38 protein-coding genes and 1 pseudogene (1 of these 39 only partly in view) are annotated in these 43,094 nt (G+C 73.0%); 24 read left to right on the top strand and 15 right to left on the bottom strand.

All coding sequences use genetic code 11. From position 1 onward, the window contains the following. The 4 genes from folB to AB0D46_RS19405 form a co-directional block, all read right to left on the bottom strand. On the bottom strand, positions 1–127 hold the start of the coding sequence (gene folB, locus AB0D46_RS19390) for a dihydroneopterin aldolase (RefSeq protein ID WP_351815760.1). The gene continues 233 nt to the left of window position 1, outside the view; only the first 127 of its 360 coding nucleotides appear in the window; its start codon is at positions 125–127; its stop codon lies off the left edge, out of view. Between the two features lie 131 nt (positions 128–258). After that, a complete protein-coding gene (locus AB0D46_RS19395; protein ID WP_281209751.1) occupies positions 259–702 on the bottom strand; it encodes a nuclear transport factor 2 family protein in 444 nt (147 codons plus the stop codon). 43 nt (positions 703–745) lie between these two features. Beyond that, the gene (folP, locus tag AB0D46_RS19400) at positions 746–1,618 is read right to left on the bottom strand and encodes a dihydropteroate synthase (protein WP_362878893.1); all 873 of its coding nucleotides are present in this window, start codon (positions 1,616–1,618) and stop codon (positions 746–748) included. Positions 1,619–1,800: 182 nt separating this feature from the next. Further along, entirely contained in the window at positions 1,801–3,654 is a 1,854-nt protein-coding gene (locus AB0D46_RS19405) for a phosphatidylglycerol lysyltransferase domain-containing protein (RefSeq protein ID WP_362878895.1), read from the bottom strand. Between the two features lie 152 nt (positions 3,655–3,806). Here AB0D46_RS19405 and AB0D46_RS19410 point away from each other — a divergent pair, with 152 nt between their 5' ends. After that, complete coding sequence (locus AB0D46_RS19410; RefSeq protein WP_362878897.1) at positions 3,807–4,916, top strand: alpha/beta hydrolase-fold protein; 1,110 nt, start codon at positions 3,807–3,809, stop codon at positions 4,914–4,916. A gap of 81 nt (positions 4,917–4,997) precedes the next feature. On the opposite strand, the gene AB0D46_RS19415 is transcribed toward AB0D46_RS19410, so the two are convergent. Next, positions 4,998–5,963, bottom strand: coding sequence for an ABC transporter ATP-binding protein (locus AB0D46_RS19415; protein ID WP_362878899.1), 966 nt, complete (start codon positions 5,961–5,963; stop codon positions 4,998–5,000). A 166-nt stretch (positions 5,964–6,129) separates the two neighbouring features. On the opposite strand from AB0D46_RS19415, the gene AB0D46_RS19420 reads away from it, so the two are divergent. The 4 genes from AB0D46_RS19420 (at position 6,130) to AB0D46_RS19435 (ending at position 9,879) form a co-directional block, all read left to right on the top strand. Further along, entirely contained in the window at positions 6,130–6,894 is a 765-nt protein-coding gene (locus tag AB0D46_RS19420) for an ABC transporter permease (RefSeq protein WP_362878901.1), read from the top strand. A gap of 4 nt (positions 6,895–6,898) precedes the next feature. Further along, on the top strand, positions 6,899–7,570 hold the full coding sequence (locus AB0D46_RS19425) for an ABC transporter permease (RefSeq protein ID WP_362878903.1): 672 nt from the start codon (positions 6,899–6,901) through the stop codon (positions 7,568–7,570). Between the two features lie 63 nt (positions 7,571–7,633). Beyond that, complete coding sequence (locus AB0D46_RS19430; RefSeq protein ID WP_362878905.1) at positions 7,634–8,620, top strand: ABC transporter substrate-binding protein; 987 nt, start codon at positions 7,634–7,636, stop codon at positions 8,618–8,620. Between the two features lie 98 nt (positions 8,621–8,718). Beyond that, the gene (locus AB0D46_RS19435) at positions 8,719–9,879 is read left to right on the top strand and encodes a hypothetical protein (RefSeq protein ID WP_362878907.1); all 1,161 of its coding nucleotides are present in this window, start codon (positions 8,719–8,721) and stop codon (positions 9,877–9,879) included. Between the two features lie 10 nt (positions 9,880–9,889). On the opposite strand, the gene AB0D46_RS19440 is transcribed toward AB0D46_RS19435, so the two are convergent. From AB0D46_RS19440 to AB0D46_RS19455, 4 genes are all read right to left on the bottom strand, one after another. After that, positions 9,890–11,164: an alpha/beta hydrolase gene (locus AB0D46_RS19440; protein ID WP_362878909.1), complete on the bottom strand. Its 1,275-nt coding sequence runs from the start codon at positions 11,162–11,164 to the stop codon at positions 9,890–9,892. Between the two features lie 176 nt (positions 11,165–11,340). After that, complete coding sequence (locus AB0D46_RS19445) at positions 11,341–11,556, bottom strand: hypothetical protein (protein WP_362878911.1); 216 nt, start codon at positions 11,554–11,556, stop codon at positions 11,341–11,343. An 84-nt stretch (positions 11,557–11,640) separates the two neighbouring features. Beyond that, on the bottom strand, positions 11,641–12,492 hold the full coding sequence (locus tag AB0D46_RS19450; protein WP_362878913.1) for an arylamine N-acetyltransferase: 852 nt from the start codon (positions 12,490–12,492) through the stop codon (positions 11,641–11,643). A gap of 61 nt (positions 12,493–12,553) precedes the next feature. After that, entirely contained in the window at positions 12,554–13,696 is a 1,143-nt protein-coding gene (locus tag AB0D46_RS19455; protein WP_362878915.1) for an NADH-quinone oxidoreductase subunit D, read from the bottom strand. Positions 13,697–13,727: 31 nt separating this feature from the next. Here AB0D46_RS19455 and AB0D46_RS19460 point away from each other — a divergent pair, with 31 nt between their 5' ends. The 13 genes from AB0D46_RS19460 (at position 13,728) to AB0D46_RS19520 (ending at position 29,893) form a co-directional block, all read left to right on the top strand. Continuing rightward, positions 13,728–14,219 (top strand): PH domain-containing protein, encoded by a 492-nt coding sequence (locus tag AB0D46_RS19460; RefSeq protein ID WP_362878917.1) that lies wholly within the window; start codon positions 13,728–13,730, stop codon positions 14,217–14,219. An 80-nt stretch (positions 14,220–14,299) separates the two neighbouring features. Next, positions 14,300–15,619 carry a PH domain-containing protein gene (locus AB0D46_RS19465; protein WP_362878962.1) on the top strand — a complete coding sequence of 440 codons (1,320 nt, stop codon included), beginning with the start codon at positions 14,300–14,302 and terminating at the stop codon, positions 15,617–15,619. Positions 15,620–15,837: 218 nt separating this feature from the next. Then, a complete protein-coding gene (locus tag AB0D46_RS19470; protein WP_362878919.1) occupies positions 15,838–16,170 on the top strand; it encodes a hypothetical protein in 333 nt (110 codons plus the stop codon). A gap of 20 nt (positions 16,171–16,190) precedes the next feature. Next, on the top strand, positions 16,191–16,502 hold the full coding sequence (locus AB0D46_RS19475) for a pore-forming ESAT-6 family protein (protein ID WP_362878921.1): 312 nt from the start codon (positions 16,191–16,193) through the stop codon (positions 16,500–16,502). A 76-nt stretch (positions 16,503–16,578) separates the two neighbouring features. Continuing rightward, positions 16,579–16,959 carry a DUF6507 family protein gene (locus AB0D46_RS19480; protein ID WP_362878923.1) on the top strand — a complete coding sequence of 127 codons (381 nt, stop codon included), beginning with the start codon at positions 16,579–16,581 and terminating at the stop codon, positions 16,957–16,959. Next, complete coding sequence (locus tag AB0D46_RS19485) at positions 16,956–19,352, top strand: hypothetical protein (RefSeq protein ID WP_362878925.1); 2,397 nt, start codon at positions 16,956–16,958, stop codon at positions 19,350–19,352. Before AB0D46_RS19480 ends, AB0D46_RS19485 begins: the two co-directional genes overlap by 4 nt. After that, positions 19,349–20,389: a hypothetical protein gene (locus tag AB0D46_RS19490; protein WP_362878927.1), complete on the top strand. Its 1,041-nt coding sequence runs from the start codon at positions 19,349–19,351 to the stop codon at positions 20,387–20,389. The genes AB0D46_RS19485 and AB0D46_RS19490 overlap by 4 nt, the downstream gene beginning before the upstream one ends. Before the next feature lie 251 nt (positions 20,390–20,640). Next, on the top strand, positions 20,641–21,399 hold the full coding sequence (locus AB0D46_RS19495) for a hypothetical protein (protein WP_362878929.1): 759 nt from the start codon (positions 20,641–20,643) through the stop codon (positions 21,397–21,399). Between the two features lie 94 nt (positions 21,400–21,493). Beyond that, complete coding sequence (locus AB0D46_RS19500) at positions 21,494–21,736, top strand: hypothetical protein (protein ID WP_362878931.1); 243 nt, start codon at positions 21,494–21,496, stop codon at positions 21,734–21,736. Between the two features lie 13 nt (positions 21,737–21,749). After that, on the top strand, positions 21,750–23,096 hold the full coding sequence (eccD, locus tag AB0D46_RS19505) for a type VII secretion integral membrane protein EccD (protein ID WP_362878933.1): 1,347 nt from the start codon (positions 21,750–21,752) through the stop codon (positions 23,094–23,096). A 16-nt stretch (positions 23,097–23,112) separates the two neighbouring features. Then, positions 23,113–24,315, top strand: coding sequence for a hypothetical protein (locus AB0D46_RS19510; RefSeq protein WP_362878935.1), 1,203 nt, complete (start codon positions 23,113–23,115; stop codon positions 24,313–24,315). Further along, entirely contained in the window at positions 24,312–28,484 is a 4,173-nt protein-coding gene (gene eccCa / locus AB0D46_RS19515; protein ID WP_362878936.1) for a type VII secretion protein EccCa, read from the top strand. The genes AB0D46_RS19510 and eccCa overlap by 4 nt, the downstream gene beginning before the upstream one ends. Then, positions 28,481–29,893, top strand: coding sequence for a DUF6177 family protein (locus AB0D46_RS19520; RefSeq protein ID WP_362878937.1), 1,413 nt, complete (start codon positions 28,481–28,483; stop codon positions 29,891–29,893). Before eccCa ends, AB0D46_RS19520 begins: the two co-directional genes overlap by 4 nt. 32 nt (positions 29,894–29,925) lie before the next feature. Here the strand turns inward: AB0D46_RS19520 and AB0D46_RS19525 are convergent, their stop codons facing one another. After that, positions 29,926–30,594, bottom strand: coding sequence for a response regulator transcription factor (locus AB0D46_RS19525; RefSeq protein WP_362878939.1), 669 nt, complete (start codon positions 30,592–30,594; stop codon positions 29,926–29,928). A 12-nt stretch (positions 30,595–30,606) separates the two neighbouring features. Continuing rightward, a complete protein-coding gene (locus AB0D46_RS19530; protein WP_362878940.1) occupies positions 30,607–31,809 on the bottom strand; it encodes a sensor histidine kinase in 1,203 nt (400 codons plus the stop codon). Positions 31,810–31,916: 107 nt separating this feature from the next. Between AB0D46_RS19530 and AB0D46_RS19535 the strand changes: the two genes are divergently transcribed. Further along, positions 31,917–32,987 (top strand): SAM-dependent methyltransferase, encoded by a 1,071-nt coding sequence (locus AB0D46_RS19535; protein ID WP_362878942.1) that lies wholly within the window; start codon positions 31,917–31,919, stop codon positions 32,985–32,987. 57 nt (positions 32,988–33,044) lie between these two features. Here AB0D46_RS19535 and AB0D46_RS19540 read toward each other — a convergent pair whose 3' ends face one another. The 3 genes from AB0D46_RS19540 to AB0D46_RS19550 all read right to left on the bottom strand — a co-directional run bounded on the left by AB0D46_RS19540 (position 33,045) and on the right by AB0D46_RS19550 (position 37,248). Then, complete coding sequence (locus tag AB0D46_RS19540; protein WP_362878944.1) at positions 33,045–34,601, bottom strand: M28 family metallopeptidase; 1,557 nt, start codon at positions 34,599–34,601, stop codon at positions 33,045–33,047. Positions 34,602–34,769: 168 nt separating this feature from the next. Then, positions 34,770–35,891, bottom strand: coding sequence for a DUF5937 family protein (locus AB0D46_RS19545; protein ID WP_362878946.1), 1,122 nt, complete (start codon positions 35,889–35,891; stop codon positions 34,770–34,772). Between the two features lie 226 nt (positions 35,892–36,117). Further along, complete coding sequence (locus tag AB0D46_RS19550; protein ID WP_362878948.1) at positions 36,118–37,248, bottom strand: beta-eliminating lyase-related protein; 1,131 nt, start codon at positions 37,246–37,248, stop codon at positions 36,118–36,120. Between the two features lie 222 nt (positions 37,249–37,470). On the opposite strand from AB0D46_RS19550, the gene AB0D46_RS19555 reads away from it, so the two are divergent. Genes AB0D46_RS19555 through AB0D46_RS19575 form a run of 5 tightly spaced genes read left to right on the top strand, consistent with a single transcriptional unit; the run spans position 37,471 to position 42,998 of the window. Further along, entirely contained in the window at positions 37,471–38,463 is a 993-nt protein-coding gene (locus AB0D46_RS19555) for a DUF2520 domain-containing protein (RefSeq protein WP_362878950.1), read from the top strand. Further along, positions 38,460–39,455: a pantoate--beta-alanine ligase gene (gene panC / locus AB0D46_RS19560; protein WP_362878952.1), complete on the top strand. Its 996-nt coding sequence runs from the start codon at positions 38,460–38,462 to the stop codon at positions 39,453–39,455. Before AB0D46_RS19555 ends, panC begins: the two co-directional genes overlap by 4 nt. Beyond that, on the top strand, positions 39,452–41,215 hold the full coding sequence (locus tag AB0D46_RS19565; RefSeq protein ID WP_362878954.1) for an L-aspartate oxidase: 1,764 nt from the start codon (positions 39,452–39,454) through the stop codon (positions 41,213–41,215). The genes panC and AB0D46_RS19565 overlap by 4 nt, the downstream gene beginning before the upstream one ends. A gap of 1 nt (position 41,216) precedes the next feature. Beyond that, a complete protein-coding gene (gene nadC, locus AB0D46_RS19570) occupies positions 41,217–42,185 on the top strand; it encodes a carboxylating nicotinate-nucleotide diphosphorylase (protein WP_362878956.1) in 969 nt (322 codons plus the stop codon). Positions 42,186–42,188: 3 nt separating this feature from the next. Next, on the top strand, positions 42,189–42,998 hold the full coding sequence (locus AB0D46_RS19575; protein ID WP_362878958.1) for a type III pantothenate kinase: 810 nt from the start codon (positions 42,189–42,191) through the stop codon (positions 42,996–42,998). A 30-nt stretch (positions 42,999–43,028) separates the two neighbouring features. Here the strand turns inward: AB0D46_RS19575 and AB0D46_RS19580 are convergent. Then, a pseudogene (locus tag AB0D46_RS19580) lies at positions 43,029–43,094 on the bottom strand (type III pantothenate kinase); the annotation flags it as partial.

The raw sequence follows: 43,094 nt of genomic DNA on the forward strand, positions 1-43,094 counted from the left end.
CCGCGGCCGGGCGGGTGTCGAGGTGCAGTACGAGGTCGACGATGAAGGTCTGGCCCTCTTCGCGCTCCCGGGGGAAGACGCCGTGGTGCCCGCGAGCCTTGAGGCCGCGCAGCGCGACACGATCCACGCGAATCACTCCTGCTTTCGTAGGTGCTTCCGGTCCCGGGACTCCCCGGGGCCATGGGCCTACGCCGAGTGCGGTCGGCGTCGTCCGCCTTCGAATTTACCCGCGACGGAGCCCGGCCCCCGCCCTTGGGGTCAGTCGGTGCCCTCTTCTTCCTCGTCATCGGAGTCCGTGAGCACCGGAGAACCGTGGTGGGACCAGAGGAGCCAGCCCTGTGGTGTGCGACGGAACACATTGGTGGCGACGACCAGCTGACCCACGAGCGGGCCCAGCTCGCCGCCGTCCTCGGCGGGTCCGCCGCTCAGGATGTTCTCCGTGCACGTGACGAGCGCGGTGTCACCTATCAGCGCCACTTTGGTGTCGGTGAGGAAGAACTGGATGTACTCGGTGTGGGACATGATCAGCGCGTACGAGCGCAGCACCTCGCCCCGGCCCGAGAGCACCGGCCAGCCCGGGTGGACGCAGGAGATCTCGTCGTCGAGCCAGAGCGCCGACAGCGCGTCGAAGTCCCCCCGCTCCATGGCCTCGTAGAAGGCCGCGTTGGCCTCTTCGACCGCTTCGATGTCGGTACGGCTCACCGTGCCCCTTCCCTGTACGGCCGGCGGAGGTCCCTCCGGCGGATCACAGTGCCCCTTCCACGGCGCGGGCCACCCGAACCGCGTCCGCGCTGGCCCGTACCTCGTGCACCCGCACGGCCCAGGCGCCCTGGTGGGCGGCGATGGCCGAGACGGCGGCCGTGGCGGCGTCCCGTTCGCGGGCCGGCGGCGGGGCGGTGTCCGCGGCGCCGGCCAGGACCCGTCCGAGGAAACGCTTCCGCGAGGCGGCGACCAGCAGCGGGAAGCCGAGCGCGCGCAGCTCGGGCAGGCGCGCGACGAGGGCCAGGTCGTGCTCGGCGTTCTTCGCGAATCCGAGGCCGGGGTCGACGACGATCCGCTCGGGGGCGATGCCGCCGGACACGACGGCGTCGATGCGGGCGCGCAGTTCGGCGGTGACCTCGCCGAGGACGTCCTCGTAGACGGCGAGGCTGTTCATGCCCTCGCTGAAGCCGCGCCAGTGCATGACCACGAAGGGCACCTCGGCGGCGGCGACGGCCGGGATCATGCCGGGGTCGGCGAGTCCGCCGCTGACGTCGTTGACCAGGACGGCGCCCGCTTCGACGGCCTTGGCGGCGACGGCCGCGCGCATGGTGTCGACGGAGACGGCGACGCCCTCGGAGGCGAGGCCGCGCACCACGGGGACGACCCGGCGCAGCTCCTCCTCCTCGTCGACGCGGGAGGCGCCGGGGCGGGTGGACTCACCGCCGACGTCCACGAGGTCGGCGCCCTGAACGACGAGGTCCAGGCCGCGCTTGACGGCCGCGGTGGTGTCGAACCAGCGGCCGCCGTCGGAGAAGGAGTCCGGGGTGACGTTGACGACGCCCATGACCCCGCAGCGGTCCCAGTCGGGCAGCCCCGTCACCCGGCCCCTGGCGGCGGCTCCGCGGTTGTTGTTCATGGGTCCCAGGGTAGAGCCCGCGCCCCGGGCCTTCCCGCCACGGGAGCCGGGGGCCGTGCCCCGCCCGGCTCGGGCGGGCCGCGGCCCAATGGGGAGGCTCCGGGGCGCCGCTCCGGCGGGGCACGGCGAAGGGCCCGGCGGTGCCGCCGGGCCCTTCGGTGCGTACCGCGCCCGGTCGGGCGTCAGGCGGGCTGGACCTCGCGTTCCGCCTGGGCCGGGACCTTGGCGGAAGGCTGCTCGTGCGCGCAGGTGCGGACGGGCTTGGGACGGCGGCGGGCCGCGAACAGCCGGGGCAGGGCCAGCGTCACGAAGCCCTCGGCCTGCATCGCGGCGAAGCCGATGCGGGGCAGGTCGCGGGTCTGCCGGAAGACGACGAAGCGGGGCTCCCAGCGGGGGCGGAACTTCGCGTTGAACTTGTAGAGCGACTCGATCTGGAACCAGCGGGAGAGGAAGACCAGCAGCCCGCGCCACATGCGCAGGACCGGGCCGGCGCCGATCTTCTCGCCCCGGGCCAGGGCCGAGCGGAACATCGCGAAGTTCAGCGAGACCTTCTCGATCCGCAGCGCGGGAGCGGCCTCCAGGGAGGCGACGATGAGCAGCTCGTTCATGCCGGGGTCGGCGGCGCGGTCGCGGCGCATCAGCTCCAGCGACATGCCGTCCTTGCCCCACGGTACGAAGTGCAGGACGGCCTTCAGGTCGCCGAAGGGGCTGGTGTCGCCCTCCTCGACGCGGTGGGCGGTGGCGATGTAGCAGTCGCCGTCGCCCGGGTCGCCGACCCGGCCCAGCGCCATGGAGAAGCCGCGCTCGGTGTCGGTGCCGCGCCACGCCTCGGCGGCGCCGCGCACCTGCTCCAGCTCGACCTCGGTCAGCTCGCTGACCCGGCGGACCTTGGTGGTGTAGCCGTTGCGCTCGATGCGCTTGACCATCTGGCGGACGTTGCGCATGGCGCGACCCGCGAGGGAGAAGTCTTTGACGTCGACGATCGCCTCGTCGCCCAGCTCCAGGGCGTCCAAGCCCGTCTCGCGGGTCCAGACCTCGCCGCCGGTCTCGCTGCACCCCATGACGGCGGGGGTCCACGAGTGGGCCTTGGCCTCCTCCATGAACCGCTCGATGGCGCCGGGCCAGGCCTCGACGTCGCCGATGGGGTCGCCGGAGGCGAGCATCACGCCGGAGACGACCCGGTAGGTGACGGCGGCCTTGCCGCTGGGGGAGAAGACGACGGCCTTGTCGCGGCGCAGCGCGAAGTGGCCGAGGGAGTCGCGGCCGCCGTGCTTGGCGAGCAGCTCGCGCAGCTGCGTCTCGTCGGCGGGGGTGAGCCGCGCGGCCGGGTGCTCGGGGCGGAAGGCGAGGTAGATGGTGGTGAGGGCGGTCAGCATGCCGAGGGCGCCGAGCGAGTAGCCGACGGTCCAGGACACCCGACCGGCGTAGTCGACGGGACCTTCGAAGCCGAAGAGCCCGTAGACGACGTGGGTGATCTGCTCGTACAGGCTCGGCCGGCCGACGACCTTGCCCGGGTGCACGTTGACGATGACCAGGCCGAGTCCGATGGAACCGGCGCTCATCAGGACGAAGTTCGCGAGCGCCTTCCAGCGGCTGCGCGGGTCCGGCAGTGCCTTGAACTCACTTTGGTGGCGCAGCAGCAGTGCGAGGAGCACCGCGGCGATGATCACGCCGATGATCGAGTGCCGGTACGTGAACTGCGCGACCGCGCCCGCGGGCAGCAGGACGACGGAGGCCCGCCAGGCCCGCCGCTTGTGCCGCTTGAGGCCGTGGGCGAGCAGCAGCAGCAGCACGCCCGCGCTGATGGACATGGCCGCGGCGAAGGGGCCCAGCGAACCGGGCAGCACTTCGGTGACCGCGTGGATCCGGCTGTGCCGGAAGCGGGGGAAGACCCCCGCCGCGATGTCCAGAAGGCCGACGATCATGACGGCCGTACCTACGAGACCGGGCACCGACTCCGGCCGTGGACCACGGAGGATTCGGCGGACCCTGCTCGGAACCTGTCCCGACTTATCGCCATCTATCCTGCTAGACATCGCTTCCCGTTGCTCCGCGAGAGATCATGTGGCCGAAGGCCGCGACAGCCTCCGGTGTGTGGTGCGTCCATTAGGACGACGTCGACAGGGAGCGGGTTCACTCTTCCGTCGGAAATTTCCAGTCCTGCCATCAGAAAGTCGACTGACTGCTCATGGGTCTCACCAGTAATACGGTTCTGGCGTTGGCCGTCGTCGCCGGGGTGCTGCTGTTCGCGGCCACGGTCTGGTTCTGGCCGAAGCTCTCGGGCCGCAGCTGGCGTTCGGTCGCCGGCCGGATCGGTCTGCTCCTCGCGACCCAGCTGGCGCTGTTCTCGGCGATCGGGCTCGCGGCCAACAAGTCGTTCCTGTTCTACGGGTCCTGGGCCGACCTGTTCGGCCAGGAGACGTCCATCGGCAAGGTCGTCGACCACTCGATGAGCAGCAAGGACATCAAGGTGGTCGACAAGCAGAAGTTGGACGTGCCGGGCGGTTCGAAGCCCCAGGTCGGTGGTCAGATCCTGAAGGTTGCCATAACCGGGCAGAAGTCGAAGATAACGAGTCCCGGCTACGTGTGGCTCCCGCCCGAGTACTTCCAGCCACAGCACAAGGACCAGAACTTTCCCGCGTCGATCGTGCTGACCGGCTACCCGGGCACCGCCGAGAACCTGATCAAGGGCCTCGACTACCCGATGAAGGCCTTCAGCCTGTCGAAGGCGGGCAAGATGAAGCCGATGATCCTGGTCATGATGCGGCCGACCATCGCGCCGCCGCGCGACACCGAGTGCGTGGACATACCCGGTGGACCGCAGACCGAGACCTTCTTCGCGCAGGACCTGCCCAAGGCCATCCAGGAGACCTTCCGGGTCGGTGACAAGCCGCAGAACATGGGCTTCATCGGTAATTCCACGGGTGGTTACTGCGCGCTGAAGATCGCCGCGCACTACCCGCAGACCTTCGGTGCCGCCGCCGGTCTGTCCGCCTACTACGACGCCCCGAACGACCCGACGACCGGTGACCTGTTCCAGGGCGACGAGAAGCTGAAGAAGCGCGCGGACGTGCTGCACACGATGGCGGGAAAGAAGCCGGCCGGAACCTCGTTCCTCGTCACCAGCAGCGAGAAGGGCGAGCCGAACCTCGGCGACACCCGCAAGTTCATCAAGCTGGTCAAGGGCCCGGACCGGGTCTCCTCGATCATCCTCGACAGCGGCGGCCACAACTTCAACACGTGGCGCCGCGAGATCCCGCCGATGCTCACGTGGATGAGCGGACGCATCCAGGCCTGAGGCCGGTGAGCGGACACGACGGGGGCCCGGCCGGGGGACGGCCGGGCCCCCGCGTCGTATCCGGGGCGGGGGCCCCGGCCGTCATTCCGCTTCGTGCACCCGGGATGCGCGCAGGGCGTGGTGGACGGCCTCCGGGGTGAGTACGCCGACCAGCGCGCCGGAGTCCGGATCGGTGACGCCGAGCCGCCCCGAGTCCTCCTGGAGCAGGGCGGACAGCGCCTCGCGCAGGGAGGCCCCGAGCGGCACCGATGCGGTCGGGGCCGCGCCGTCCACGGAGGTCAGGGCGGCCTCCCCGACGGGGGTGACGGCGAGCCGGCGCAGCCCCCGGTCGGAGCCGACGAAGGAGGCCACGTACGGGGTGGCGGGGGCGGCGAGGACGGCGGCCGGGCGATCGAACTGCTCGATGGTGCCCGCTCCGTACACGGCGATCCGGTCGCCGAGCCGGATGGCCTCGTCCAGGTCGTGGGTGACGAGCAGGATCGTCTTGCGGACCGTTCGCTGGAGCGTCAGGAACTCGTTCTGGAGCCGCTCGCGCACCACCGGGTCCACCGCGCCGAACGGTTCGTCCATCAGCAGCACCGGCGGATCGGCGGCCAGCGCGCGGGCCACGCCGACGCGCTGGCGCTGTCCGCCGGACAACTGCTCCGGGTAGCGGTCCCCGTGGACGGACGGGTCCAGTCCGACGAGTTCGAGGAGTTCGGCGGCGCGGGCGCGGGCCTTGGCCTTGGGGGTGCCGATCAGTTGCGGGACCGTCGCCGTGTTCTCCAGCACCGTCTTGTGCGGGAAGAGGCCGACCTGCTGGATGACGTACCCGATGCGGCGGCGCAGCTCGACCGGATCGGCGGCGGCGATGTCCTCGCCGCCGAGCAGGATCCGGCCGGACGTCGGCTCGATCAGCCGGTTCACCATCTTCATGGTGGTCGTCTTGCCGCAGCCGGACGGGCCCACGAGGGTGACCAGCTCGCCCTCCGCGACCTCGAAGGACAGGTCCTCCACGGCCGTCGTCCCGTCGGGGTAGCGCTTGGTCACGTGCTCGAATCGGATCACCCGACCATCCTCGCGCACCCGACCCGCTGTTTCGCGAAGCGATCGTCAGAAGAGTGTTGCGGGACTGCGAAGCTTTCCGGCCATTGTGGGTGACGGGGGTTATGGTCGCTGCTGGATTGTCGACCGGTTCTCGGGACATACGTTCGGTGAGGGGGGTGAGGGGCGGATGGCCGACCAGAGCTGTCTCGTGGCGAACGACTGGCTGTGCTGGGAGTACGTCACCTCCCGCTCGCAGGAGCTCACCGACGCCACCGTCGAGCACGTCTGGATCACCGTCGCCTCGGTCCTGATCGGCCTCGCCGTGTCCGTGCCGCTGGCCCTGCTGGCCCGTCGCGGCCGGCACTGGGCGGCGCCCGTGCTCGGCCTGACCACCCTCCTCTACACGATCCCCTCCCTCGCCATGTTCTCGCTGCTGCTGCCGCTCTTCGGGCTCTCGGCGGCGCTCGTGGTGACCGGCCTCGTGCTGTACTCGCTGACCATCCTGGTCCGCAACGTGATCGCCGGCCTGGAAGCCGTCCCCGAGGACGTACGGGAAGCCGCGCGCGGCATGGGCTACGGCCCGGCCCGCCTGCTGTGGCAGGTGGAACTGCCGCTGGCGCTGCCCGCCCTGCTCGCCGGGGTGCGGATCGCGACCGTCTCGACGGTGGCGCTGACCACCGTCGGCTCGATCGTCGGCAAGGGCGGACTGGGCAACCTGATCGCGCCCGCCGTCAACAGCTCCTTCAAGGCACAGGTGCTCACCGCCTCCGTGCTGTGCGTGCTGCTCGCGCTGGTCGCGGACCTGCTGCTGCTCGGCGTACAGCGGCTGCTGACGCCGTGGACGCGGGCCGGCCGCACCACCCGTACCTCCCGTGCCTCCCGCATCTCCGGCGGCTCCCGGGGCTCCCGTACCGGCGGGTCCGCCCAGCCGGCGTCCGTGAAGGGGGCCTGAGGCCGTGGGCGTGCTGACAGGAGCCTGGGACTGGCTGGCCGACGGGGCCAACTGGGCCGGGGAGAACGGCGTCTGGCACCGGCTCGGCGAACACGTCTACGTCAGCGGCATCGCCCTCGCCGTCGCGTGCGCGGTGGCCCTGCCCGTCGGCCTGTGGCTCGGTCACATCGGCAAGGGCGGCGCCCTCGCCGTGAACGTCTCCAACGTCGGGCGGGCCATCCCCGTCTTCGCGGTGCTGGCCCTGTTCATGGTGTCGCCGCTGCGCAGCGCCGGATACCTGCCCACCATCGTCGCGCTGGTCCTCTTCGCGATCCCGCCGCTGCTCACCAACGCCTACGTCGGCATGCGCGAGGTGGACCGGTCGGTGGTCGAGGCCGCCCGCGGCATGGGCATGTCCGGCCGGCAGCTGTTCCTGCGGGTGGAACTGCCCCTCGCACGGGACCTGGTGATGACGGGCCTGCGCTCGGGCGCCGTCCAGGTCATCGCCACCGCCACCATCGCCGCGATGGTCGGCCAGGGCGGCCTGGGCCGGATCATCACCGCCGGCTTCAACACGTACGACACGGCGCAGGTCGTCGCGGGCGCCGTCCTGGTCGCCCTGCTGGCCCTGCTGGTGGAGGGCGGGTTGATCGCCGCCGACCGGCTGCTGCTGCGCCGCCCGGCGGTCTCCCGCTGATCCGACCGTGCCGGTGCGCGGCACACCCCTGTCCGTTCGAACGTTTCCCCTGAAGGAGCTTTGATGATCAAGTCCACGCGCATCCTCGGCGCGACCCTGGGCGCGGTGGCCCTGACCGTTTCGCTCACCGCGTGCGGCGGCGACAGCCTGGAGAAGACCAAGGACGGCGACTCCTCCGCCGCGTCCTCCTCCGCGGGCGGGGCCAAGGGGAAGCTGGTCATCGGCGCGGCCGGGTTCACCGAGTCCAACGTGCTGGCCGAGCTGTACGCCCAGCTGCTGAAGGACGCCGGCTACGGCACCTCGATCACCACGGTCAACAACCGCGAGCTGTACGAGCCGTCGCTGGAGAAGGGCGAGATCGACGTCGTCCCCGAGTACGCGGCCACCCTCGCGGAGTTCCTGAACGCCAAGGTGAACGGCTCCGCCGCGCCGAAGGACAAGCCGGTCGCCTCCAGCGACGCGACCGCCACGGTCGCGGCCCTGGAGAAGCTCGCGGCGCCGCTGGGCCTCAAGGCCCTGCCGGCCGGCGAGGCGGTCGACCAGAACGCCTTCGCGGTCACCAAGGAATTCGCGCAGAAGAACAACCTGAAGAGCCTCTCCGACCTCGGCAGGTCCGGAATCAAGGTGAAGATCGCGGCAGGTGACGAATGCGCCGTCCGCCCGTTCTGCGCGCCCGGGTTGGAGAAGACGTACGGAATCTCCGTCGCCGGCATCGACCCCAAGGGCGTCGGCACCCCGCAGGCCAAGCAGGCCGTCAAGGACGGCGTCGACCAGCTGGTGTTGACCACCACCACCGACGCCACCCTCGACAACTACGGGCTGGTCCTGCTGGAGGACGACAAGAAGCTCCAGAACGCGGACAACATCCTGCCGGTCGTCAACGCCAAGGACGCGGGCTCCCCGGAGGTCGCCGAAGCGCTCGGCAAGCTCACGAAGGCGCTCACCACCGCCGACCTCGTCGAGCTGAACCGGAAGGTGGACGCGGAGCGGGCGAAGCCGGCGGACGTCGCGAAGGCCTACCTGGAGTCCAAGGGACTCCTCAAGAAGTAACAGTTACCTCGTTGAGGGGAAATTGTGGGGCAGCCGCCCGGTAAGAGTTTGCCGGGCGGGTATCCCACCGACCGCCCACGCCCTGTAAATTCCTGGCCATGCCCCGTGGACGCCACCGCAATCCCGAGCCCCTGCACCGACTCCTCACGCCGACGGCCGTCGCCGGGGTTTCCGTCGCCAGCGCCGGCGCGGCCTGGCTCCTCGCGGAACCGCTCGCGCTGCGCCTGCTCGTGGCGCTCACCGCGGTCGCCGGTGTCGGCGGCGCCGTCCTCATGCGCTCCTGGGACCGGGCGGCCGGCCGCCGGGTCGCCGAACTGGCCCGCGAGCGGGTCAAGGACGAGTGGAAGACCGAGGAGCGGATAGCCGAGCTCGAATCCGATCTGGAGGAGGCGCGCGCCCTGCGCGCCAAGCTCGACACCAAACTCCGCGCCAAGCGCGTCGAACTGGCGGGCCTGCGCGGCGAACACGCCGCGCTGCTGCGCCGGTACGCCACCGCCGAGACCGAGCGCGCCGGCGCGCTGGAGAAGCGCCGACTGCTGGCGATCGAGGCCGCGACGGCCCCGGCCGGCGAGACCAAGCAGCTCCCGGCGGTGTCCGAGGAGCGCACCGGCAGCGGCGCGCCCACCCCGGTCGGCTACGCCCGCGCCCACGCGGCGATGACCGCGCTGGTCCGCCGCGCGGAGCCGGGGCCGTCGGGGCCGGCCGGCCCGTCGGGTCCTGCCGGGCCGTCGGGTCCTGCCGGACCGTCCGGGTCCGCCGACTCGGCCGGGTCAGCCCTTTCCGCCCCTTCGGCCGGTTCCGCCGGGTCCGCCGGTTCCGCCGGGGGCAGGGCGCTCACGGCCGGCGTCGCACAGGTCGCCGAGGGCCACTCCCGTCCGGTCGCCTCCCCGGCGCCGACCCGGGCGCCGGCATCGGCGGCGGTCCCGCTCCCGGCGCGCAGGCCGGCCGCGACGATGGCCCCGTACGCGGCCCAGCGCCGCTCCGCCTCGCGGGTCGAGGGCGGCTTCGACTTCTTCGGCACCAAGAACGCCGAACAGGCCCGCGCCGTCATCGAGTCCGTACAGAACGAGGACCTGGCCGACGTGGTCGGCGCCGAGGCGCTCGCCGCGCACAAGGCGGAGTCCGTACGCGCCGACGCGGGCCCGGAGTTCAAGCCGGTCACCGCCGAACAGCGGGCGCTGGGCCAGGTCATCGACCTGACGGCCCATGACGAGACCGAGCCGATCGACGTGGTCCAGCTGCGTACGGCGATCTCCTAGAGCGCACGGCTCAGTTCGTACCGCGGAGCGCGTCGAACCAGCGGACGGTCTGCGGGGCCGAGCGGATCGCCGTGACGGTGTGGTCGGCGTCGGCGCCCTGGTCGACGAGCTTCGCGCGGACCCCGTGGCGGGCCAGGGCCCGGGCGCAGGAACGGGCGTTGGCGATCGGCACGTCGGTGTCGGCGGAGCCCGCGTAGAGGCGTACGGGTACGGCCGGCTTCCAGTCGCAGAAGCCGTCGTTGGCGTCGAGGACCGCACGCAGGGCCCCGCGCGGGTCGCGGACGTTCTCGGCCCACTCCGGGGTGAGCAGCTCCTGCGGGGTCGCGGGCAACGCCGCCGCGATCTCCTCCGGCCGGTGGTTCCCGTCGAACAGGTCCTCCACGGTCCGCGCCCAGGGGGCCCGGAAGACCTCGGAGGGGTCCTCGTAGAGCGGGTGGAGCCGGTTCTGCGCGGTGAGGAAGTAGGAGAGGTAGAAGACGGCGGTGGCCGGGGCGACGCTGCCGTCCGCGATGCCGGGCATCTCGGCGCCCAGCAGGTCGTGCGGACCCGCGATCGGGGCGAGGGCGCGCAGCCGGAAGCCGTCGCGGCCGCGGGAGAGTTCGCGGCCCAGCGCCATGGCCACCTGGCCGCCCTGGGAGAAGCCGGTGGCGTACACGTCCCGGGTGACGGGACGGCCCAGCCGGTCCGCGGCCGTGCGGGAGGCCTTCAGCATGTCGAGGGACGCCGTGACGGACGAGCGGGTGTCCATGTACGGGTGGCTGCCGGGGCCGCCGCCCAGACCCAGGTAGTCCGGGGCGGCGACGGCGCGGCCCGCGGAGGCGTGCAGGTACGGGATGAGCCGGTTGTAGCCGGTGGCGCCGGACGGGGCCTGGTCGCGGGTGGGAACGGTTCCGTGGTGGTCGGCGATCAGGTCGAGGCGGTGCGGGCCGCCGCGCGGCAGGACGAGGAGCCCGGTGGCGGTCGTGGCGCGGCCCCGGGGGTCGACGGTGGCGTAGGTGAGCCGGTAGGCGTCGACACCGTGCCGGACGGTGCCGGCGTCCATCCCGGAGCCGGTGAGTTCGGCGGCGACCTGCTCGCGGTCGAGGCCGCCGAGCGGGACGACGGAGATCAGGGTGCCGCGCGCGGCGGCCCGCTCGGCGCCGGCGGTGCCGCGCTCGGCCCCGGTGGGGGCGGCGAGGGCGGCCGGGGCGGCGAGGCCGCCGAGCACGGCGGCGAGCACCGCGGCCGCCGCGCCGCGCCTGAGCCACTGCTTGCGGGTCCGGGGTCCCGTGTGCGTCGTTGTCATGTCCCGAACGCTAGGCGCGGGGCGCGGGCCGGTGACATCCCGTCACCACCCCTGCGGAGCCGGGGGAAAGCCCCCCACCGGGGGTGGGGGCCGCGGCGGCGGGACGGGCGGCGGCGTGCGGGGCGGCCACGGGCTCGGGGGCGCGGGTCCGGTCGCCGGGGGCGACCCGGCGCGCCTCAGAACAGGGGCAGTTGGCCCGGGTGGGGGCCCAGGACCAGCCCGTCCAGGGTCGGCGCCGACGCGCCGAGCACCACACGGGCGCGGGAACCGGGGCAGGACACCAGGCCGGCCCGGGCCCGGCCGGCGGGAGGGGCGTGGCGGGCGATCCGGCCGGCCGTCACGGCGCAGTCGCGGCCGCAGGCGGGGCAGGCCCGCCGGGGGGAGTGGGACATGCCCCCAGTCTGCCCTGCCCCGCCGACACCGGAACCGCCGACCGGACCCGCCCTCCCGGGGCGGTGAGCCGTCCGCTGCGGGCCTCAGCCTCGGCGGCTCGCCGACCGGGCTTCGTGGGACAGGGTGACGCGGGTCCACAGGACGGCGCGGTCCGACGGGGTGACGTCGTCCAGCGCGCGGCCGAAGACCGAGGCGACCACGTCGAAGTACTCCTCGGACGTGGTCAGTTCCCGCTCCGACACCGGCTTGCCCGGCTCGACGCGGCTCAGGACCCGGCCGCGCAGCGCGTCGACGCCGTGCTCGTCGCGCCGCAGCAGCGCGCAGGTCCGGACGAAACCGGAGTCCTGCGACGTCGACAGGCGGACGTGCTCCGCCTCGAAGTCGGCCGTCGTGGCCGGGGCCCGCAGGAAGTTCATCACCGGGGCGGAGGAGCCGTCGTTGAGGTACGTCCAGCCCGGCTCCGCGTCCGGCGCGGATTCCTCCAGGCGGTAGGTGGTGCCGCCCCGCTCGTGCGCGCCGGCGCGCAGCGGCAGCGGCTCGTACGGCCCGTCGCCGAGGCCGGTCTCGACGAGGTACTCCTGCCCGTCCACCCGTACGGTCAGCGCCAGGTGGTCGCCGCTGACGTCGCGCCGATGGGCCTCGGCCCGGTGCATGACGCCCCCGACGTGGCGGGTCACCTCGTACCCGAGGGTCTCCAGGAGCAGCGCGAAGGCGCCGTTGAGGTGGAGGCAGTAGCCGCCGCGTCCGGCCGCGATGCGGCGGGCCGACAGCTCGGGGTCGATGCCGGGCGGCCGGCCGAGCTGGATGTCGAGGTTCTCGTACGGAACGCGCTCCAGGTGGGCGCGTTGCAGGGCGAACAGCCCTGCCGCGGAAGGGGTACCGGGGTCGGTGATGCCGAGTCGCCGCAGGTAGCCGGCGCGTATGCCAGAGGTCATGGCCGCACGATAGGACGCGGACGCGCCCCGGCACGCTGTTCGTCGGACGATCACGCGCCGATCACTTGTCGATGTCGCCGACGACGAAGAACAGCGAACCGAGGATCGACACCATGTCCGCGACGAGCTGCCCCGGCAGCAGCACTGCCAGCGCCTGGATGTTGTTGAAGGACGCGCTGCGCAGCTTCAACCGGTACGGGGTCTTCTCGCCCTTGGAGACCAGGTAGTAGCCGTTGATGCCGAGCGGGTTCTCGGTCCACGCGTACGTCGCGCCCTCGGGCGCCTTCAGCACCTTGGGCAGCCGCTGGTTGATCGGCCCCGGCGCCAGCTCGGCCATCCGGTCCAGGCAGGCCACCGCCAGGTCCATGGCGTTGTGCGTCTGGTCGAGCAGCACCTCGAAGCGGGCCAGGCAGTCGCCCTCGGTGCGGGTGACCACCTTCAGGACGTCCTGGAGGTCCCCGTACGCCAGGTACGGCTCGTCGCGGCGCAGGTCGAAGTCGACGCCGGAGGCGCGGGCGATCGGCCCGGACACCCCGTACGCGTGCACCGACTCGGCCGACAGGACGCCGACGCCGCGGGTGCGGCCGCGGAAGATCTCGTTGCCGTGGACGAGCTTGTCGTAGACGTCCATCCGGGTCCGGACGTCGGCGATGGCCGCGCGGGCCCGACCGAGCCAGCCGGCGGGGAGGTCCTCCTTGAGGCCGCCGACGCGGTTGAACATGTAGTGCATGCGCCCGCCGGAGATCTCCTCCATCACCGCCTGGAGTTCCTCGCGCTCCCGGAACGCGTGGAAGATCGGGGTGATCCCGCCGAGTTCGAGGGGGTACGACCCGAGGAACATCAGGTGGTTCAGGACCCGGTTCAGCTCGGCGAGGAGCGTACGCATCCACACCGCGCGCTCGGGGACCTCCATGCCGAGCATCCGCTCGACGGCCATGACCACGCCCAGCTCGTTGGAGAACGCGGACAGCCAGTCGTGGCGGTTCGCGAGCATGACGATCTGGCGGTAGTCGCGGGCCTCGAAGAGCTTCTCGGCGCCGCGGTGCATGTACCCGACCACCGGTTCGGCGCTGACGATCCGCTCGCCGTCCAGGACGAGCCGCAGGCGCAGCACACCGTGCGTGGAAGGGTGCTGCGGTCCGATGTTGAGCACCATGTCGGTGCTCTCCGCCGCTCCGCCGATGCCGACCGTGGTCTCCGTCATGGCGGCATTGTCTCAGCCCTACGCTGGGGGCATGGAAACCGGGACGCAGGGTGAGACGGCCCCGCCCGAATGGGTGGGGCTGCCGGGCGGGCTCCTCTCCATGCGGCGGCTGCTGCTGGTGATCTGGACGCTGCTCCTCACGGTGACCACGAGCGTGCCGCTGGGCCTGCTCGTCGGACCCGGGTGGGCCCTGCTCGGGGTGATCTGGCTCGCAATGCTCGCCTGGGGCTGGGTGATGCTCGGGCGGAACTGGCGGTCCTGGCGGTACGCCGAGCGGGCGGACGACCTGCTGATCAGCCGGGGCGTGCTGTGGCGGGAGCAGACCGTGGTCCCGTACGGGCGGATGCAGCTCGTCGAGGTGACCTCGGGGCCGCTGGAGCGCCGCTTCGGCCTGTCCTCCGTCCAGCTGCACACGGCCGCCGCGGCGACGGACGCCAAGATCCCGGGGCTGGTGCCGGCCGAGGCCGAGCGGCTGCGGGACCGGCTGACGGAACTCGGCGAGGCAAGGTCGGCGGGCCTGTGAGCACGCCGACGGACGAGCCGGGGACGGCGGGGACCGGAGGGACGGCGGGGGCCGGAAGGACCGGGGCGGCGGCGGGGGAGGTGGGCGCGACCGGCCCGGGCGGCGCCGGCGTCGTCGAGCGGCGGTTGCACTTCCTGACCCCGCTGCGCCGCGCCTGGGTGCCGATCGCCGCGACCATCGGCGTCATCGCGCAGCAGGGCGAACAGGCCCGGGAATGGGTGACCGACCTGTCCCAGGGGCTGCGCGTGCTGTCCCTGGTCGGTCTGCTCCTCGTCTTCGGCGTGTACGGGTTCCTCAGCTGGTGGTTCACCCACTACGCCGTCACCGACACCGAGCTGCGCATCCGCACCGGCCTCGTCTTCCGCCGCACCGCCCACATCCGGCTCGACCGGATCCAGGCGATCGACGTCACGCGCCCGCTGCTGGCCCGCGTCGCCGGCGTCGCGAAGCTGCGGCTCGACGTCATCGGCACCGACGCCAAGGACGAGCTGGCCTTCCTCGCCGAGCCGGACGCCGTCGCGCTGCGCGCCGAACTGCTCGCCCGGGCCGCCGGGTTCGCCCCCGCCGAAGCCGTCTCCGTCGGTCAGGCCCCCGAACGGGAGCTGCTGCGCGTACCCGTGGCGCAGCTCGTGGTGTCCATGCTGCTCAGTCTCGGCGTGTGGGCCGCGGTCGTCGGCGGGCTCGTCGGTCCGGCGCTCGTGTGGTGGTTCAGCGGGAGCTTCTGGGTGACGGTGGCCACCCTGGTCCCGATGGTCGGCGCGGTCTGGACCGGCAGCCTCGGCCGGCTGTTCACCGAGTACGACTGGACCGTCGCCGAGTCCCCCGACGGGCTGCGCCTCGACCACGGACTGCTGGACCGGGCCCACGAGACGGTCCCGCCGGGGCGCGTGCAGACCGTACGGGTCATCGAACCGTTGCTGTGGCGCCGTCGCGGCTGGGTCCGGGTGGAGCTGGCCGTGGCGGGCTCCAAGAACGGGATCCTGGTCCCGGTGGCCACCCGTGAGGCCGCCCACGCCGTGATCGCCCGGGTGCTGCCGGGCGCGGACCTGGGGGCCCTCGTCTTCACCCCCTCCCCGAGCACGGGCTCGCGGTGGGTGGTGCCGGTGTGGTGGAAGGGGTACGGGCTGGCCGTGTCGGCGGAGCTTTTCGCGGCCCGGCGCGGGCGCCTGTGCCGACGTACGGAGATCGTTCCGCATGCGAAGGTGCAGAGCGTACGCCGCTCCCAGGGCCCCTGGTCCCGCGCCCGCGGGGTCGCTGACCTGCACGTGGACACCGGCGCGAACGAGACCGTCACCGCCCGCCTGCGCGCCTCGGCGGAGGCCTCCGCCCTCCTCGACGCCCAGGCCGTCCGCTCCCGCACCTCCCGCGCGGCGGCCCGCCCGGACCGCTGGATGACCTGACGTTCGGTCGGTCGGACGGGCGCGTGGCGGTACCGGTGGCCGTACGCGCCCGTGTACGCGTAGCCGTACGCACACGGGGTGTTCAGCCGACGCGAATCGGCCGGGAGACATTTTCGGCCAGAGGTTCCTGCCGGATGAAACCGTGTTTGTGTTCGCAACGTCCCTTCGGTAGACAGGGATCTACGCAAGTGACGGAACGACACGTCAGGGGTGGGTGGATGAAGTTCGACATGGGTGGCACCACGCTGTCCGACCTGGGCAAGGCCACGGGAGGATCCAGCGAGGACCTCGGCACGCTGATCAAGCTGCTGGTGGCCGCGGCGGACCCGCTGGAGGGCAAGTTCAACGGGGCGGGCCGGGTCGCGTTCGATTCGTTCAAGCAGCGGTCGGACGCGATCACGACCGAGCTGAACGCCTCGCTGCGCGCGATCCTCGGCGGTCAGGCCGGCATGGACACCTCGTTCACCACGGGCGCCACCGAGCAGGGGGACAACGCCCACCAGAACATGGGCACCGCGAACTTCGACGCCGCCCGCTTCGGCGCGCGCTGAGCCCCGGGAGACTCGACGACATGGGACAGAACCAGGACCGCACCTCGTACGACACCGGTGCCTCCGTGGAGGTGCAGGGCGGGCTGGCCGGGATCATCGGTCAACTGGAGCGGGTGCTCGGCGACCGCGAGACGGCGGTGAAGGCGGCGATGGCCGAGTTCACGGCCGACGGCGTCTCGGACGAGTACCACGGCAAGGAAGCCCGCTGGAACAAGGCGGCGAACGAGGTGCGCAACATCATCCGCCTCGTGCGCACCACGCTGGAGCAGAACGACGCGACGGCGCAGGCGACGCTGCAGAAGGCCAAGGCGGCCGTGGACGGGATCGGCTAGCCGCTCGGCGCGGGACGCGGGTACGCGGGTACGCGGTACGCGGGACGCACGGAATTCGGGGAAACGGGGGTAGGCCATGGACTGGGACATCAAACCGTCCGGCGTACAAGGGGTCGTGAACAGGACGGTCACGGCCGCCGGCGGCTTCCAGACGGCCGGCAAGTCGCTGCAGACGGCGTTGCCGGACGCGGCGAAGCACGCGGGAACCATCTCGGGCGGCGGGTCCACGGCCGGTGAGGGCGGCGGCCTCGGTGTGATCGCCGCCGCGCTGGGCGGCCTCATGGACGCCCACGACCAGCGCCTCAAGTACATCGGAGCCCGTACGTCGGCCTCCGTCAACGGGGCGATCGCGGCGACGACGGCGTACGTCCAGGGCAACCTGGAGCAGGCGGCCAACGCCCAGCGCGAGGCGCTGAAGGAGCCGAAGATCGACCTGCCGGGGGCGGGCCAGAAGTGACGGATCACGTACCGATCAATCCGTGCACGATCCCGCAGTTCACGGGTGACCTGGCCGCGTTGGAGTCGGACCGGGCGAAGTTGGATTCGGCGGCGGGCACGTTCCGTGATGCCGGGTCGAACGTGGATGCCGAGTTCCAGGGGTTGTCGGCGTTCTACACGGCGCCGGAGGCGGCGCAGTTGTTCGCGACGACGAAGCCGGTGAAGACGGACAGTGATTTCTTCGCCGACCAGTTGGAGTCGGCGGCGAAGGCGTTGGGCGAGTACGTCACCGAGGCGCGGCCGATCGTGGCGCGGTTGAAGGAGCTCCAGGCGAAGGCGACGACCTTCACGGGGAAGATCGCCGGGGATGAGCACTGGAAGGACGACGGGGACAAGATCGATGAGAACAACGATCTGATCCACGACGTCAACGCGGCGGTGTCGGCGTTCTGGGCGGCGGAGCGGACCTGCGCGAACAAGATCCGCGCGTTGTACTGCGCGCCGCCGTTGACGACCGATGACGGCAGTCACGGCGCGAACATGTACGGGTACAAGGGTGAGGACCTCAACAACGCGCAGGACCTGCCGTGGGGTTCGCAGTTGGAGGAGACCCACCGGGCGTGGGAGATCGGGTACTGGGTCAAGTCGTTCGTGTGGGACGGGCTGATCGTCGATGGTGTGTGGGGCACGATCAAGGGCCTCGGCACGCTCGTCGGCTTCGGCGGCCTGGATGCGATGGGCCAGGCCTGGACGGGCCTGGCGAAGCTCGCCACGGGTCTGGTGATCACGGCGATCCCGGGGGCGAACGTCGCGTTCTGGATGGCCGATGACAAGGACATGCCGGGGTGGCTCAAGGATTCGCGGACCGCGATGAAGGAGACCGGCAAGGCGCTGGTCGCGTGGGACGAGTGGGGCAAGAACCCGGCCCGGGCGGCGGGTGCGGTGACGTTCAACGTGCTGACGACGGTGTTCACCGGTGGCGCGGGCGCGGTGGCGAAGACGGGCAGCGTCGCCAAGGTGATCTCCGCGGCGGGCAAGGCCGGCCGACTGATCGACCCGATCACGTACATCGGCAAGGCCGGCTCGTTGGCGAAGCTGAAGGTCGGCGATCTGTTCGCGAACTTCGGCAAGGTGGACGGGGCCTTCCCGAAGATCGACGACGTGGTCTGGAAGGACCTCCCGAAGGCCGAGGCTCCCGGGGGCGTCACCTTCCCGCACCCGGACGACACGGTCCGCCTCCTCGACGACCCGCTGGGACGCCCGCAGTACTACGACAGGACCACCCACCAGCTCCTGGACCACAAGGGCGTCCCGAAGCAGGACCTCACCTCGGTCCCGAAGGGCCCCGACCACCCCTTGTCGGAGGTCCCGGTCCGCCAGGAGGTCCCGGTCGGCGTGGGCGCCCACACACCGGGCGGAGTCACGAGCCACACCCCCGGTGGAGCGGCGACGCACACCCCGGGCGGCATGACGAGCCACACGCCGGGCGGCGTCGCGGACAACACGGCCCACAACAGCCACACCGACCCCACCACCCCGACGGGCGGCCACACGGACACCACCCCGACGGGCGGCGCCGGCCACGGCGACGGCCCGCCCACGGGCGGCGGGCACTCGGACACCCCGTCCGGCGGTGGCCACGACGGCCCCGCAACGGGTGGCGGTGACCACACACCGGGTGGTGGAGGTCACGGAGGTTCGGACGGCGGCGACGGCCCGCCGTCGGCGGGTGGTCACGCGGACGACTCGTTGCCCAGAGAGGAGCCCCGCCCCTTCGAGCGTGGCGGTGAGACGGAGCAGCGGATCCGGGAGAACCTGCTCGGGGGGAAACCGAAGCCGCCGGATCTGGAGAAGGCGCTCGCGAATCTGGCCGACCACCCCGCAGGCCAGCAAGTGGCCGACATGATCGCGTCGGGCAAGTTCAAGGGCATGACGAACTTCGAACAGGTCGTGGGCAGTTTCAGTCAGAAGAACGCAATGTCAGGCGGTATAGAACAACTCCGGCTGGCCGACCAGCTCTACGACAGTGGTGTCAGGGACATCAGTTTCGAGATCAAGGGAGACATCGAGATCAAGCCGGGGGTGACCACCGGACCGAGGACCGACATGGACGTGATGGCCCGTGATGCCGACGGGAACGTCTACGGGTACCAGTTCAAGGAGGTCGCGAACCCCAAGAAGGCCACCGACAAGATGTGGCAGAACATCAACCAGCTCGCGGAATCCGGCGCTGATGTCAAGGTGTTCGTCGTCGACACCAAGGGCAGCATGGCGGACATGCTGGCGTCGGGTGTTGAGAAGAATCTCGCCAGGATTCACACCGAAAAGGGTGTGATCGTAGTACTTCGCGTCGAGGACGGAACGTTCATGTACCCGCCGGGCGCGAGCTTCATGCCAGGAGGACGGCCTTGATTGCCAGCACACCCGTCGCGCAGTGGTCGTGGGGGGAATTCGGCCATGACACCGATCTGGTCCGCGAGGCCGTACACCGGTTCCTCCTGACGCTTGAAGTCCTGGACCGGCACCGGCTCGCGACGCCGCACGGCGGGCGCGTGAGCGTGCAGGTTCCCGGGATGGGCCGCCGGAGCATGCTGTTCCGAGCGGATCTTCCTTTGGGGAAGGCGGCTGCGGATACCGCAGAGGACTCGCCGCTCGCCGAGGCGCTGGTGGAGCGGATCCGGGAAGGCGTCGCGCCCGGTGAGATCGGGGGCGTCGATCTGTACGCCCGGTGCGACGGCATCGTGGAAACCGGGAACGGTGCCGAGGCGTTCGAAGGCCTCTTCGCGCTCAGCGCGGAGGTGTCCGAAGGTTACTTCCACGTGGCGCTGACCACCTTCTCCGACGCGTGGATGCCGTTCGATCTGCGGGGTCGCGCGCAGGAGGCGGTGTTCGCCGCGAACCGGCCGCGCCTGGCGTCCGCCCTCGCAGGGATCGCGGAAGGACTCGATGTCGAGATCGACCCCGACGACGCCACCTGGTTCGCCGTTCCGACGGAATCGGGGGTCGAGAACCACTACGAAGACGACGGCTCCGCCTCCGATGTGTGGGGGAGCTTCGAGATCCCCTACCGGAATGGAATCTTCAGTCAGACCCCGAAGTTCACCGCCGGCTACGGACGGCAGGCGTCCGGGGCCGTTCGGTACTTCCCGGTCGCAGGGCCCGAGCAAGTGCTGGGGTATCTGTGGGCCTCGGATGCCGAGGGTGCCGCGAGCTTCGAGGCGCGAGACGCGGCCGACCTGGAGGCTTACCGGGCCGGTCTGGTGTGGCTGGAGCGGCTGCAGGCGGCCTACGACCGGGGGCTGTCCCCGGCTGCCGCGCTCGTCGAACTCGGACGGCTTCCCGCCGATCCCGTAGCCGGGCGGCCCGAGGCGGACCGGGCGACCGACGTGGACGAGTTCTGGAAGCTGGGGCAGCTTGCGCGGCAGGAGCATCCGTCGTCGAAGCCGTGACGTACGGGGCGGGGGCAATGCCCTGATGGCCCGTATGCCTGTTGCCCGGTGGATGGGGCCGCGACGGCGAGGCAGCCTACGCCCTTCAGCTGCCTGTCCGATCTGCTGTCCGCCTACGCGGTCCTGGCCGCCCACCGGCTCGCGGTGGGCGGCCCGTGGCGAGTTCGGCGGCCGAAACGGACGCGTTCGAGGCACTGGCGCTGTTGGCGCTCGAGTAGGAGCGCCCAGGCCGTGAAGGGAGAGGAGTTCGAGTGACCGACCGAGCGGCTCGCGTCGTACTGGATCGTCTGCGGGCGGTGGAGTGGGCGGGCGACTGGGACTTCGCGTTCGGCCACGTCAAGTCGCGTCGCGTGCTGTTCCGTGAATACCTGCGGCGGGCGGCGGTGTGGTCCCGGGCCCACGGCGGCGAGGGCAGCTGGTTGCTCTCCGACGTCACCCCGTACGTGGATCCCGGCTTCCGGCTCTCCCCGGCAGTGGCCGAGGAGCTCGCGGAATTGCTGCGCAGTTCGTCCGATGGAGAGGTGCGCAGTACCTGTTCGGGGGCGGTGCGGCTGGCGGAACTCCGGGGGCGGAGACCGGAGGCCTTCGCCGGCCTTCCCGACCTCTACGAGCCGTTGCTCCTGTTCTGGGAGCGGGGCGGCGAGTTCGCCCGGGACGATGCCGGCTTCATCGACCTGACGGGTGTGCTGATCCGCCCCGGCCCGCTGGAGGCCTGCGCGGGCAATCCGCCCGTGACCGACCTGAGCGACATCGTCCTCGACGCGCTCGACGGGGACGGACGGGTCACGTACTACACCTCGGCAGACGGCCTGCGGCCGCTGCTGCGGCGGTGCGTACGGCGGGACGGGCTGACGGACCAGTCCCTCGGACGTGATCTCCGCTGGGAGCCGACGGATCTGATTCCGGGCTCGGACGAGGCGGTGCGGGGCGCCGGGCTCGTCACGGTCGATGAGCTGGAGGCCGCCCGGCTCATCGGGCAGGAGCACGCGGCGGCGCAGCCCATGCCGTGATCACGTCCGAGGTCGTGGGCGAACGGTTCCGGGCGGGTTTCGCGGGGGAGCGGCGGCGTACTAGCGTCGGGGGCCGACAGGGAGGGGGAGCGTCGTGGCGGCACAGGACTACGACAGTCAGTTGCTGGAGTCGGTCGCGGTGCGGCGCCGGCGGATGCGGGACGCCGTGTTGTTCGGGGCCCAGCGCGGGCGGCGGATGGCCGACGAGCGGATCGGCAAGGCGGTCGCCGGGTTGGTCATCGCGGCCGTGCTGTGCGCCGGCTGCGTCGGTTGGTCGTTCGTCTCGCACCGGCTGATGGGCAAGACCGGTACCCCGGGACAGGTCAGCACTCGGTGATAGGTTCGAATACGTGGTGAGTACGGGGACGACGAGCGGTACGGCACTGAGTCGGGTCACCCTGGTCGGTGAGCGGCGGCGGATGGATCTCGTACTGCCCTCCCAGGAACCCGTCGGGCGGCTCCTGCCCGATGTCATACGACTGTTGGACGACCGGGTGGTGGCGCAGCCGATGCTGCGCCACCTGGTGACCGGCGACGGGTCGGTGCTCGAACACGACACCTCCCTCGCCGACGCGGGCGTCACCGACGGGGCCGTGCTGCGGCTCGTGCGGGTGCAGGACTCGCCGTCCGCGCCCGTGGTGCACGACGTCACCGACGAGGCGGCCGCGGATCTCGACGTTCGGTCCTGGCGCTGGCGGGCGTCGGCGCGGCGGGTCACCGCCGGAGCCGCGCTCGTCGGGTGGGTGCTGCTCGCCGGCTGGTTCGCGCGGCGGGAGTTCGCGCCGGGCGCGGTGGCCGGGGCGCTGCTCGCGGCCGCCGGGGCGTGCGCGGTGGTCGGGGCGCTGTCGGGCCGGTTGAAACAGTCCGGGCTCGCCGCGGCGCTGCTCGCCACGGCCGGTGCGACCGGTGTGCTCGGGGCGTGGACCATGGGCGACGCCCAGCACTGGGGCGGCATGGGCCGGCTCGCCGCCGTGGCGGGCGCCCTCGCCGTGGGGCTCGCGCTGCTGGGGTGGTTCACCTCGCTCGGGCGGGGCGGGTTCGTCGGGGCGGTGGCCGTCGCCGGCCTGACCGTGCTGTGGGAGGCGGTGGCCGTGTTCCAGGGCGACGCGGCCCGTACCGGGGCGGTGCTCGCCGTGGCTTCGGTGGTGCTGCTCGGGTTGTTGCCGCGCCTCGCGCTGGGCGCGGCCGGACTGACCGGGCTCGACGACCAGCGGGCCCGCGGCGTCTCCGTCAGCCGGTACAAGGTCGCCACGGCCCTCGGCGCCACCCACCGGGGCCTGGTGCTGGCCACCCTCGCCACCGCCGCCTCGGCGGCCGCGGCCGGGGTGCTCGCGCTGCGGGACCCCGACGTGTGGACGGTGTCGCTGGCCGTGGCCGTCGCCGCCGTGCTCTGGCTGCGAGCGCGGGCGTTCCCGCTCGTCGCGGAGGTCGTGGCGCTGCTCCTGGCCGGGGCCGCCGTTGCCGTGGCCGCGCTGCTGGTGTGGGCCGGGCGGGCCGGCGCCGCCGGACCCCTGGCCACGCTGCTGGGCTTCGCCCTGATCGCGCTCGGGGTCCTGGCCGTGCAGCCGCCCGAGCACGTACGGGTCAGGCTGCGGCGGATCGGGGACACCGCCGAGTCCGTCGGCGTCATCGTGCTGTTCCCGCTGCTCATCGGGGTGTTCGGCGTGTACGGGCGGCTGCTCGGCACCTTCGCGTAGGGGTTGCTTCACAGACATGGCAGACACAGCAGGCACATCAGGCACGACGGGCACATCAGGCACGGCGGGCACCTCAGGTACGCCGGGCACGGCGGGCACCTCAGGCACGGACCGGCGTGACGACTGGCAGGCCGGGGTCCTGGGCGAGCTGACCGGGACTCCCGTGGCGGCCCCCGTGCCGGCCCCCGAGGCCGCCCCCGTACCGCAGCGGCCCCGGCCGACGCGGCAGGCGCACCCGCCCGCCCCCGCCCCCCGTCCGGCCGCGCCCCGCCCCGCGCCCCGCGCAGCGCCCGAGACCGTGCCCGTCGCCGGTTCCGAGCCCGCCGCGGGCCGGCCCCGGCACGGTGACCCGTTGGTGCGGCGCACCCTGCGGATCCTGCGCGGCGCGCTGGGTTCCTCCGTGGCCCGGGCCGTGGCCGCCGAGACGGAACTGGCGACCCGGGTGCAGCAGCCCGTCACCACCGGCCGCCACATCGTCGTCACGAGCATCCGCGGCGGGTCCGGCAAGACCACCGTCACCGCCCTGCTCAGCCGCACCTACAACCACTTCCGCCACGACCCGGTGCTGACCCTGGAGGCCGACGCCGCCCTCGGTACCCTCCCCGTCCGGCTCGGTGTCCGGTCCCTGCGCTGGACCTGCGGCGACCTCGCGCAGATCGTCCGCCCGTCCATGCAACTCACCGACGTCACCGGCTACCTCGTGCCGCTCGCCGACGGCGGCTGGCTGCTGCCCGGCAGCCAGGGCCGCATCGGCGCGCAGGTCGACGTCGCCACCTACCGGACCGTCATGGTCGCGCTGCGCCGCTACTTCGGCGTCACCGTCGTCGACTGCGAGACCCTGCCCGGCGAAGTGGCCCGTACCGCCCTGGACACCGCGCACGCCCGCGTCCTGACCACCCCCGCCACGACCGAGGGCATCGTCTCCACCCACGCCGTCCTCGACTGGCTCGGCTCCCTGCCGGTGCCCGTCCTGCCGCGCACCGTCGTCGTCCTCACCGCGCAGTCCCCGCACCCGGCCGTGGACCTGGCCAAGGCCGCCGAGGCCCTGCGCGCGACGGGCGCGGGGGTCGTCGTCCTGCCGTACGACCGCCACCTCGCCTCCGGCGGCGCCGTCCGCACCGAACTCCTCGGCGCCGCCACCCGGGAGGCCGCCGTCCGGCTCGCCGCCGAAGTCCTCCAGCGGGCCGTCGCGCTCCCGGCGGCCGGGGCCGGCCGGTGACGCAGCACCTGGTCCACCGGCCCGCCCGGGGCACCCTGCCCCCCGCCCCCGCCGAACCCCGCACCGTCGAAGCTCCGCCCAACCTCCCCGAGGGCAAGATCGGCAGCCCGGCCACCGCGCTGCTGCCGATGGCCGGCGTCATGGGCTCGGTCGTCATGATGACCGTCGTCCGCAACAGCCAGTTCGCCGCCATCGGCGCGATCGTGCTCGTCATCGCCCTGCTGGGCGCCGTCGCCCTGTTCTGGTCCCAGCGCGGCAAGGCCCAACGCACCCGGCGCGCCCAGCGCGAGCGCTACCTGGAGTACCTGGAGGAACAGCGCGAGGAACTCGGCGCCCGCGAAAGGCGACTGCGCGAGGAGGCCCGCCGCCTCAACCCGCCGCCGGAGGCCCTGTACGACCTCGTACGCGATCCCGCCCGGCTGTGGGAGCGGCGCCGCGCCGACCCCGACTTCCTGCGGCCGCGCCTGGGCACCGGAGCCGTCGCCGTCCAGAACCTCGGCCTCGCCCCGGGCGCGGGCGGGGTACTGGCCCCGCCCGACCGGTTCATGTTGAACGAGGCCGGCGCGCTGATGTCCCGCTTCGAGCGGGCCGGCGACTTCCCGCTGACCGTCCCCCTCGACCGGGCCGGGAACGTCAGCATCGTCGGCGACCGCGAAGGCGTCCTGCGCGTCGCCCGCGCCCTGCTCGTGCACACCGCCGTCCTGCACGCCCCCGACGACGTCGCCATCGCCCTCGGCGTCCCCGGCGACCGCCTCGCCGCCGACTGGGACTGGGTCAAGTGGCTGCCCCACGTCCTCGATCCGCAGGAACTCGACGGTCCCGTCCCGGCCCGGCGGATCGCGCCCGGCCTGCCGGGACTCGCCGACGTCCTCGGGGCGGACCTGCGCCGCCGGGCCTCCTACGCCGCCGAGGTCCGCCGCGGCCTGTCCGACCGGGGCGCGCTGCGGCTCGCCGGCCGGCTCCTCGTCGTCAGCGACGAGTACGGCGAGAACGCCGTCGAACTGCCCCGCCCGGACAGTGCGGTGGGCCTGGCCGACATGAACACCACCGTGCTCCACCTGCTCGCCGAGCAGGTCCACGAGCCCGACGAGGTGACGATACGGATCACCGTCGAAGGTTCCCGCGTCACCGTCCGCGACCTGCGCACCCCGCACGACCCCGCCGCCGAGGGCCTCACCGACCCGCTCGCCCCCGCCACCGCCGAGGGCCTCGCCCGGATGCTGGCCCCGATGCGACTGTCCGCGGAGTCCGTCGCCGAGGGCACCCCCGTCTCCGGCCCCGTCGACTTCATGGGCCTGCTCGGCATCAGCGACCCGGCCGCCCTCGACGTGGAGCGCCTGTGGGCCCCGCGCGGCGAACGGGACTTCCTGCGCGTGCCCATCGGCATCGACGACCGGCACGGACCCGTCCTGCTGGACCTCAAGGAGTCCTCGCAGCTCGGCATGGGCCCGCACGGGCTGTGCGTCGGCGCCACCGGCTCCGGCAAGAGCGAGTTGCTCCGTACGCTCGTCCTCGCGCTGGTCGCCACCCACTCGCCCGAGGACCTCGCCATGGTCCTCGTCGACTACAAGGGCGGCGCGACCTTCGCCCCCTTCGCAGAGCTCCCGCACGTCGCCGGGGTCATCACCAACCTGGAGAACCAGGCCGGGCTCGTCGAACGCGTCCACACCAGCCTCGCCGGCGAGGTCAAGCGCCGCCAGCAGGTCCTCAAGGCCGCCGGGAACGTCGCCGACATCGGCCACTACGCCGTCCTGCGCGCCGAGAAGCCCGCCTTGGAGCCGCTGCCGCACCTGTTCGTCGTCATCGACGAGTTCGGCGAACTCCTCACCGCCAAGCCCGACTTCATCGACCTGTTCCTGTCGATCGGCCGCATCGGCCGGTCCATCGGCGTGCACCTGCTGCTGTCCAGCCAACGCATCGAGGGCGGCAAGCTCAAGGGCCTCGACACCTACCTGTCGTACCGCCTCGGCCTGCGCACCTTCTCCGCCGACGAATCGCGCACCGTCCTGGACACCACGGACGCCTTCATGCTGCCGCCGCTGCCCGGCTTCGGCTACCTCAAGGTGGACACCTCCACCTACACCCGTTTCAAGGCCGGCTACGTCTCCGGCCGCCACCGCGGCCCGACCGCCGAACGGGGCGGCGACGAGCGGGGCCCCCTCGCCCTGGCCTACCCCACCTTCAACACCCTGCGCGACACGAGCGCCGCCCCCGCCGACGGCGAGGAGCAGCCCGCCGCGACCGTCCGGGAGACCGGCCCCAGCGTGCTGTCCGTCATCGTCGACCAACTCGCCTCGGCCGCGCCGCCCGTGCGGCGCATCTGGCTGCCGCCGCTGCCCGACGCGATCTCCCTCGACGCCGCCGCCGGACCGCTGTCCGTCACGGGCGGCGGCCTGCGCCTGGGCGCCGACGAGGAACGCCGGCCGCTGCGCGTCCCGCTCGGCGTCCTCGACGACCCCGCCCGGCAGTGGCGCGGACCGTGGGAACTGGACCTGACCGTGGCCGGCGGCCACACCGCCGTCACCGGCGGCCCGCAGTCCGGCAAGACCACCCTGCTGCGCACCCTCGCGCTCTCCCTGGCCCTCACGCACACCCCGCAGCAGGTCGGCGTCTACGGACTCGACCTGGCCGGCGGCGGCCTCGCCGCGCTCGCCGGGCTCCCGCACGTCGGCGGGATCGCCGGGCGCGCCGACCGCGAACGGGCCGCCCGTACGGTCGCCGAGGTGCGCGGCATGCTGTCCGCCCGTGAGGAGTTGTTCCGGGCGCACTCCATCGACTCCGTCGACCAACTGCGCCGGCTGCGCTCCCGGGGCGCCCTGCCCGAGCTCACCTCCACCGACATCGTGCTGATCGTCGACGGGTACGGGGCCCTGCGCGAGGAGTTCGACGAACTCGACGACGCCGTCACCGACCTCCTCAAGCGCGGCGGCGGCTACGGCATCCACGTCGTCGCCGGGATGCTCCGCTGGAACGACGTCCGCATCGCCAACCAGTCCCTGTTCGGCGGGCGCGTCGAACTCCGCCTCGGCGACCCCTCCGACTCGGCCATCGACCGCAAGCTGTCCGAGACCCTGTCCCCGGACACCCCCGGCCGGGTCCTCACGGACGGCAAGCTGTTCGCGCAGGTCGCCCTGCCCCGCATCGACTCCCGGACCGGGAACACCGACCTGGCCGCCGCCCTGGAGGAGGCCGCGGGCACCGTCCGCGCCACCTGGCACGGCGACCTCGCCTCCCCGGTGAGGGTCCTGCCCGCGCGGCTGCCCGCCGAGCGGCTGCCGTCCCCGCAGGACGAGCCGTACCGGATCCCCATCGGCGTGGACCAGGACGTCCTCGCGCCGGTCCTGCTCGACCTCTTCGAGCAGGACCAGCACCTGCTGGTGCTCGGCGACAACGAGTGCGGCAAGACGAACCTGCTCTCCCTGATCGCCCGCCAACTCATCGCCCGCTACGGGGAGGACGAGCTGGTCTTCGCCGTCTACGACCCGCGGCGCGGCCTGCGCGGAGTGGTGCCCGAGCCCTACCGGGGCGGGTACGCGCACAACGCGAAGATCGCGTTCGCGCTGTCGGCGGGCATCGCCAAGGAACTCGACAAGCGGCTCCCGGAGGACGGCCTCGACCCGGACGCCGAACCGGGCGCGGGCCCCGGTTTCACGGGTCCGCGCATCGTCGTCCTCGTCGACGACTACGACATCCTGACCACCGCGGGGCAGCAACCCCTCCAGGCGTTCGTGCCCTACCTGCCGTCCGCCCAGGACATCGGGCTGCACTTCGTGCTGGCCCGCCGCGTCGCCGGCTCCTCCCGGGCCCTGTACGAACCGCTGATGACGACCCTGCGCGAATCGGGCACCGCCGCGCTGGTGATGAGCGGCGAACGCTCCGAGGGACAGCTGTTCCCGCAGCTGTACGCGAGCGCGCGGCCCCCGGGCCGGGGCACGTTCGTCCGGCGCGGCCGACCCCACCAGATCGTGCAGACCGCGCTGAGCGGCGCACCCGCGACCGCCGCCGGGCCCAGCGCTCCCGGGCCGTCCGTCCCCGCGCCGTCCGCCGCCGCGCCGTCAGCCGCCGCGTCGTCCGCCACCGCGTCGTCCGTCCCCGCGCCGTCCGTCCCCGCGCCGTCCGCCACCGCGCCGGCCGAGCGGGTTCCCCACGCCGACCAGGAAGCACCGTGACCAAGGACGTCATCGCCCTCACCCCGGCCATGCCCGACACCACCGCGATGCTGGTGGCCCTCGCGGCGGGCGGCGCCGACCTCGACGTCTCGCCCGCCGGGGACGGCGCCGTCATCCAACTCCTCGGAGCGGGCGGCCGACCGCTGGTCTCGGTGGAGGCCCCGGTCCTCGTCCAGGTCCCCGGGGAGACCGAACGCCTCCTCGGGACGCCCTCCGCGACGCCCGTCTGGTGGACGGAGACCCGCGCCTCCACCGCCGTCCCCGAGGCGGTCGCCCTCGCCGGGGCGGTCGCCGGCCGGCTCGCCGAAGTGCTCGGCGGCGCCGTCTGGCCCGAGGGCGCCGGCCGGGTCGGCGGCGTGGAGGTCGCCTCCGCGGCCTCGGCGGCGCCCGCGCCCGTCGGCGCGCTGCCCACCGTGGACGTGATCACCGAGTCCACCGCCGTCGTCCTCGCGGACCGGCCCGTGGTCCCGCTGACGGCCTGGCTGTCGGACGTCCTGCGGACCACCGCCGCGTACGGCGCGGCCCTGCACGTCGTCACGCCCCCCCACTGCCGGCTCAGCCTGCCCCTGCGGAGCGCGCTGACCGGCGCCCCCAACCGGTGGGTCGTGCAGGACCCCGGCGGCGGCTACTACGACGGTCTGTCCGGCGCGGTCCTCGGCTGGCGGGACGGCACCTTCGCCCCGACCCGCGACGGAGCCGGGCAGGCCCGCCCCGCCGAAGCCTTCACCCGGCCCGACGCATCCGGCGAACGCCGCCTGACCGTGTCGTTCCGTACGGAGCACCCCGCCGAGCGGGAACTGACGCTGGGGCGCTCGCTGGAGGCCGCCTGGCGGATCCTGACCGGGGAACCGCCCGCCGGCTGGGGCACCGCCGAGCCGGTCAACCTGCCCTGGTCCCCCCGGCTGCTCACCGACCTGGCGCGCGCCCGGGTTCCCGAGCCGACGCTGATCACCGTCGTCGGCCGGCCGGAGCGGCCCGCGCTGGCGACCGTACGGGTGACCCGGACGGCCGGCGGGGTGGAGGAGGACGTCACCCTGTCCCTGGGCTACGGCCCGACGGAGGAGCCGCCGCCGGCCGCGCTGCCCGCGCTGGCGGAGGAGCTCGTGGCCCGGCACGGCCTGATCAGCATGCTCGTCTCGGCCGGCCCGGGCCGCCGGGACCTCGGCGTGGCCCCGCGGATCGCGCCGCCGCCGCTGCCCCTGTCGTTCACCCTGGGCGGGGCCGGAGTCGCCGAGACCGGCCTGACCTTCGCCCGACGCCCCCCGCTGGCCCTGAAACCCGTGCAGGTCGGCCCGGCCCGCCGGCCCGGGCTGCACTACCCCCTCGGCGACGGCACCGACCCGACCGGCTGGGACACCCTGGGCATCCTGCTGGCCCACCTGCGCACCTCGGTCCCCACCGCCGGGTAGCGGGCCGGCGCCGGCAGCCCGGTGCCGGCCCGCTACATGCCGCCCGCGCGGACCAGGCCCGTCTCGTACGCCAGGACCACGACCTGGACCCGGTCGCGCAGGCTCAGCTTCGTCAGGATGCGGCCCACGTGCGTCTTCACCGTCGCCTCCGACAGGACCAGCCGGGCCGCGATCTCGCCGTTCGACAGGCCCTGGGCGACCAGCAGCATGACCTCGCGCTCGCGCTCCGTCAGCCGCTCGACGTCCTTGTTCTTCGGCTCGTTCGTCGTCGTCGGCAGCATCGGGGCGAACCGGTCCAGCAGCCGCCGGGTCGTCGACGGCGCCACGACCGCGTCCCCGCTGTGCACGGAACGGATCGCGGCCAGCAGCTCCCCGGGCGGAACGTCCTTCAGCATGAACCCGCTCGCCCCCGCCTTGAGCCCCGAGAAGGCGTACTCGTCCAGGTCGAAGGTGGTCAGGATGATGACCTTCGGGTGCTCCTGCGGCTCGCAGATCCGCCGGGTCGCCTCGACCCCGTCGAGCCTCGGCATGCGCACGTCCATCAGCACCACGTCGACCTTCGTCGCCCGCAGCACCTCCAACGCCTCCAGGCCGTCCCCCGCCTCGGCGACGACCTCCATGTCCGGCTGGGCGGCGAGCACCATCCGGAAGCCGGTGCGCAGCAGCACCTGGTCGTCGACCAGCATCACTCGGATGGACATCGGTGAATACCTCTACCTCTTCTTGAGCGGGAGCAAAGCACTGATGCGGAAGCCTCCGCCGGGCCGCGGTCCCGCGTCCAGGGTTCCTCCGACCATACCGATGCGCTCCCGCATGCCGATCAGACCGTGTCCGGCGCCGTCCGCGCCGCCGTCCTCGTACAACTCGTGTGCCGCGCCCCGGCCGTCGTCCTCGACGAGCAGGCCCAGCCCGTCGTCGAAGTAGACCAGCCGGACGCTCGCCCCGGCCTCGGGGCCGCCGTGCTTGCGCGTGTTCGTCAGCGCCTCCTGCACGATCCGGTACGCGGTCAGCTCGACCCCGCTCGGCAGCTTCCGCGGCGTGCCCTCGACGACGAAGTCCACCGTCAGTCCGGACGCCCGTACCTGCTCGACCAGCACCTCGATCTGCTCGACGTCCGGCTGCGGCACGTAGTCCTCGGAGTCCTGCGGTTCCCCGGTGCGCAGCACGCCCAGCAGGCGGCGCATCTCGGCGAGGGCCTGGCGGCCCGTCCCGGAGATGGTCTGGAGGGCCTCCTTCGCCTGCTCCGGGGCCACGTCCATGACGTACGCGGCGCCGTCGGCCTGGACCACCATGACCGACACGTTGTGCGCGACGACGTCGTGCAGCTCGCGGGCGATGCGGGCGCGCTCGGCGGCCACCGCCACCTTCGCCTGCGCCTCGCGCTCCTTCTCCAGCCGCTGGTTGCGCTCCACGAGCTGGGCGTAATAGGCCCGCCGGGTGCGCAGCGAGTCTCCCGTCACCCAGGCCAGGGCGAACGGCACGATCACCATCAGCGCGAAGGTGACGCTCTGCGTGAAGCTGAGCCCCTTGTCCACGCCGAACCGCACGAAGTACACGGGGGAGGCCAGCAGCCCGACGCCCAGGGCGGCGCGCGAGACCCAGCGCGGCACGTCCCCGGCGGCGACCGTGAACAGCACGACCAGCATCGCGACGTCGCAGACCTGCGCCTCGATGCCGAAGGCCAGCTGCCAGACGCCCGCGCCGACCGCGGTCCAGAACATGGCCTGCGTCCACTTGCGGCGCAGCGCCAGGGCGGTCGTCAGCGCCAGCACGACGGGCACCGTGGCCAGGCGCAGCGGCGTGCTCGTCTCGGGGTTCTCCACCACGGCGATCATCGAGATCCCGAAGAAGAGGACAGCCCAGAAGCTGTCGACGCCCGTCGGGTGTCTGCGGATCAAATCGTAGAGGCGCTGCACGTCACCCAGAGTAGGGAAAGGAGATAGGTGCTGGAGTCAACCACAGGAGCGATCCCTCTGACGGGGGCGTACTCCGCAAGGTGGAGGGTGAGCCTAACCTTCGTGTGATGAGTGCTCTGGACGACACCCCCGGACCGGTCCGCTGGCGGCCGGCGACCGAGGCCGCGCTGTACGGCCCGGACGGGTTCTACGTACGCCCGGGCGGGCCCGGCCCCGCCGGTCACTTCCGTACCTCCGTGCACGCCTCCCCGCTGTACGCGCGGGCCGTGGCCCGACTGCTGTGCGCCGTGGACGCCGAACTCGGCCGGCCGGAGCGGCTCGACCTGGTGGACGTGGGGGCGGGCCGCGGCGAGTTGCTGACCGGCGTCCTCGCGGCCCTGCCGGCCGCGACGGCCGCGCGGGTGCGCCCGTACGCCGTGGAACGCGCGGCGGCGCCGGACCCGGCCGCCCCGGGCGGGCCGGACCGGCGGATCCGGTGGGTCGCCGAGCCGCCGGCGGGGACGACCGGGCTGCTCTTCGCGAACGAGTGGCTGGACAACGTACCGCTGGACGTCGCGCAGGACGGCCGGTACGTGCTGGTCGCCACGGACGGTACGGAGAGCCCGGGCGGCCCGCTCGACGCGGCGGACCGGGCCTGGCTGGATCGGTGGTGGCCGACGGGTTCACGCACCGGACGGGCCGAGATCGGCCTGCCCCGGGACCAGGCCTGGGCGGCGGCCGTCGCCACCCTGGACCGGGGCCTGGCGGTGGCCGTGGACTACTGCCACACCCGCGAGGCCCGCCCCCCGTACGGCACCCTGACCGGCTTCCGGGCGGGCCGCGAGGTGGCCCCCGTCCCGGACGGCGGCTGCGACGTCACCGCGCACGTCGCGCTCGACGCCTGCGCGGGGCCGGGCGCGACCCTGCTCACCCAGCGCGAGGCGCTGACCGCCCTCGGCGTCTCGGGCGGCCGCCCGCCACTGGCCCTGGCCTCGACCGACCCGGCGGCGTACGTCCGCGCCCTGTCGGCGGCGGGCGAGGCGGCGGAACTCACCGCCCGCGGCGGCCTCGGCGACTTCGGCTGGCTGATCCAGCCGGTCGGCGTACCGCCCTGGCCGGGCGGGGCGGGGGGCGGGGTGGGCTTCGGGTCGGCCGACGGGGCCGGGGCCGGGGACGCGGCAGGGGCCGGGACTCCCTGACGGGAATCCCGGCCCCTGGTCACCGGGCGCCCTCGCGGGCGCTCGGCGATCTCGTCGTTACTTGGTGACCTCGTGCCCGTGGCCCTCGTGCAGGCCGCCGCCACTGCCCGTGCCCGGGGTGGTCGGCTGCGAGACGACCGGCTGCGACAGCGGGGCCAGATCGTGGGCGTAGTGGCCGACCGCGTTCGCGATGACGTCGACGTTGATGTCGAGCGCCTTCTGGTCGATGTTCGTGATGTCGTCACCCTTGCCGTGGTAGTTCACGTCGTAGGCGACACCCGCCTGACCGCCGAACTTCGCGGCCTGCTCCGGCGACTTGATGCCCTCGGCGCCGGTGAACGTACCGCCCGACGGGATGCCGACCTCGATGAACGGGCCGTAGTCCGAGCGGCCCGAGAAGTCCGTGCCCTCGTGCGGGATGTTCTTGGAGTCGAGGAAGTCGGTGATCCCCTTCTCCAGCTGCGCCGAGCCCGCCGGGCCGGGGCCCGCGCCCGTCGCGTCCGAGTCGTCGCCGTCGTAGACGAAGTAGGCGGCGTTCGGCGAGCCGATCATGTCGAAGTTCAGGTACAGCTTGATCTGCTTCTTCTGCTCCTCGGTGAGGGAGGCGACGTACGCCTCGGAGCCGAGCAGGCCGTACTCCTCCGCCGACCACCAACCGAACTTGACCTTGTTCTTGATCTTCGTCTGCTGGCTCGCCAGGCGCTGCGCGACCTGGAGGATGCCGGCCGAACCGGAGCCGTTGTCGTTGATGCCGGGACCGGCCGCGACCGAGTCCAGGTGGGCGCCGAGGAAGACGGTGTTGTTCTCGTCGCCGCCCTTCGTCTCGGCGATCACGTTGTACGTCTTGCGGTTCTCGCGCAGCTCACGGATGTCGAGGGTCACCTCGACCGGCCCGGCCGCCACGTCCGCGGCCAGCTTCTCGCCGTCGGCCTTCGTGATGCCGCCGGTCGGGACCTTCCCCGCGTTCGCGTCGCCGAGGGTGCCGTTGAGGGCGCCGTCGGTGTTGTTGTAGATGATGGTGCCGACCGCGCCCGCGGCCGCCGCGTTCTCCTGCTTCACCGCGAAGGTGCAGCCGCCGCGCTGGACGAGCGCGATCCGGCCCGTGAAGGCACCCGCCGCGAAGTCGCCGGGCTCACAGCCGTTCGTCCCGTCGGCGTCCACCGGGGCCACCGCGACCTGCGCGGTCACGCCCTCCTCCGGGCCGCTCGCCGTGTACGTCATCAAGTGGATCGGGATGTCGCGGCCGTTGTCGCCGTTCACCGAGAGCTTCTCGGCGATCGCCTCGACGTAGACGAAGTCGAACTCGTTCTTCGTGACCTTGTAACCGGCGCCCTTCAGCACGGCCTCGACGTACTGCGCCGACTGCACGTGCCCCTTGGAACCAGCGACCCGATTGCCCTTGTTGTAATCCGCGATCGACTGGAACACCTTCAGGTGGTTGTTGGCGCCTTTCCCGGTCGCCTCCTTGACCAGCTTCTTGGCCAGCGCGTCACCCCGGGCGGCGTCGCTCTGCGGACTTCCGGTGGCACCGGCGGGTCCGGCGAGCAACAGCGGGGAGACGAGGGCCGCGGCCGCCAGTGCGGCGGTGGCTGCGGCTATACGGCGAGAGGGCATGAAGGTCCTTTCACAGCAGGTGCGCATCGCACGGTGCGTGGGGGAGTGGTGGACGCACGTTAGGCAGCAACAGGCCGTTCTCGCCAGAGTTTTCACTGCTTCCGGTTTGTGAAATCCGTATATCGGTGCGTCTGCGCCGGAGGAATCCGGTCAACGTCCGCAGAAAGGTCAACGAAGAATGCCCTCGATGAAATCGGAACCTATCCGCGCGACCACGGACAGATCCAACTGATGCTGCACATAGCGCCCTTGGCGCCACGTACGCAACAATCCGGCCTTCTTCAGGACCGTCAGGTGCCGGGACACCTCCGGTGCCGATATGCCGTACACCGTCGCCAACTCGGTCGTCGTGTACGGGGCCCGCGCCAAACTGCGGCACAGCCGCATCCGCATCGGATGGGCCAACGCCTCCATGCGCCGCTGGAGCAACTCCACCGAGCCCGGCGAGGAAGCCGGTTGCGGGGAATCCAGCGGATAGTGGACCACCGGACGCCAACCCGGCGCGTGCAGCACCAGCAGGTGCGGCCAGCCGAAATCGGTCGGTACGAAGACCAGCCCGGCCCCGATCCGCGGATCCGTGGCGGTGGCCTGGCCGTGCACCATCTTGTCGGCGGTTATCGTCCGCTGCTCCTTGTCGACGCTCACCGCCGTCGACACCTCCCGCAGCGCCGCCGGCAGGCCCTTGCGGCGCAGCACCTCCGCCTTGTGCCGGGCGTCCGCGCTCTGCCGGGGACCGATCCGCCGCCAGGTCTCGGCGAAGAACGCCTCGTCGCAGTCCTCCAACAGCCGCCGCAACCAGATCCGTACGCCGGCCGTGTCGTCCATCAGCCGCAGCGAGAACGCCAACTGCCGCGGCCCGCGCGCCGCCGCCGTGTCCAGGGCTTTCGCCCGGGCCGCCGGATCACGCAGCGGGGACGGGCCGCCGCCCTCGTTGTAGAGGGCCGGCCGGCAGTGTTCCAGGGCGGCCATCACGAACCGCTCGTCGTCCATCCGGTCGAGGACGTCGAGCTCCTCGGCCAGCGTCGCGGCCGGCAGGCCGGCGCCGGGGACGCCGGCGAAGGCCATGAAGATGTCGGAGAACGAACCGCGCCACATGAAGTCGGCTTCCAACAGCCGGTCGGCCAGGCAGGAATCGAGGGAGGCGGTCGTGGCCGCCGTCCAGGAGTTCAGCCCCGGGTGGTGGGCGGGCTGCGAGAGCGCGTGCAGGGCCATGCAGAGCTCGGCGAGCGGGGACGGCGCGAAGCCGATCCGCTCCGCGGGGAGTCCGGCGATGTCGATGGTGACGCTCACCGCCCCATTCTGTCCCGACCGACCGCGCCGGCGCGGCCCGGGGTGCCCTCCCCGACACCGCCGTCCGAGCGACCCGTACGAGGACTCCGCCGCAGGTGGGAGCCATCGATTGACGCGAACCGTCAATCGAACGGCAACCTGCCGCCGAGGGGGTGAGGAGGGCGGATCCACCCGCCCCCGTCCCCACGTCCCCCATCCCGGAAGCGTACGTCCGCCCCCACCGCCCCTACACCCCCTCCACCCGCTCCACGAACCCCGCCACAGCCTCCCGGACGTCCTGCGGGGTCCAGGTCAGGCCCGGGGCGGTGACTTCGAGTTCGGTCATCGCGAGGCCCGGCGGGCCGTCGGGGGACCAGCGGCGGAAGAGGACCGTGCCCGTGTCCTCCGCGAGGCGCAGGCCCGCTTCCGTGAGGCGGTCCGCCTCGTAGGGGAGCCACACCTGGAACTGGTGGGTGTGCGGCACCTCCGGGTTGACCCGGAACCAGGGCAGGCCGGCCTCCGCGAAGCCCTCCCGCATGGCTTCGGCGACCATCCGGGCCCCGGCGACGTACGACGGCAGGCGGGGCAGTTCTTTGGCCAGGCCGGCCAGGGCCGACAGGGCCTGGGGGAACTGGCGGAAGATCTGGCCCCCGTACCGGTGGCGCCAGATCCGGGTCTCCTCGACGAAGGCCCGGGAGCCCGCCAGGGCGGCGCCGCTCAGGCCGCCGAGGGACTTGTAGAAGGAGACGTACACGGAGTCGGCGAGCGCCGCGATCTCCGGCAGCGGGCGGCCGAAGTGGACGGTGGTCTCCCACAGCCGGGCCCCGTCGAAGTGGACGACCGCGTCCCGCTCCCGGGCGGCGTCGACCAGCTCCGTCAGCTCCTCCCAGGCGGGCAGCAGGAACCCGGCGTCACGCAGGGGCAGCTCCAGCATCAGGGTGCCGAAGGGCTCCGGGTGCTCGCGGACCTCGGCGGCGGTGGGCTGGCGGGCCTCCGCCACCGGGTGGACGGTGCGCAGCCCGGAGACGACGGACAGGGCGCCGCCCTCCCAGCGCTCCGGGTGGCTCATGGGGTGCAGGGCGACGACCGGGCTGCCGGTGCGGCCCGCCCAGCAGCGCAGCGCGATCTGCTGGGCCATCGTTCCGGAGGGGAAGAACGCGGCGTCCTCGGTGCCGAGCAGGTCGGCGACGCGGCGTTCCAGGTCGGCGACGACGCCGTCTCCGTACAGGTCGGCCGGCGCGTCCATGTCGTACGGGGCCTCGGCGAGCCCCGCCAGCAGTTCGCCGAGCGTGGGCTCCAGCAAGCTGTGCGAGAGGGTCCGCTCGGCCCCCCGCCAGGCCGCCATCAGCCGCTTCACGCGTTCCGCGTCGTCAGTCATGCCCCTGATCATCGCCGATCGCGCCGCCCGCCCCGAGCCCTTTGAGCCCCCCACCCGCAACCCACCCGCAACCCACCCGCACCGCACCCGCCCCCGCCCGCCGCACGGCCCGGCCCCCGGCCCCGCCCCCCCTCGCCGCCGATCGCCCCCGCCCCCCAGGGGCTAGCATGGCGGCGTATCGTCCGGTACCCCCCGCGGACTGGAACGGAAGGCTTTCCCCGCGTGAACGCACCCCATCAGACGGAGTCCCGGGATCCGTCCGACCGCCCCGCCCGACTCGCCGTCGGCGTCGTCGGCGCCGGTCGTGTCGGTCCCGCCCTGGCCCGGGCCCTCCAGCAGGCCGGGCACCGTCCCGTCGCCGTGTCCGCCGTCTCGGACGCCTCCGTACGCCGCGCGGAGCGGATGCTGCCCGACGTACCGGTCGTGCCGCCCGCGCAGGTGCTGGCGCGGGCCGACCTGGTCCTGCTGACCGTCCCGGACGACACCCTGCCCGGCCTCGTCGAGGGGCTCGCCGAGACCGGCGCGGTCCGGCCCGGCCAGCTCCTCGTGCACACCTCCGGCCGGTACGGGACCTCCGTGCTGGACCCGGCCCGCCGGGCGGGCGCCCTGCCGCTGGCCCTGCACCCCGCGATGACCTTCACCGGCACCGAGGTCGACGTGCAGCGGCTGGCGGGCTGCTCCTTCGGCGTGACCGCCCCCGACGAGCTGCGGCTCGCCGCGGAGGCCCTGGTCATCGAGATGGGCGGGGAGCCCGAGTGGATCGCGGAGGGCGACCGGCCGTTGTACCACGCGGCCCTCGCCCTCGGCGCGAACCACCTGGTCACCCTGGTCGCCCAGTCCATGGAGCTGCTCAGCAAGGCGGGCGTCGAACACCCCGACCGGATGCTCGGCCCGCTGCTCGGCGCCGCGCTGGACAACGCGCTGCGCTCCGGTGACGCCGCCCTCACCGGGCCCGTCGCCCGGGGAGACGCCGGGACCGTCGCCGCGCACGTCTCGGAGCTGCGCAAGCACGCCCCGGCCACCGTCGCCGGCTACCTGGCGATGGCCCGCACCACCGCCGACCGGGCCCTGGCCCACGGACTGCTCAAGCCCGAGCTCGCCGAGGACCTGCTGGGCGTCCTCGCGGACACGGACACCGGCGCCGGCCCCGGCACGGGACCCGGCCCGGACGCCGGCCCCGGGGACGCCGTCGAACCGGAGGGTGGCGAGCGATGACCGGCCCGCTCCTGCTGAACACCGCCGCCGAGCTCGACGCGCTCCCCCGCAGCGGCCGCCGCGCCGTCGTCATGACCATGGGCGCCCTGCACGAGGGCCACGCCACGCTGATCCGGACCGCCCGCGCGGAAGCCGGCCCCGGGGGGCAGGTCGTGGTGACCGTCTTCGTGAACCCGCTCCAGTTCGGCGCGAACGAGGACCTCGACCGCTACCCCCGCACCCTCGACGCCGACCTCGCGCTCTGCGGGGAGGCCGGCGCGGACGCCGTCTTCGCGCCCGCCGTCGACGAGGTCTACCCGGGCGGCGCCCCGCAGGTCCGGGTGGCGGCCGGACCCATGGGGGAGCGCCTCGAAGGGGCCACCCGCCCCGGCCACTTCGACGGCATGCTCACCGTCGTCGCGAAGCTGCTCCACCTCACCCGCCCCGACCTGGCCCTCTTCGGCCAGAAGGACGCCCAGCAACTGGCCCTGATCCGGCGCATGGTGACCGACCTGAACTTCCCCGTCGTGGTGGCGGGCGTACCGACCGTCCGCGAGGACGACGGTCTCGCGCTGTCCTCCCGCAACCGCTACCTCTCGGCCGAGGAGCGGCGTACGGCCCTGGCCCTGTCCCGGGCCCTGTTCGCGGGCCGCGACCGGCTCGCCGCCCAGGCCGCGTTGCGCGCCCGCGCCGAGGCCGCCCCGGCGAGCGACGAGCGGGCGACGGCCCTGGCCCGGCTCGGCGAGATCCGTGCCTCCGCCGACGCGCACGCCGTGTCGGCGGCCGGTTCCGGGCTGCCGGACGCCGTACGGGCGGCGGCCCGCCACATCCTGGAGGAGGCGGGCCGGCACGAGCCGCCGCTGGTGCTGGACTACCTGGCGCTGGTGGACCCCCGGGACTTCGCCGACGTCGACCACGGCTTCACCGGACGGGCCGTGCTGGCCGTCGCGGCGAAGGTCGGCACGACCCGGCTGATCGACAACATTCCATTGGAATTCGGAGCACACGCGTGAGCACCACAGGTAGAGGCCCCACGGCCGGCAACGGCACGGGCAGCGGCACCGGAACCGGCATACGACTGCACGCCCCGGCGCCCGGCTGGGCCGTCGAAGCGGACGTCGTGGTCGTCGGATCCGGTGTCGCGGGGCTCACCGCGGCGCTGCGCTGCGCCGCCGGGGGCCGCCGTACGGTCGTGGTCACCAAGGCACGGCTCGACGACGGCTCCACCCGCTGGGCGCAGGGCGGCATCGCCGCGGCGCTGGGCGACGGCGACACCCCCGAGCAGCACCTGGACGACACCCTGGTGGCGGGCGCCGGCCTGTGCGACGAGGCGGCCGTGCGGCTCCTGGTCACCGAGGGCCCCGACGCGGTGCGCCGGCTGATCGCGACCGGGGCCGTCTTCGACACCTCGGCGGAGACCGGCGAGATAGAGCTGACCCGGGAGGGCGGCCACCACCGGCGCCGCATCGCGCACGCGGGCGGCGACGCCACCGGCGCCGAGATCTCCCGGGCCCTGGTCGAGGCGGTCCACGCGGCCGGCATCCGGACCGTGGAGAACGCGCTGGTCCTGGACCTGCTCCAGGACGCCGAGGGCCGTACGGCCGGCGTCACCCTGCACGTGATGGGCGAGGGCCAGCACGACGGCGTCGGCGCCGTCCACGCACCGGCCGTGATCCTCGCGACCGGCGGCATGGGCCAGGTCTTCTCCGCCACCACCAACCCGTCGGTGTCCACCGGCGACGGCGTCGCCCTCGCCCTGCGCGCGGGCGCCGAGGTCTCCGACCTCGAATTCGTGCAGTTCCACCCCACGGTGCTGTTCCTCGGCGCGGACGCCGAGGGCCAGCAGCCCCTGGTGTCGGAGGCCGTGCGCGGCGAGGGCGCCCACCTCGTCGACGCCGACGGCGTGCGCTTCATGCTCGGGCAGCACGAGCTGGCCGAGCTGGCGCCGCGCGACATCGTCGCCAAGGGCATCATGCGCCGCATGCAGGAGCAGGGCGCGCGGCACATGTACCTCGACGCCCGGCACTTCGGCGCCGAGATGTGGGAGCAGCGCTTCCCGACGATCCTGGCCGCCTGCCGCTCCCACGGCATCGACCCGGTGACCGAGCCGATCCCGGTCGCGCCGGCCGCCCACTACGCCTCCGGCGGCGTACGCACGGACCTGCAGGGCCGCACCACCGTCCCCGGCCTGTACGCGTGCGGCGAGGTGGCCTGCACGGGCGTGCACGGCGCGAACCGGCTGGCCTCGAACTCCCTCCTGGAGGGGCTGGTCTTCGCCGAGCGGATCGCCGACGACATCGTCGCCCGCACGCCGTCCGGCAGCCGCCCCGAGACCCCGGCGCCCGCCACCGGCCCCCTCCAGCCGGCCGAGGCGCGCCACGAGATCCAGCGGATCATGACGAACGGCGCGGGCGTGCTGCGTTCCGCCGGCTCGCTGGCCGAGGCCGCCGAGGCCCTGGAAACCCTGTACGCGAGGGCGCTGGGCGAGCTGGAGAGCCACGGCAAGACGGCCGTCCCGGGCGTGGAGACCTGGGAGGCGACCAACCTGCTGTGCGTGGCGCGGGTCCTGGTCGCCGCCGCCCAGCGGCGCGCGGAGACCCGCGGCTGCCACTGGCGCGAGGACCACCCGGACCGCGACGACGCCGACTGGCGCCGCCACCTCGTGGTGCGACTGTCGGCGACGGAGAAGCGCGCCCTGGTCGTCACCCCCACCGACTCCGCGGACCTCCCGTCCGTCGACGTCCCCCTCAACCCCGAAAGCCTGGAGCAGTGACGTGAGCACCCCCGAACTTCCCCTGATCGACCAGAACGAAGGCGGCTGCGGCGACGACTGCGGCTGCGGCGAGGGCGAGGAGTCCGGCCTGGACCCGGCGCTGGCGCAGCTGCTGGAGGACGCGGGCCTGGACCCGATCGAGGTCGAGGACATCGCGCACATGGCGCTGTCGGAGGACCTGGACGGCGGCGTCGACGTCACCACCGTCGCCACCGTCCCCGAAGAGGCCGAGGCCATCGCCGACTTCGTGGCCCGCGAGGACGGCGTCGTGGCGGGCCTGCGCATCGCCGAGGCCGTGTTCTCCGTCGTCTGCACGGAGTCCTTCGAGGTCGAGCGGCACGCCGAGGACGGCGACCGGGTCGCGAAGGGTGAGGTGCTGCTGTCCGTGCGCGCCCGCACCCGGGACCTGCTGACCGCCGAGCGCAGCGCCCTGAACATCCTGTGCCGGCTGTCGGGCATCGCGACGGCCACCCGCCGCTGGGCGGACGTCCTGGAGGGCACCGACGCGAAGGTCCGCGACACCCGCAAGACCACGCCGGGCCTGCGCTCCCTGGAGAAGTACGCGGTGCGCTGCGGCGGCGGCGTCAACCACCGCATGTCGCTGTCGGACGCGGCACTGGTCAAGGACAACCACGTGATCGCCGCCGGCGGCATCGCGCAGGCCTTCAAGGCCGTCCGCGAGGCCTTCCCGGAGGTGCCGGTCGAGGTCGAGGCCGACACGATGGACCAGGTCCGCGAGGTCGTGGACGCCGGCGCCGACCTGATCCTGCTGGACAACTTCACCGTCGAGCGGACGAAGGAGGCCGTCGCCTTCGTCGCCGGCCGCGCCACCCTGGAGTCCTCGGGTCGGCTCACCCTGGAGACCGCCCGCGATTACGCGGAAACCGGTGTGGACTACCTGGCGGTCGGCGGCCTGACGCACTCCTCGCCGATCCTGGACATCGGGCTCGACCTGCGCGCGGCGGTGTAAGCGGTGCTCCTCACCATCGACGTGGGCAACACCCACACGGTCCTGGGCCTGTTCGACGGTGACGAGATCGTCGAGCACTGGCGCATCTCGACCGACCCGCGCAGGACGGCCGACGAACTGGCCGTCCTGATGCAGGGCCTGATGGGGATGCACCCGATGCTCGGCACCGAGCTGGGCGACGGCATCCACGGCATCGCGATCTGCGCGACCGTGCCGTCCGTCCTGCACGAGTTGCGCGAGGTCACCCGCCGCTACTACGGCGACGTCCCGGCGGTGTTGGTGGAGCCCGGTACGAAGACGGGCGTGCCGATCCTGATGGACAACCCGAAGGAGGTCGGCGCGGACCGCATCGTGAACGCGGTCGCCGCCGCCGAGTTGTACGGGGGGCCGGCGATCGTCGTCGACTTCGGTACGGCGACCACCTTCGACGCGGTGTCCGCGAAGGGCGAGTACGTGGGCGGGGTGATCTCCCCCGGCATCGAGATCTCGATGGAGGCGCTCGGCGTGCGCGGGGCGCAGCTGCGCAAGATCGAGCTGGCCCGGCCGCGGAACGTGATCGGCAAGTCCACGGTCGAGGCGATGCAGTCGGGCGTGGTCTACGGGTTCGCGGGCCAGGTCGACGGGATCGTCGCCCGGATGTCCAAGGAGCTCGCGGGCCCGACCGGCGACCCGGACGACGTGCGCGTCATCGCCACGGGCGGGCTCGCCCCGATCGTCCTCGGCGAGTCCTCGGCGATCGACGACCACGAGCCGTGGTTGACGCTGATAGGCCTGCGGCTGGTGTACGAGCGCAACGCGCCCAAGTTCGCCTGACGCGGACGCCCCGCGTCCGCGCCGACGGCCCCCGCCCACGTACTCGCCCTTCGCGGACACCGCGTCGAAGGTGGTCGCCGTACCGAAGTCGACGAC

The organism is Streptomyces sp. NPDC048383 (genome assembly GCF_040651775.1).
Taxonomy (GTDB): Bacteria; Actinomycetota; Actinomycetes; order Streptomycetales; family Streptomycetaceae; genus Streptomyces.

What these genes read in the sequence shown, in the direction of transcription:
- AB0D46_RS19445 (WP_362878911.1), bottom strand. Translation starts at nt 11,556, where the DNA reads ATGTCCCACTCCCCCCGGCGGGCCTGCCCCGCCTGCGGCCGCGACTGC.
- AB0D46_RS19525 (WP_362878939.1), bottom strand. Translation starts at nt 30,594, where the DNA reads ATGTCCATCCGAGTGATGCTGGTCGACGACCAGGTGCTGCTGCGCACC.
- AB0D46_RS19420 (WP_362878901.1), top strand. Translation starts at nt 6,130, where the DNA reads ATGGCCGACCAGAGCTGTCTCGTGGCGAACGACTGGCTGTGCTGGGAG.
- AB0D46_RS19475 (WP_362878921.1), top strand. Translation starts at nt 16,191, where the DNA reads ATGGGACAGAACCAGGACCGCACCTCGTACGACACCGGTGCCTCCGTG.
- panC (WP_362878952.1), top strand. Translation starts at nt 38,460, where the DNA reads ATGACCGGCCCGCTCCTGCTGAACACCGCCGCCGAGCTCGACGCGCTC.
- folP (WP_362878893.1), bottom strand. Translation starts at nt 1,618, where the DNA reads ATGAACAACAACCGCGGAGCCGCCGCCAGGGGCCGGGTGACGGGGCTG.
- AB0D46_RS19410 (WP_362878897.1), top strand. Translation starts at nt 3,807, where the DNA reads ATGGGTCTCACCAGTAATACGGTTCTGGCGTTGGCCGTCGTCGCCGGG.
- AB0D46_RS19450 (WP_362878913.1), bottom strand. Translation starts at nt 12,492, where the DNA reads ATGACCTCTGGCATACGCGCCGGCTACCTGCGGCGACTCGGCATCACC.
- AB0D46_RS19480 (WP_362878923.1), top strand. Translation starts at nt 16,579, where the DNA reads ATGGACTGGGACATCAAACCGTCCGGCGTACAAGGGGTCGTGAACAGG.
- AB0D46_RS19470 (WP_362878919.1), top strand. Translation starts at nt 15,838, where the DNA reads ATGAAGTTCGACATGGGTGGCACCACGCTGTCCGACCTGGGCAAGGCC.
- AB0D46_RS19510 (WP_362878935.1), top strand. Translation starts at nt 23,113, where the DNA reads ATGGCAGACACAGCAGGCACATCAGGCACGACGGGCACATCAGGCACG.
- AB0D46_RS19430 (WP_362878905.1), top strand. Translation starts at nt 7,634, where the DNA reads ATGATCAAGTCCACGCGCATCCTCGGCGCGACCCTGGGCGCGGTGGCC.
- AB0D46_RS19540 (WP_362878944.1), bottom strand. Translation starts at nt 34,601, where the DNA reads ATGCCCTCTCGCCGTATAGCCGCAGCCACCGCCGCACTGGCGGCCGCG.
- AB0D46_RS19405 (WP_362878895.1), bottom strand. Translation starts at nt 3,654, where the DNA reads ATGTCTAGCAGGATAGATGGCGATAAGTCGGGACAGGTTCCGAGCAGG.
- AB0D46_RS19455 (WP_362878915.1), bottom strand. Translation starts at nt 13,696, where the DNA reads ATGACGGAGACCACGGTCGGCATCGGCGGAGCGGCGGAGAGCACCGAC.
- AB0D46_RS19460 (WP_362878917.1), top strand. Translation starts at nt 13,728, where the DNA reads ATGGAAACCGGGACGCAGGGTGAGACGGCCCCGCCCGAATGGGTGGGG.
- AB0D46_RS19535 (WP_362878942.1), top strand. Translation starts at nt 31,917, where the DNA reads ATGAGTGCTCTGGACGACACCCCCGGACCGGTCCGCTGGCGGCCGGCG.
- AB0D46_RS19550 (WP_362878948.1), bottom strand. Translation starts at nt 37,248, where the DNA reads ATGACTGACGACGCGGAACGCGTGAAGCGGCTGATGGCGGCCTGGCGG.
- AB0D46_RS19435 (WP_362878907.1), top strand. Translation starts at nt 8,719, where the DNA reads ATGCCCCGTGGACGCCACCGCAATCCCGAGCCCCTGCACCGACTCCTC.
- AB0D46_RS19440 (WP_362878909.1), bottom strand. Translation starts at nt 11,164, where the DNA reads ATGACAACGACGCACACGGGACCCCGGACCCGCAAGCAGTGGCTCAGG.